Below are 57,526 nucleotides of genomic sequence, written 5' to 3'. Positions count from 1 at the left end.
TGGTTATATGTACTAGATCATTGTAAAGGTATAGATATAGTTTACCATACAGGAAAAACAGCAAATACATATAATATTGGTGGAAGAAATGAAAGAACAAACTTACAAATAGTAGATGCTATTTGTACAATCTTAGATAAAAAAGTTCCTTCAAAAACTCTTACTTCATATAAAGAACTAATTACCTTTGTAGAAGATAGAGCAGGACATGATAGAAGATATGCAATTGATGCAACAAAACTTGAAGATGAACTTGGCTGGAAAGCAGATGAGAACTTTGATACTGGCATTGTTTTAACTGTTGATTGGTATTTAGGGAAGTATAATAATAAATGTATTTAGTTAGTAAATCAACAAATGAATAACATACAAACACCAAAGATAAATGACTTTAATAAAAATATATTAAAGTTAATGACAGGAACAACAATATCCCAAGCTATACCCATAATGATTAGTCCAATTTTGACAAGAATTTATGAACCAAGTGATTTTGGAATTTATGCAATGTTTATGTCTATAGTAATGATTTTTGCATCTATTATAAATGCAAGGTATGAAGCTGCAATTATATTACCAAGAAAAGATAATGATGCCATAAATATTTTTGCATTAGCTTTAATAATATCAATTATAATTTCACTTATATTATTAATATTTATTATTATATTTTATAATAAATTAATTTTAATAATAGGCGATGAAGAAATTGGATTATGGTTATACTTCATTCCTTTAGGAACTTTTTTTATTGGATTGTTTAATTCTTTATCATTTTTTAATAATAGAAAAAAGTTTTATTCAGATATAGCAAAAGCAAGTATAATAAAATCTGTAGTTTTAGCAGTTATTCAAATAAGTGTTGGCCTAATAAAAAATGGAGCTACTGGACTAATAAGTGGGTTTCTAATTTCACAGATATTTGCTAATTTGAAATTATTAAAAAATTTATTATTAAATAATAACTTATTTGAAATTATAAATTTAAAAAAAATGTTTATTTTGGGGATAAGATATAGAAACTTTCCTAAATACTCTGCATTATCTGTATTATTAAATACTTCGATACAAAATATAATAAATATTGTTGGTGCTCTGTTATTTAGTTATTCATCAATGGGATTTTACTCATTAGCTCAAAGAGTTTTGGGATTACCTTCTGTTGTAGTAGGAAAAGCAGTAGGTCAAGTTTTTTTAGAAAAAACAATATCTGAAAAAAGAAAGTTTGGCAATAGTTCGAAAATATTCAAATCTACTTTATTAAAACTTTTTTTAATTTCTTTAGTACTATTCTTTCCTCTGTATATGACTATAAATGATATTATTATTTTTGTATTTGGTGAAAAATGGGAAAGTACAGGAAATATAATTAAAATTTTAATGCCTTTATTTTTTATTAGATTTTTAACTTCATCCTTAAGCACAATTTTAATTGCTTATGAAAAACAAAAAAATGAATTGTTTTCAAATATAATATTATTAAGTACTACATTAATTGTATTATTTATAAATCAAGATAATTTTGAAAATTTTCTATTCTATTTTTCAACAACAATGAGTATTAATTATTTATTATTATTAATTTATTTTTATCAACTTTCAAAAGGTACAAAATGAAAAAACTTCTGATAGTTATTCCAACATTAAATACAGGAGGAGCCGAACATCAAACAATAAATATGATTAATTTTTTTAAAAATCATTTTGAAGTTTTTATAATTGTTCTCTCTTCAAATATTGATTTAATTAAAAATTTAGAAATTGAGAATACTAATATATTTGTATTAAAAACAAATTATAATACGTTTTCATTAAAGAAGATTTTATCTATAAAAATTTTTGACGTAGTAAAAGAAATATCAAATTTAACTGAAAAGATAAAACCAGATATTATATTTGCTAATTTACCAATTACACATTATATTTTACGTCTAGTAAAATATAAAAGTAATCATAAATTTAAGTTAGTAAATATCCATAGATCATTACAATTTAAAGCCCATGCTCCAAATGTGATAATGAAAATATTTATGAAATTTAATTCTTTTTTAGCAAATAAATATGATTACTTAAATATTTTTATTAGTAATGCATGTAGAAATGATCAATTGAATTATTTAAAAATACCATTAGAAAAAACTAAAATAATTTATAATGGAATAAAGTCTGTAGATATTAACGATAAGTTTATATTAAATGATTTATCAACTGATTCATTCAATATAATAACGGTAGGTAGATTTGTTCCTGAAAAAAATCAAGAATTTTTGATAAAAGTATTAATTAATGCATTCGATAATAAATTATTTACAAAAAAAATAAAAGTTTATTTTTTAGGAGAAGGACCTTTGAAAATAAAATGCGAAGATTTAACTAAAAAAAGTACATATATTGATAATTTTATATTTTTAGGAAATGTAAATAATGAAAAAGTACATCTTTATTTTGCTAAATCTGACTTAACAGTTATACCTTCAAAATCTGAAGGATTTGGTAATATTGCTGTTGAAGCGGGGCTTGCAAAAGCTAAAATACTTTCTTCTAACGTAGGTGGGCTTGATGAAATTATTGAAGAAAATATAAATGGATTTAAATTTACTAGTGAAAATGCTAGTGATTTAGAAAAACAATTAATAGAAATAATTAATGATAATAAAGATTTAGATAGAAATCTAGTTAGAGAAAATATGCTAAATAAATTTTCTTTTAATAATATGATAAATAAATATAAAGAGGTAATTGACAATGCTTAAAAAAAGAATTTTATACATTTCTCTAACAGGAATGACTGAACCTCTAGGCCGGTCACAAGTATTAGAATATCTATTTGATTTATCAAAAGAAAATGAATATTATCTAATCTCATTTGAAAGAGATTCTGATTTAAAAAATCTAGATGATATTAAAGAACTTATAAAAGATTATAATATCACATGGGAGTATTTTATATATTCTAATAAATATGGTATTTTTTCAACAATATCTCAAATATTTCAAGTTATGCTTTTAGGATTAAGAATTGTTAGAAAAAATAAGATAGATATTATCCATGCAAGAAGTTTTATTCCTGCAACTATGGGGTTTATTATAAAAAAATTTACAAATGCAAAATTACTTTTTGATATACGAGGATTTGCAATTGATGAGAAAATTGATACTAAAAGATTAAATAAAAATAGTTTTTTAGCAAAGACTTTAAAAAAACTAGATAATTATCTTTATCAAAAATCTGATCATGTTGTTACCTTAACACATAAAGCAAAAGAGATATTGGCAAAAAATTTAAATATCAAAAAAGAGAAAATTACAGTTATTCCAACTTGTGCAAATGACGAGATTTTTAAAACAATGCCAATAAAAGAAATTCAAGATTTTAAATTAGAATTAAATTATGATTTAGAATCAAAAATTATCATCCATACAGGAACAGTTTCAGGATGGTATGATTTTGATAAGGAAGTACAAGTTGTAAAAGAATTAATGGAAAAAGACTCTAATATCAATTTTTTAATTTTAAATAAAAACGAGCAAGAATTTATAAACAATACTATTTCTAAATATAAGCTTTCAAAAGAAAAAATCAAAATTATGTCAAGTGATTTTAACTCAATGTACAAGTACTTGAATATTGCAGATTATTCTATATTTTTTATTAAACCTTCTTATTCGAAAGAAGCTTCCGCTCCTACAAAGTTTGCTGAAAATGTAATTTGTCATTTACCTTCTATTACAAACTCAAATGTAGGTGATATGGAATACTATATTAATGAATACAATGTTGGATTTTTAGTTGATTTAAATAATATAAATTTAGATGAAATCACTTCTAGAATACTAAATAAATCTAAACAACAATTTGACAAAAATAATTTTGAAAATCTTTTTTATACGCATTTTGATAAAAATATGGCTGTTAAAAAATATCAAAACATATATGAAAGTATTTAATATATGAAAATATTAGCTCTAACAAAATATTCATATGAAGGTCCAAGTAGTAGATATAGATTTTACAACTATAAAGATTTTTTTGAAAAGAATCATATTAAAGTAGAGATAAAACCACTTTTTAATAAATCATATTTTGAATCTAAAAATAAACTTGAGAAAATATTTATAGTTTTGAAGTCATATTTTCTAAGAATTTTTATTATTTTAAATATTTTATTATTAAAAAAGAAATATGATTTAATACTTTTAGAATATGAATTATTACCTTATTTCCCAAGCTTTTTTGAAAAACTTTTCAATCTGAGAGGTATTAAGTATATAGTTGATTATGATGATGCAATCTTTCATAAATATGATATGAATAAAAACCCTATTATAAAGTTTCTATTAAAAAATAAAATCTCAAATGTAATAAAAAATGCAACATATTGTATAGCCTGCAATGAATATTTAGAAAACTATATAAGAGAATATAATCAAGATATTCTTAGACTTCCTACAGTAGTTTTACTAGATAAATATATCAAAGAAAAAGAACTCTATAAAAAAGAAGCAAAAGATAAATTTATTATAGGTTGGATAGGTTCAAAGTCTACAAGTATTTATATCTTAAATCTTTTGGATATATTTAAAGAATTAATCAGTAAATATCCAAATATTCAGTTTAACCTTATCGGTTTTGATAAAAACTTATTATCAGAAAGTGAAATAAAAAATCATAATATTAATATCATCACATGGAAAGAAGAAAATGAAATAAAGAATATTTTAGAGTTTGATATAGGTATTATGCCACTTACAAATGACCCATGGAGTAAAGGAAAATGTGGATTTAAACTAATCCAATATATGTCATGTCAAAAAGTTGTTATTGCAAGTCCTGTTGGGATAAATAATTGTATAGTTAAAGATGATATAAATGGGTATTTAGCAAATACAAATATTCAATGGCAAGATGGAATAGAAAAACTTTATTTAGATGAAGATAAAAAAAAATTTATGGAAAAAAATAACTTTGAAAAAGTATTTGAAAGTTTTAATTATGAAAAAAATTGTGATTCTTATTTAAAATTAATCAAGAAGGTAATAAGTGCTCTTTAATTCCTATGAATTCTTATTTGCTTTTCTACCAATAACTTTTTTCATTTACTTTTATTTAAACCATAAAAGATTAACAATAGCTTCAAAAGGTTTTTTGGTATTTTCTTCACTGTTTTTTTATTCTTGGTGGAATATAGCTTATTTACCATTAATTTTAATAAGTATGCTATTTAACTATGTAATAGGTAGTAGTTTAAATAAAGAAATTCAAGATACTAAAAAAAGTTTTTCCAAAAAATCTATTTTAATATTTGGTATTATTTCTAATGTTTCATTATTAGGATATTTTAAATATGCAGATTTTTTTATAGAAAATTTTAATTTTGTAATTGGTACAAATGTAAATTTATTACATTTATTATTGCCATTAGCAATATCTTTTTTTACCTTTCAACAAATAGCATATTTAGTTGATTCTTATAGAGGTGAAACAAAAGAGTATGACTTTTTAAACTATGCACTATTTGTAACTTTCTTCCCTCAACTAATAGCAGGACCAATTGTTCATCATAAAGAAATGATGCCACAGTTTGCTAATAACAGAAATATGGTAAAGAATTATAAAAATATAGCTTTAGGTATATTTATATTCTCAATAGGATTATTTAAAAAAGTAGTAATAGCAGATACTTTTGCTGTTTGGGCTAATCAAGGATTTGATGTTGCAACTACATTAAATCTATTTGAAGCATGGGCTACTTCTTTATCTTATACTTTCCAATTATACTTTGATTTCTCAGGTTATACAGATATGGCAATAGGTATTGCTTTACTATTTAATATAAAACTACCTATTAATTTTAATTCTCCATATAAAGCTTTATCTATACAAGACTTTTGGAGAAGATGGCATATTACATTATCAAGATTTTTAAGAGATTATATTTATATTCCATTAGGTGGAAATAAAAAAGGTAATTTTAGAACATACTCAAATCTAATGACTACTTTTATAATAGGTGGATTTTGGCATGGTGCAGGATGGACTTTTCTATTTTGGGGATTACTTCATGGTTTAGCTTTATCTATACATAGACTATGGTCAAACCTTGGATTTAAAATGTGGACTTGGTTAGCTTGGTTTATTACTTTTAACTTTGTAAATATTGCATGGGTATTTTTTAGAGCTAAAGAATGGGATGATGCTATTAAGGTTTTAGGGGCTATGTTTAATTTGGAGAATTTAACATTTAATCTAAACTATTTAGAAGTAGTTTGTATTTTATTGGGATTAATTGTTGTTTTATTTTTCAAAAATTCAAATGAAATTATAAAAAAATTAAAAATAAATACTCTTATATCTATTATTATTGGTTTTTTAATTTTTATTGCTTTAACAATACTGGAAATAAGGAGTTCAAGTGAATTTTTATACTTTCAATTCTAAAAATAAATATGTTATGTCTATTATAATATCATTCTTTATTTTTATATTACTGATAGATTTTGTACTATATTTTTATATCTCAAATAAAACGAATAAATCTACTTATATAGAAGAGAAAATTTCTAGAGCTAAACATATGAAATTAAATATTGACAATCAAAAAGACTATATTTTTATTGGTTCTTCAAGAGTTAAATATCATATCAATTCTGAAATATTTAATAATAAAAATATAGATATTTTTAATTTTGGAGTTTCAGGAAGAGAATTAATAGATTTTCCATATATGGTTAATAAAGCTATAGATGAAAACCCAAAAAATATTGTTCTTAACTTTAGTATTGATAAACTTTTTAAAGACTCTAAATTAGGTGACTATCAACAAATAACTTATACCGATATACATTATCTTTTTAAAACAAAACAAGATTCTGAAATAATTAAAAATGCATTTCTTTCCTATGTTAAAAATCTACATTTAATTAGCGCTTATTCAGTAACTATAAATGAGAAAATCCAAATGTTTTACAATAAATTTAATATTCAAAAAAAAAGTAATGTAATATTAACTGAAAAAAAAATTAAAAATATTAAGCCTAATTGTAAAGTTCTAAAAACCTATTCTACGAAACAAGGGTTAGTTTCGAATTGTACAAATGGAGAAGGTGTAATGTATGGAATTAATTTTAATGCTGAAGATAAAAATATTGTTCTTAATCAAATAAATGAAACTCATATAAATTTAATTAATAGTTTAATAAAAGAAATAAATTCTAAAAATATAAATATAATTATAATATTTGATCCTACATATAATAAATCTTTTAGTTATGATTTAGATAAACTTAAAAGTTTAATTAAATCAAAAAATATAATTGATTTAACAAATTATAAAATTGAAAAAAAATATTGGGCAAATCAGTCACATTTAAATATTTATGGAAGAGATGTATACTCTGAATATTTATCTGATTATTTCAGAAATAATTTTAATAGTAAATAAAATGAGGATATAAAAATAATGTGCGGAATAATAGGAATAGTTGACTATTCAAAAAATATAAAAGAAAACTCTTTTAATAAAATGAGAGATATTATAAACTATAGAGGTCCTGATGATTTTGGTACAGAAATTTTTGAAAAAGATAATTTCACAATAGGCTTAGGTCATAGAAGATTGTCTATCCAAGACTTAAGTCCGCTTGGACATCAGCCTATGAGCTTTGAAAATCTAAGTATTATTTTCAATGGTGAAGTATATAATTTCGAAGAGATAAAAGAAGAACTTTTAAAACTAAACTATACCTTTGTATCACACAGTGATACAGAAATTATACTAAAAGCTTTTGATGCTTGGGGAATAAAATGTGTAAATAGATTCAGAGGTATGTTCGCTTTTTGTATCTATGATAAGAATGATGAAAAACTATATATTTTTAGAGATAGAGCAGGTGTAAAGCCTTTATATTATCATATCAACCAAACTGAATTTATTTTTGGTAGTGAATTAAAATCTTTCTATGTTCATGAAAACTTCAAAAAATCGATAGAAAAAAAAGCATTACCATTTTATTTTAGATTTGGATATATTCCTGCACCTTTTACTATATTTGAAAATACTTTCAAGTTAAAACCTGGTCACTATTTAGAATATGATATTAAATCAAAAGATATTAAAGAGATAAAATATTGGGATGTAAAAGATTTTTATACTCAAAAAAAATCAGAAGATAATGAAAAAGTAGTTTTAGAAGAACTTGAAAATATTCTAAAAGAGTCTTTCAATCTACGTATGATTGCAGACGTTCCAGTAGGAGTATTTTTAAGTGGTGGAGTTGATAGTAGTTTAGTTGCATCAATGATACAAAAGAACTCAAAGAGTCCTATTAAAACTTTTACTATAGGATTTAATGAAAAAGATTATGATGAAGCAATATATGCAAAAGAAATAGCAAAACATATAGGTTCGGAACATACAGAACTTTACTGTGATACAGATGATATGTTAGAACTTATAAAAGAACTTCCATTTTTATATGATGAACCATTTGGTGATAGTTCTGCACTTCCTACTATACTTGTATCAAAACTGGCAAAAGAAAAAGTATCAGTTGTACTTTCTGGTGATGGAGGAGATGAAGCTTTTATAGGATATAGCAAATACTTTGCTTTAAATAAAATTTCTAACTTAGAAAATCAAGCTTTAAAAAAAGGTGTATTAAAAGCCTTAACAAGTATTATCTCTGCAAATAATATACAAACAATAAACAATCTTTTACCAAATAAATTTAAACAAAAAAATATCAAAGATAAATATCAGAAATTTAAAAATGCAATCCAATCAAATAACATAGAAGAGATGTTTATAAATGCTAGTTCATATGTGGATAATGATACTTTAAAAAAAGTGTTTAAAGATACAACAATAGAGTTTGATAAAACAGCTTTTAATCTAAAGGCTAAAAGTAACATTTCAGCTTTAGATAAAATGTTACTAATGGATTATAAAACATTTATGGTAGATGATGTACTTACAAAAGTAGATAGAGCTAGTATGAGTGTAAGTATTGAAGCTAGAGAACCACTACTTGATCATAAAATTATAGAATTTTCAGCACAATTACCTAATAGTTTAAAATACAAAAATGGTGTAGGAAAATATTTATTAAAAGAAGTCCTTTATAAACATGTACCAAAAGAACTTATTGAGCGACCAAAAAGTGGTTTTCAAATTCCTCTTGAATCTTGGCTACGAACAGATTTAAAACCATTGGTAGAAAAATATCTTTCAAAAGAAAAACTTGAAAAAAGTAATATTTATAATGTAAATGAAATAGAAAATATCTTAAAAGATTTATATAGTGGAAAAACTGTCAATATATCTTTAATATGGTTTATACTTATGTTTGAGATGTGGAAAGAGGAGTGGCTAGGATGATTACTTATTTTATAATGTTTTTAATTCCAGCTTTTTTAGCTATAAATAATAGAATTTTAAGCAATAACGTTTTATGGCTAATTTTAGGAATAGTCTACTCGATGATAATTGGACTTCGATTTGAAATTGGAGGAGATTGGTTTGCATATTTACATCATTACGTAGATATGCAGTACTATACTTATCAGAAAGTACTTTTGGGAGAAGATCAAGGATACTTTTTATTAAATTTTATTATATATCAGTTAGATTTTGGTATTGGTACTGTAAATCTTGTTTGCGCTGCAATATTTATGTATGGTCTTATAACTTTTGCAAGACATGAAGATAATCCTTGGATGGTAATAGCAGTTGCTGTTCCATATACTATTACAGTTGTAAGTATGGGATATACAAGGCAAGCTGTAGCTTTAGGATTTGTTCTATGGGCACTGGTCTATCTTAGACAAAATAAAATGTTAGGATTTTTTATATTAGTTATTTTAGCTACCACATTTCATAAATCTGCTGTACTTATGATTGGTCTTGGCATCTTTTCTAATGGAGGAGGAAAACTTCTTAAAATGTTTGCTGTAGGTATAATTGGATTTGGAGTTTGGGATGCTTTTTTATCCCAATATCAAGATAGACTTATTCAAAATTATGTTACTGCTCAAATGCAATCATCAGGAGCATATATAAGAACTTTTATGAACCTTATTCCTGCAATATTTTTAATACTATATAGAAAAAGATGGAAAGAGTTGTTTAATGATTTTGGTTTCTGGTTTATTATAGCTTTATTATCAATATTTTCTTTTGCAATAGTTGGATTTGCCTCTACAGCAGTGGATAGGATGGCTTTATATCTTATACCTATTCAACTTGTAGTTTGGAGTAGGCTTGCTATTCTTATGTCTCATCAGTTTTCTATGTCTATGGTAAACTTAGCAATAATTACCTACTATAGTTTAGTTTTGTATGTATGGTTGAATTTTGCAGCACATGCTTATTTATGGGTTCCATATCAAAATATATTATTCCATGATTTATGGTAAGGAAGTAGAAAATGAAAAAAATATTAATCACAATAAACACATCATGGAATATTTTCAACTTTAGAGTTGGACTTTTAAAAGCTTTACAAAAAGAAGGCTACAAAATAGTTTGTGTTTCACCGTATGATGAATACTCAAAAAAACTTGAAGACTTAGGTTTTGAATATCATGATATCAAGATGAATAACAAAGGTACAAATCCTATAGAGGATTTGAAACTTATTAAGGATTATTATAATCTTTACAAAAAGATAAATCCAGATGTAATACTTCAGTACACTATCAAACCAAATATCTATGGTTCAATAGCTGCAAGAATTTTAGGTAAAAAAGTCATATCAAATATTTCAGGTCTTGGTACTGTATTTTTAAATGATAATTTATCATCAAAAATTGCTCGCTGGCTTTATAAAGTGGCACTTGTGAAAAATAGTGTTTTCTTTCAAAACAATGATGATAAAGATTTATTTATAGAAAATAAACTCGTACAAAAAGAACAGTGTGATTTACTTCCTGGTTCAGGAATAAATACAGATATTTATAAACCACAAGAAAAATCAAATGAGCTAAAAGAAAATACAAACTTTACTTTTATGATGATAGCAAGACTTGTAAAAGATAAAGGTATTTTAGAATATATAGAAGCTATAAAAATCATAAAAGAAAAGTATCCAGATGTTAAGTTTAAACTTCTAGGTTCTTTATATGAAGCAAATCCAACAGCGGTAAAAGAAGAAGAACTAAATAAGTGGATAGAAAATGGACTTATAGACTATTTGGGACATAGTGATGATGTAAAATCAGAAATAGAAAAAGTAGACTGTGTGATACTCCCATCTTATAGAGAAGGATTATCAAGAGTATTACTTGAATCTGCAAGCCTTGCAAAACCTATAATCACTACAGATGTACCAGGATGTAGAGATGTAGTAGTTCATAAAGAAAATGGTTTTTTATGTAAAGTAAAAAATAGTGAAGATTTAGCTCAAAAAATTGAAATGATGATCTTATTATCAAAAGAAGAGATAAAAGATATGGGTGAAAAAGGAAGAGCAAAAGTTGTCAATGAATTTGATGAAAGTATTGTTATAGCTAAATATTTAGAAAAAATAAAAAGTTTGATATGAGATATTTGTTTATTTTAGCACTTGGGTTAATTGTATATATTTCATTTAACTCTACTTTTATAAATCCTTATTTGTTTGAAGGTGCAGATAAAATCAAACATTTTCTAGCATTTTTTATTTTAAGTTTTTTATTTTTTAGAAGTTTTGAAGATATTAATAATAAATTTAAGTTCTCTATATTAGCTTTATTTGCTGTGCTTATAGAAGTGATTCAGTCATTTGTAGGTAGAGAAGCTAGCGTTAATGATGCCTTAGCTAGTTTATTAGGTATTGTGCTATATTTGTTAATAGTGAAGATTATAAAAGAAAATACTAGAGAAAATTTGTAGAAAATAAAAAAGTTATAATAAAATATGTTATAATCGCATTATAATAAAGGGGAAGTAGTTATGAAGAGAAATATAATATTTTTAGGTGTTTTATTTACACTTGTCTTTAGTGGTTGTAGTATGAAAGAATATAAACTTTTTCAATCTAGTGATGAGATTACAACTATTAGTCAAGAGAGTTATGATGAGGAAGTTGTTTTTGAAAATATCATCGCACCAAATGATAGAGTTGATATTACTGTATATATTCAAGCAGGTCAAGGTTCACAACAAATGACATCAATTCTGACAAGTAGAGAAACAAATACAAGTAATCCTATACAAGAAAATATAGGACTTTTAGTAACTCAAAAAGGAACAGTAAGACTTCCTCTTATTGGCAGTTTTAAAGTAGTAGGACTTACACAAGATCAAGCTTCTAATATGTTAATAAAAGAGTATAAAAAATATATCAGAAATCCTTATGTTTTAGTAGAGATAAAAAACCAAAGAGTTATAGTAATAGGTGAAGTTAAAAATCCAGGAATCGTATCTGTAACAAATGGTACTATGAATATTATTGAAGCAATTGCTAGATCAGGTGATCTTACAGATTATGCTTCAAGAGTAAATGTAAAAGTAATACGTGGGGATTTAAGAAAACCTGAGATTAGAAATATTGATATTACAAATATGTCTGCTTTATCTCTTTCTAGTTTATATCTAAAACCAAACGATATACTTTATGTGCAACCTAGAGATATGAAAGGTTTCAATCAAGCATTTAATGAGATTTCGCCACTTTGGAATACTATATCTAGTATCTTAAATCCATTTGTGCAAAGAAAAACTCTTATAGATTAATAGGAAGAATATGAATAGTAACGAAACAATAAGCCAAAGACATAACGATGAAATAGATTTAAAAGATGTTTTTAAAACTATCTTTAGATATAAGTACTCTATCATATTTATTACCCTTTTATTTATGATAGTTAGTACTATATTTGCTTATTCAAAACCAAGTATATACTCAGCATCTTCAACTATTGAGTTGATGGAAAATAAAAAGTCAGCTTCTAGTACTGATTTTATGCTTCAAGCTTTTGATGGTGGAGGAGCAAATGTAGATAATGAAATCCAAGTTTTTAAATCTAGATTCTTAGCGCAAAAAGTATTTTCTTACTTAAATCTTAAAACTAGATATTTTACTAGTCATAACTTTAGAGAAATAGAACTATATAAAAATTCGCCTTTTGTTGTAACATCAACTTTTATTGATGATTTAGCATATGGTAAAAACTTTATATTAACACCTATAGATAGTGAGACATTTAACTTAACAATTAAACCTATATCAATGTTTAGTATAAAAGGTTTTCTAAAAACTATTGGTATTCTACCATTGAGTAATTCTGATAAAATAGTTTATAACAAGATACATAAATATAATGAAACTATAAATTCAGAATATTTCACACTAAATATCAAAAAGATACATACATTAACAAATAGTAATTATAGTTTCTCTTTTATGACAGATATGGGACTTTATAACCATTATAAAAGTAATATCTCTATTTCTCAAATATCAAAAAAAGCTACAATTTTAAGATTATCATTTCAAGATACTTCATCTTTAAGAGCAAAAGAGATTTTAAACGCAGTACATAAAGCATATGTAGAACAAGAAATAAGTCAAAAAACAAAAGAAGCAAATCTTACATTGTCGTTTATAGATGTACAACTTGATTCAATAAATGCAAGACTTAAAAAATCTGAAACTAAGCTAGAAAATTTTAAAGAAAAAAATCAAGTTGTAGGACTTGGAGAACAAGCTATAAAAACAACAGAACAGCTTAGTCAATACGAAGCAAAACTTGAAGAGATTCAAACTGAATTAAATATCTTATCAAATCTTAATCAATATATTAAAACAAATCAAGATTTGACAGGTCTTACTATTGGTTCTATTAACTTTGCAGATCCTGCTCTTGGAAGTTTAGTAACAAAATTACAAGAAGAGGCTACAAATAAATCTACTTTATTAGTTGACTTTACTAACTTACACCCTGATGTAGAAAAGGCAAATCAAAATATATCAAGACTTAAAAGATCAATAAAAGCAACTTTAGAAAATAACTTAACTCAATTAACTCAAAGAGAATCTTCTATGAAGAATATTATTTCAAAGTTCCATAGGTCAATTGCAACTTTGCCAAAGCAAGAAATAGAATTATCAAGACTTACGAGACACTTTGGAATAGATGAAAAAATCTATTCTTATTTACTTGAGAAAAAAGCCGAAACAGCAATATTAGAATCATCTACTATTTCAAGTTCTAGACTTTTAGATGAGGCTATTGAAAATAGAAGCCCTATTAAGCCAAAGAGAACAATGATTGTTTTAGTTGGTATTATTTTAGGATTTATTATGGGTCTTGCATGGACATTTTTAAGAGAATTTATGAATAATACAGTTAAGAATGCAGATGAAATTGAAAAGTTTAGTTCTATTCCAATTTATGGGATAATCCCAAATGAGAAAAATAAAAAAACACTCAAATTAATTGATGAGTCATATAGAAGTATTAGAACAAATTTACAGTTTCTTCCAAAACATGAGAAAAATAAAATTATTGCAATAACCTCTTCTGTATCAGGAGAAGGTAAAACTACAGTTGTTGCAAATCTTGCCAAAATAATAGCTCAAGCAGATAAAAAAGTTGCTGTATTAGACTTAGATCTAAGAAAAGCAAGTTTACACAATGAATTTAATATTCCAAATAATGTAGGAATCACTAACTATTTAACTTTTCAAAATACATTTGAAGATATTAAAAATAGTATAAATGAAGATGGCACACTTGATGTCTTTACAACAGGTACCTTACCTCCAAATCCTTCTGAACTAATATTAACAGAAGAAATGACTTCATTTATCCAACAATTAGAAGAAATTTATGATTATATTATTATAGATACTCCTCCTGTTGGACTTGTAACTGATGCAGCTATTCTTATGAATTATTCTGATATATCTTTTATGATAGTTAGAGCTAATTATACAAGAAAAGAGTTTGTGAAAAACCTTGATAAATTTGCAAGAGAACATAATCAAAATACTTTTGGATTAATTTTAAATGGTGTTGAAATTGGAGAAAAATATGGCTATGGTTACGGCTCTGTATATGGCTATGGCTATGGAAATGAGAAGTATTATAAAAATAGATAAAGAAATAAATTTTCTTTATCTTTTTTTATAAATAAATATTTTTTATTCTATTCTTCTCTTCTATTTTTTTAAATATTTTACTAGATATGCTTTTTTCTAAAGCTTCTACATACTTTGGTCTATGAGTATCACTTCCTACGAAACTTACTAAACCATTATTTATTAGATAATTAACTGCTACTTTAGATTTTTTTCCATAGAAGTTATCAATTGAATTTACATTTATTTGAAACTCTAAACCTATTTCTTTTAATTGATAATATTTTTCTAAAGAAGATGAGAAATATGTATATCTTTCAGGGTGTGCTAATACAGGCTTATATCCTGCGTTTAAAAGCTTAAAAACTGTTTGTTCTATACCAAAGGTAGGAGTAGTATAGGAAAGCTCAAATAAGACATAATTATCACCAAAAGTAAGAAGCTCTTTTTTTCCAATAAGTTCAATAAAATGTTCATCATAATAATACTCACTAGCTGCTTCTATAGCCATATTAATATTTTGTTTTACTAATTCTTTTTGTACTTTATCTAGACCATTCAAAATAATATCTCTATTATTTGGATATCTATGGGACATAATATGTGGGGTAGTGATTAGTTTTTTGAAACCTAGTTTTTTTAAAGATTTAATCATATCTATACTTTGTTCCATAGATTTAGATCCATCATCAATTTCAGGAATTAAATGTGAATGTAAATCTGTGGTATAAAATAAAGGAACTTTTATATCATCTTTTTTAAAACTGTTGAATAGTTTTTTTAACAATTTATTTTATCTATTTAATTTTTCAACTATTTTTATTAAATAATTAGCAGAATTAACTGCGCTGGATTTTAGAAATTCATCAAAATCAAAACCTGCATCCATATCAGCACTATCAGAAATAGCACGTAATATAAAAAATGGTACATTTAAAGCATCACAAACGACAGCAACACTTGCACCTTCCATTTCTAAGGCATCAGCTTTGAAAGTTGATTCTATAAAATCTTTACGCTCTGTAGAGTGTACAAACTGATCACCTGTTGCTATTGTGCCTTCAATTACTTTTAGATTATTTTCTTTTGCTACTTCTATTGCAACTTTTCTTAAATCTTTTGAAGTTTCTACAAAAACACTTCCACCTGGAACAAATCCATTTGGATGTCCAAAAGCTGTAATATCTAAATCATGTTGACATAATTTATCAGCGATAATTAAATCACCTATTTTAAGCTCAGGATTGATAGCACCTGCAACACCTGAAAAAAGTAAAGTATCACAACCAAATTTCTCACACATAGTTGTAGCAGTAAGACTTGCGAAAACTTTTCCAATTTTTGAATATGCTATTACAATATCTAAACCCTTGTAATTTACTTCATAATATTTATTATTTGCAAATTCTACTACATTTACATTTGTAAAGTGAGATAAAAGAGGTTCGATTTCCTCTTCCATTGCTCCCATGATTGCTAATTTAGTCATTTAAAGCCTCAATTGTTTTTTCTAGTGATGCAAAATCACTTACATTTAATGTAGGAATTGATTTACAAATTTTTCTATTTAAACCTTTTAAAACAGCACCATTTCCAAATTCAATAAATGCATCTACATTTGTATTTGCTAAAATTGATTGCTTATATTTTACTGGTGATGTAAGTTGAGATGATAATAATTCAATAGCTTCATCTTTCATAGTATAACTTTGTGTTGTTACATTTGAAATAACAGAAGAAAATTCATCTTTTAAATACTCTTCTAAATATGGTTTTAAATTTTCAACAGATGCTGTTAATAATTCACAATGTGAAGCTACAGACATATCTAAAACAATAGCTCTTTTAGCTCCTGCTTCTTTAAATGTATCAACTAAAGATTCTAAATCTGCTTTAATTCCAGCAAGTACAAGTTGTCCATCCATATTATAATTTGCTGGCCATACTTGTTTTCCTGCTGCTCTTTGTTCTTCACAAATATTTTCTACTGCTTTGTCATCCATACCTACTAATGCCATCATACCAGCACCACCATTTGAGCATGCATCAAGCATAAATAAACCACGTTTATGTACTAATTCAACTGCATCTAAATAATCAAGTGCTCCAGCAGCTACTAAAGCTGAAAATTCACCTAACGAATGTCCTAAAACGAATTCAGGTTGAATATCGTACTTATCTTTAAAAATTGCATTTGCAATTGAACTTACAAGTAAAATTGCAGGTTGTGTAAATTCTGTTTTACCTAATCTGTCATTTTCAGTAAATAATAGCTCTTCAAAATTGATTCCTAAACGCTCGCTAGCTTTTGAAATCATCTCTTTTGCAATATCACTATTTTCAAAAAAATCTTTACCCATTCCAACAGCTTGAGAACCTTGCCCTGGAAAAATAAAAGCAACTTTTTTCATTATAATACCTCATATAATTAAATTTTTAAATATGTAGTTTATTTCAAAACTATTTGTTAAAGTTAAAATTCATAACCCTAAAAAATAGTTTTGCCCAAGTGCATAAATACACTCGGGCAAAAAAGATAATTGTTTTGTAATATCTTGCTAACCTAGCAACTACTAATTACAACCACAACCACCTGATTGAGGTGCAGATTCAGATGAACCACCACCACAACATCCGCCACTCATCGCAGCCATTCCACCAACAACACCAGTTTGAACTTCTTCTTCACTAGCATCTCTTAAAGATAGAACTGTAACAGAGAACATTAAAGATTTACCAGCCATTGGGTGGTTATAATCAATAGTAACTTCTTTATCATCAAATGATTTAACTAAAACTTGAACAGTTTCACCTTGCTCACCAGTTCCATATAATGACATACCTTCAGCTAACTCAATACCAGCAAATTGCTCTTTTGGTAAAACTTGAATAGCTTCTTCATTGTACTCACCGTAACCATCTTTAGGTTCAACTAAAACATCCGCAGATTCGTTAGCAGCCATTGTTTCAACTTTTGCTTCTAATCCTGGAATAATTTGACCTTTTCCAGTAATAAATTCTAAAGGTGCTTGACCTAAATTAGTGTCTAACTGATCACCAGTTTTAGCATCTTTAAGATTATATTCTATACCTATAACTTTATTTGACATAAATGTTCCTTTTTATTATTTTTTATAATTTTGATAAATTTTTCTTGGCTACTTTAGACTCAGAAGAATTAGGATAAAGATCTATTAAAGTACTGTAAAAGCTTTTAGCATTTTCTTTATCTTTTGTCTTTTCAAATGAGATAGCACTGTGCAATAATAATGTAGGCATATAAGCTGCTTTATCATAAAGAATAGCAGATTTTTTAAAATGACTTATTGCAAGGTCATATTTCTTTCTTACATACCACATTTCAGCTAAGTAATAATTACCTTCTGCTGGTTTATAATTTGCACCTACAAGAGCTTCAAACTTTGGAATTGCTTTTGTAAAGTTTCTATTTTTGTAATCTTCTTTTGCACTTGCAGATAAACCAGCTTTATCAGAAAGATCAATTTCTTTAGACTTTTTTTCTACACTTACAGAAGGAGATGATGAAGTTGATGCACTTGAAGTTGATTTAACTCCAACTGCTTTTTTTAATGCTTCAAATTCAGCTCTTGTAACAAACTGATTCATATTGGTTTTTAATTCATTTTCAGAAATATATTGAGAATTAATTTTATTAACTAAATTGGATAGTTTTGAAACTGCACGTTTTAAAGTTGAAATACTTGTTTTAACTTCTTTATCAGTCTCTTCTTTCATATTTAGAAGTTGTTCTGAAACATTTTTGATTTCTTCAGTTTCTGTGCTATTTTTACTAGCCATATCTGAAGATAACTCAACTTTTTTTATAATTTCATTCATTTTTAAAACTGTAGAGTTCAATTTTGAAGAGTCACCTTCATAAATTGATTCAAGACCTTCAATTCTTTTATTTAATGAATCAATTAATAACTTAACATCACTTACTTTTGAAGTAAGTGTATTTAGTTTTTTTTGATTTTTAAGAATATATTTCTCAGAAGAGTTTAATCCATAAGGGTTTTTAGCATTTAGATCACCAGCACCAAAAACTGAAACCTCTTCGGCTACAGCTAATGTGCTAATGATTAAAAAAGATAAAATATATTTATTCATAGAATTATTTAGTAAGAGCGTGTTCTACTCTTCTATTTTTTTGCCAACAAGCAGAAGTTTTTTCAGTACAAGCTGGATTACTTTCACCTAATGTAACTAATCTAACATTAGCATTTACGCCATTATTAATTAAAACATCTTTTACAACTTTTGCTCTTTTTAAACCTAAAGCATAGTTATACTCATCAGTTCCCCATTCATCAGTGTTACCTGTAACTTTAATAGTAGAAGAAGTATTAACAGCAGATAATTTATTAGCATTATTCATAACTACATCTTTCATTGATGATGTTAAGTCATACTTGTTAAATCCAAAGTATACATTTTCAATTAATACTTTTTTACCATTAATGATATAGTAAACACCATTATCAGCTTCACCAGCCATTGAGAAAGAACCATCTGTAATTTCATTGATAGTTGTTTCTGGAATCGTGTTTAAAGCTGATTCTGAATTATCAACAACAACTTGCTTTGGAGTATTGTCAACTGTCATGTCAACGTTTTTTTCACTACAACCTGCTGTAAATAAAACAGATGCCACTAAGAAAGAGTAAATACTAATTTTTTTCATAAATTTATCCTTAAATTAAAAATTAACTTATTTTACAAAATCAAAACTTAATTACCAATCAATTGATTGAATTCTTCCATTATTAGAAGGGAATAAATATGACTTATTGAAATTTAATCTTAAAATTCCAATTGAACTAACACCTTTGAATGACTTAATAAATAGGAGTGACTCGCCATCTTGAGAGAATTTTGGGAATTGATTTATTCCACTTGCAGTTAATCTTTTTAAATCATCAGACTTTGTAGACATTAGGTAAAGATTAAAAGATTTTTCACCTAATTCATTCTCTTTATCTTTACTTGCATAAACAATATTGTCTTTGTATGAAGTTGCTGAAGAATTGTTTCTACTATGATAAACTAATTTTTCTACACCTCTTGAGTTAACACTTTTAGCAAAAATATTTGGATTTCCTAATCTATCTGAAACAAATACAATTCTACTATCATCTTCAATAAACTGTCCACCAACATCAATACCACTATATGTTGTAACTCTTGTTTTTTTAGCCGTTCGTGTATCATAAGCATAGATATCTGGTTGACCTGAAGGAGAAGCTGTAATTAGTAACTTTGACCCATCTGCACTTACATCAGAACAAGCAATCATTCCATCAGAACTCATAATAACTTTCTTACTACTTGTAAAGATATTTAATTTTACAAGTGTAGGTTTATCATAGTTATATGATGTGTAATAAATACTTTTTTGATCTTTTCCAGCCCATTTAGGGAAGATATTTAAACCACCTGATACAATCTGTTTTTTGTAAGTTAAAGTATAATCTCCAATCATAATATCTGCTTTACCAGCACCTTTATAAACTGAATAAATTACAAATTTATCCATCCATTTAATACTTGGCGCTTTAAAGTGATCATTTATTGAGATTGCTGTTCTATGAGCTAAAAATGGATATCTATTTTCTCTTGAACTCGTGAAACTTTTCTCTAAAATCATAGCTTGTGCATTTATATCATATAATTTAGTTAATAAACTATATCCACCTGTAGCATTTCTAACAGCAGATAAATTTAAATATAAATCAACATTTTCATTTGTTAAGACATTTAAATCTGGTAACTCAGTATAATTTTTATTATGTTGAATACTTAATACTTCAAAATGCCCACTAATTTCTAAATCTTTTGAAAGTATTTTCTTGATTTTATTTAGTGTAGAAATTTCACTTGTATCACTTGCAACTGAAATAAGAATTTTCGGTAGTGTATTTGCTTTTTTTACTATCTCAAGCTTTGCATCAACTGCTGCAAAAACTGAACTTATTAGTAATATTGTAATTAGTAATATTTTTTTCATATTTATCCTTTTGATTTAAAGTCAACATCTATTTGAACTTTTTTTCTTTTTTTAGGTTTAGGGTATATTATACTTTTTTGTTCTTCTAAAAAAGCTTTTAAAGAAATATCAAAATCATTATTTCCAGAATATTTCTTAAATTTATAATCAAATCTTCCATTTGTATCAATCATAACAAGAACAGTAGCTTGTAATCCATCTTCTCTAATTAAAGGTATCCATACATCAAGTAAACTTGAAACTTGAGAAAAATATTCATCACTTTCTTTACTTTTACTCTTACTAGAACTACTTACATTTGTAGTTGTTTTTTTGTCATTTAATAATTTATCAAGTTTTACATTTGATGATTTTTTTTGTTTCTCAAATTTTGATTTAAACTTTTTAGGGTCAATTGATTTAACAACTTTATTTACTTCTTTTTTCGCAACTTTTGCTGATTTTGTACTTACGTTTGCAAATAAAGATTTTAAATCGGGTTTTTTCTCAGCAGCTTTTGAAGCAGCTTTTTCCACCACGACTTCTTTCTTTTCAATTTTTTTATCTTCTTTTTTTTCTATTCTTTTTTTATCACTTTTTTCAACAATTACGTCAAGTTCTAAAACTGTAACTTTTGTTTTAGCAGTATATTTTTTCACAGGAGGTGAACTAATGTAATAAACAACTAAAAAACATAGAAGAATGTAAAAAGAAAAAGATAATATTCCAGATATTAAAAGAGATGAATTTTTTTGCATTGATTAACCATCTGTAACTAAAGCAACTTTAAAAAATCCAGTCTCTTTTACTGATTTTAAAACAAATATAATATCGTCATATTTCAATGATTTATCTGCTCTTATATGAACAGGAGTATTTTTATCTTTGCCATTAACAAATAGTAAAAAACTATCAGGGAAGTTTGCTATATCATATTTTTTCTTATTAATTATAACTACTCTATTTTTATCAATTTGAATATCTATTTTTTTGAAATTAGAAACTTGTTTTGATTTACTTCCTTTTGGAAGATTAATAGATTCTTCATAATTAATTACAGGTGCAGTTACCATTAAAATTGCTAGTAAAACTAGCATAACATCAACTAAAGGGGTTATATTTAAATCTGGTTTTTGATTAAAATCATACATAAATTAACCCTTAGCAATTAATATTTGAGATTGAGCCTTAATATAAGTATTTAATTCATAAACTTTTCTTACAATTATTTGATGAAAAGTATATGCAAAAATTGCCACGAAAATACCTGCAGCTGTAGCTATTAGTGCTTCTGAGATTGCAGGAGCAATAACTGAAAAAGCAACTTTAGACTCTGTAGAAAATTTTGCAAAAGATTCTAATATTCCTACAACCGTACCAAATAAACCAATAAAAGGTGCTGTAGATGAGATAATTGCTAACCAAGATACACCAACACTAGCGTCTTTAATAATATTAAGTTCGCATGCATTTAGCAGTTCTTTTGAATTCGTATTATTTGCACATTTATTTAATGCAGATAATGGTGAAAATGTAGCTTCTCGTGAAGTAAGAGATTCTAATGATTTTTCTTCATTTCTAATTAGTGCAGTAAGTGCAAAATATCTATATAAGAAAATCCATATTGTAATGATTAAGTAGATTGACAATAGCGCTAAAACTATATAAGTTATAGCACTACTATTAGTCAAATAATTTAGTATTGTATCAGTCATAAGCTATTATGCAAATGAGTTAATTCTTGCTTCAACTGAGGCAACAGAGACTTTAGAATCTTTAACAGAGTTAACTAAGTCTTTTGCAGCTTCAATATTTTTAGCAATCTGTGAATCTGGTCCAGAAGTTAATGCTATTGCACCATCTGCTAGAACGTCAACTGAACTTTCATCAACTTTAACATGTCCCCAATTTATGGCAACAGCTTCAGTAGAATCAGCTTTTTCAATAATAATCACACCAACTGTTAGTGAAGAAATTAATGATGAGTGTCCTGGTAGAACACCGAACTCTCCCTCTTTTCCTGGAAGAGTTACGGTTTTTACATCATCATTAAAGATTTCTCCATTAGGTGTAACTATTGATAATTTAATTGTATCCATGTTATGCCTTAATGGTTAATTATTTTAAACTTTCAGCTTTAGCTAAAGCTTCGTCCATTCCACCAACCATGTAGAATGCCATTTCTGGAAGGTCATCATATTTACCTTCTAAGATTCCTTGGAATCCAGCAATAGTATCTTTTAATTCAACGTATTTACCAGGAGATCCTGTGAATACTTCTGCTACGAAGAATGGTTGAGATAAGAATCTCTCAATTTTTCTAGCTCTAGAAACAACAAGTTTGTCAGCTTCAGATAATTCATCCATACCAAGAATTGCAATAATATCTTGTAAATCTTTATATTTTTGAAGAACTGATTGAACACCTCTTGCAGTATTATAATGCTCTTGACCTAATACATCTGCACTTAAAATTCTAGAAGTAGAATCTAATGGATCAACTGCTGGGTAAATACCTTTTTCAGCAATTTTTCTGTTAAGTACTGTTGTAGCATCTAAGTGAGCAAATACAGAAGCAGGAGCTGGATCTGTTAAGTCATCCGCAGGAACATATACAGCTTGTACAGATGTAATTGAACCTTTATTAGTAGATGTAATTCTTTCTTGTAACTTACCCATTTCTGAAGCAAGTGTTGGTTGGTAACCAACTGCTGAAGGAATTCTACCTAATAATGCAGACATTTCAGAACCTGATTGTGCAAATCTAAAGATATTATCAACGAACATTAATACATCTAGACCTTTTTCATCTCTGAAGTACTCAGCCATAGTAAGACCTGTTAAGGCAATTCTATTTCTAGCTCCTGGAGGCTCACTCATTTGACCATAACATAATGCAACTTTGTCCAGTACGTTAGAATCTTTCATTTCGAAATAAAGGTCATTACCTTCTCTTGTTCTTTCACCAACACCTGCGAATACTGAGTATCCTGAATGTTTGAAAGCAACATTATGGATTAATTCCATGATAATAACTGTTTTACCAACACCAGCACCACCGAATAATCCTACTTTTCCACCTTTTGAATATGGTGCAAGTAAATCTACAACTTTGATACCAGTTTCAAACATTTCTGTTTTAGTTGATTGCTCTTCAAAAGAAGGAGCAGATCTATGAATAGACCATCTTGGAGTATCTTCAGCAATAGCTTCACCTTCATCTACAGGTTCACCAATTACATTGAAAATTCTTCCTAATACAGCATCTCCAACAGGAACCTTAATAGGACCTCCTGTAGCGTTACATTCTTGACCTCTAGTTAATCCCTCAGTCATATCCATTGCAATAGTTCTTACTCTACTATCACCAATGTGTGCAGCAACTTCTAATACTAATCTGTCAGCGTTAGCGTCTGCTAATACTACGTCAATAGCTTCATTTATTTCTGGTAGGTAGCCGTCGAATTCAACATCAACAACCGGACCCATTACCTGAATAACTTTACCTTTCATACGCGATGCTCCTTTAAATTATTTTAATGATTCTACACCAGAGATAATTTCAATCAACTCTGTTGTAATTGCAGCTTGTCTAGCTTTATTATATTGTACTGTTAATGAGTCAACTTTCTCTTTTGCATTCTTAGTTGCTGCTTCCATTGCTTGCATTCTTGCAGAATGTTCAGCAGCTAAAGAGTCAATTAGAGCGTAATACATATTGAAATCAATATACTTACCTGTTAATTCATTTAACACTTCTTCATCATCATCTGGTTCAATATTTAACATAGAACTTGCATTTTCAACATCTGCACTTTCTAAGCTAACTGGTAACAATTCTCTAACTCTAATTTCTTGAGTTAACATGTTTAAGAATCCATTATAAACAACTACTACTTTATCAGTAGCACCTGTATTAAAGTCTTCTACAACATCGTTAATAAAATCAGCTGCTCTATCATACTCAGGAGCAGAAGATAAATCAGAAACTGATTGATGTAAACTTACACCTTGGAAGTTAAAGTAATCAACACCTTTTCTTCCAGCAGCTCTTAATCTAACTGTTGTTCCTTTTGCATTATAGTCATTCATCATATTACTAACAGTTTTAATTGTTGCCATATTAAAACCACCGCAAAGTCCCTTATCGGCAGTAACAAAAACAATATCAACTGTTTTTGGGTTATCATTTGCAATAAATGCCTTACCGATGTTTCCTTCGTCTTGAACTTTGCTAACTCTAGCAGCGATATCAGAAAGAACATCATTTATCTTACCTGCATAACTTTTCGCTTGATCAGACAGTTGTCTAGTTCGCGTTAGTTTTGCAGAAGATACAAGCTTCATAGCTTTAGTTGTCTTCTGAGTGTTTTTCACACTACCAATTTGTACTTTAATCTCTTTTAAGTTAGCCATTAACTAATCCTTAGTTTGCACTAAATACAGTTTTAAACTCTTCTAATGCAGCTTTTAATTCTGCTTCAGTTTCATCATCTATCTTTTTCTTAGATCTAATAGCATCTAAAATATTAGTATATTTTTGTTCAAAGAATGCATGTAATTCAGCTTCGTATCTTACAACATCTTCAACAGCTACATCATTAATATAACCTTTTGTACCAGCATAAAGAATAACAATTTGTTTTTCAATTACTAAAGGAGCGTTAACACCTTGTTTAAGTACTTCAACCATTCTTTGACCAAGTTCAAGTTCTCTTCTTGTAGCTTCATCAAGATCTGATGCAAACTGTGCGAATGCTTCAAGTTCTCTAAATTGTGCTAAAGATAATTTTAAAGTACCAGCAACTTGTTTAGTAGCTTTAATTTGTGCAGCTCCACCAACTCTTGAAACTGATAAACCAACATTAATTGCAGGTCTAATTCCTGAGTTAAATAGGTTTGTTTCTAAGAAGATTTGACCATCTGTAATTGAAATTACGTTTGTTGGAATATATGCAGCAACATCCCCTGCTTGTGTTTCAATGATTGGTAATGCAGTCATAGACCCAGCACCATTTTCATCTGACATTTTTGCAGCTCTTTCAAGTAATCTTGAGTGAAGATAGAATACATCCCCTGGGAATGCTTCTCGACCTGGAGGTCTTCTTAATAATAATGACATTTCTCTATATGCAACCGCATGTTTAGTTAAATCATCATATACGATTAGTGCATGTTGTCCATTATCTCTAAAGAACTCACCAATAGTAACACCAGTATATGGTGCTAAGAATTGTAATGCTGAAGAATCAGCAGCACCTGCATTAACAATAATAGTATAATCCATTGCTCCAGCTTCTTCTAATGTTCTTACTACTGTAGCAACATTAGATGCTTTTTGCCCAATTGCAACATAAATACAAGTAACACCTTGATCTTTTTGATTAAGGATTGTATCAATAGCAACTGTAGATTTACCAGTTTGTCTATCACCAATAATAAGCTCTCTTTGACCTCTTCCGATTGGAACAAGTGCATCAATTGCTTTAATACCAGTTTGTAATGGTTCATGAACAGATTTTCTAGCCATGATTCCAGGAGCTTTTTCTTCAACTAATCTTGACTCAGTTGATTCAATTGCACCTTTACCATCAATAGGTTCACCAAGAGCATTAACTACTCTTCCTTTCATTGCATCACCAACAGGAGTAGATAATAAAGAACCAAGTCTTTTACAAGAACTTCCTTCTCTTAATCCATCACCCTTACCAAGTACAACTACACCTACAGAAGCTTCTTCTAAGTTTAATGTAAGACCTTTGTCCCCATTTTCAAACTCAACAATCTCTCCAGCCATAACGTTCTTTAGACCGTAAACTTGAGCAACACCATCTGCATAAGAGATGATTTTACCAGTTTCATTTACATCTACATTTAATTCAAAGTTATCAATTCTTTCTTTTATGATCGAACTGATTTCATCAGCTTGAATTTTTGTACCCATTCAATTTCTCCTTTGTTAAGTTCTAAACTGCTTGTAAAATATGATCAATCATTTGTGACTTTAATCTTTCTTTAGAGAAAGAAATTTCAACACCTAATCCATCAATATCTACTTTGATACCATCATAATCACAAACATTTTGCGATAATGATAATTTAACATCAAATTTTTTACTAAATTGTTTTTCAATTGAAGAAACATAATCTTTCGATAATTCTTCATTTGTATAAACAACTCCAACATATGTATTATTCATTTTTGCAATTTGAACATTAAGTTCATTTGCAATAAATGGTAATATCTCTAATCTTCTTTTTTCACCAAGTAATTTAACAAAGTTTGTTAAAGTTTTATCAGCTTTTTTCACTAATGAAAGTACTAATTCAACTTTTTTGCTATCACTTACTTCAGGAGAAGATATAATAGAGTTAAATTTATCATCAGTGAATGCTGAAGAAATACTATTAAGATTATCATTTACAACAGTAATATCTTTAATATCTCTTCCATCAACTAATGCTTTAACATATTTTTTTGCTACTAAATCATTCATATTAAGCTACCTTCTTTAAAACAATATTAACTAACTCATCTTGAGATAATTTGATATTGTCAGATTTTAATAACTCTTCAAGAATTTCTGCAACAACTTCTTTTTTAGCTTTTGATGTTTCTACTTTAATCATTTCCTCTAGATTTTTTTCTAGATTATTAATATCAGCAGTTACAGCTAATGATACTTTTTCTTTAACAGAATCAATATCAGCTTTTGCGTTTTCAACAATTTCAGCTGCAATTTTATTTGCATCTTCAAGTTGTTTTTTGGCTTCATTTACTTTATCTTCAGAAGCTTTTAAAGTATCTTGTACTTTGTCAAGTTCTGCTTGAATAGATAAAGTTCTATCAGCAAAAAATGCTTTAATTTTATCAGCAATTAAATACCATAAAATTCCAGCAAATATAATAAAGTTAACGGTTCTTTGAACAATATCTGTTTCAACCGCACCTTCGCTACTTGCAAATAATGCAACAGGAGCTAAAGCTAATCCAAGTAATAAAATTCTGTTCATATTTCCACTTCCCTTTTAAATTGAGCTAAGATTAGCTTTTAGGCTCTCATTAAATTGAGGCATAGAAGATACTAAAGAATCTCTTAGAGCTTTAGTTTCATCTTGTAAGTTTTTAGCAAATTCCGAAGACTTTGCTTCTAAATTAGATTTAGCACTTGCAAGTTTTGCATCAGCGCTCTCTTTGGCTTCCTTATAGGCTTGTTCTCTAATAGCAGCTGCTTCTTTTTTTGCTTCAGCAATCACATTGTTTGCTTCTGCAATCATTCCATCAACATTTGCACCGTTTGATTTCGCATCTTCTAAATCTTTCGAAATAGAAGCTGTTCTATCATCCATATGCTTAAGTAATGGGTTGAATAGACAACTGTTTAGTCTAGCAAGAACTAAAAGAAAGATAACACCAGAGCTAAGCAATAATACAGGACTTATGTCTAACATTCATTCCTCCATATTTTTTACAGTTTAGTTTAACTAAAACTCTATTATTTTAGCAAAGTTAACTATAAAATTATATTAAAGGAAAAAATTAAAGTATAAATTTTTAGTTTTTGTTACTATTGTAACTTAAAGTAAGAAGAAATTTTTTCAATATCTTCTTGAGAGTTGATTTCAATTTTAAAATAATTCTTTTCAGCCTTGGCTTTAAGGCCATTTGCTTCAAATTTTGATAAAACATTTGATAAGGGTTTAAAATCAAAATTCGCTTTATTCTTCTGTTTTTTAGGACTTGGATTGTTTTTAGATTTTAACTCTTTTACAAGCTTTTCTGTCTCTCTAACAGACAGTTTTTGTCCAATTATAGAATCACAAACCATTTTCTGTTCATTATCACTTAAACCTAACATAATTTTAGCATGACCTGCACTAATTTTGTTACTTGCTAAAAGTTGTTGAGCATATGAGCTTAATTGTAACAATCTTAAAGTATTTGTAATTGATGTTCTACTTTTAAATACTTTTTTTGATAATTCTTCATGAGTAATATTGTGTTCATTGATTAATTGTGCATATGAATATGCTAATTCTACAATATTTAAATCATCTCTTTGAATATTTTCAATTAATGCATATTCTCTTAACTTAAAAGCATCAATATCCAAGACAATAGATTTAATAGTTTCTTCTTTTGCTAATTTATGTGCTCTTAGTCTTCTTTCTCCTGAAACTAATGTAAAAGTATCATCTTCATTTTGTATTACTGTTATTGGCTGTAATAAACCATGTTCTTTAATAGATAAACTTAATTCTTCAAGTTTCTCTTCATCAAAAATTTTTCTTGGTTGATTTGGGTTTGCTTGAATTAATGAGATATCTAAATCGACTACTTTTGAAGCATAATCATGAGTATTATTACTCTCATATGCTGATTCTACTTCTCCTAATAATTCTCCTAATCCTCTACCTAATGCCATAAGTTTTCCTAGTTATAATATAATTTTATAAAGTTATGCAGTAATTGCACGAGCAAGATTTGTATATGCTTTAGTACCACTAGCACTTGCATCATATAACATAATTGGTTTTCCAAAACTAGGGCTTTCAGCTAGTTTTATATTTCGTGGAATCACTACATATGAGCTATCATCAACTTTGAATAATTTACTCTCAAAATGCTGTGCTAAATCTGCAAACACTTGTTTTGATAAATTATTCTGAGAAGAGTACATAGTAGGAAGAAAACCTCTAATTTGTAAAGTCTTATTTATTGTCTGCTTGACTAATTTAATCGTACTTAATAACTGTGCTAAACCTTCAAGTGCAAAAAATTCACATTGAATTGGAATAAGTACAGAATTTGAAGCGCTTAAAGTATTTATTGTAATGGGTCCTAAAGCGGGAGGTGAATCAATAATTATAAAATCATAATCTTTTTTAATTGGATCAATTTTTCTTTTTAGGACTAATTCTCTCTCTTTAGTATTTTTATAAAACTCTTTTTCAATTCCTACAAGTCCAATATTTGATGGTGCTACTTTTAAATTCTCTATTTCTGAATCTAAGATAATTTCACTTAATTCTTTAGTCCCTAGCATTACATGATAAATATTATACTCATATGTATCCCTATGAAATCCTAAAGATGTTGTTGCATTAGCTTGAGGATCAGCATCAATTAATAATACTCTTTTACCTTCTAATGCTAATGCTGCACTTAAATTAACAGCAGTAGTAGTTTTACCTACTCCACCTTTTTGATTAGCTATTGCTATAATTTCTGTCATCTTAAACTAAATACCTTTTTATTATTTACTTCTATTGAGCCATCACTATTTAATATCGCATTTTCTAATGATATTTTTTCATTATCAACGGTTGCTTTGAATTTTCTACTATTTTCGAATTCTACCTTAAAATCACTAAAGATTTGCTTCCATAAATATTTTCTTTCTAATTTATCAAAGTAACATTTTAAAATATCATTTGAGTTGATTTTAATATCTAATTTTCCATAATCATCATTTACTGTTTTTAAATTCAAACCTATGCCGCAATATATTAAATCTTTTGATACAGTTGTAATCGTTCCGCCAATTTTTTTATCATTTACGTAAAAATCATTTGGCCATTTTAACCATACATTTGAAGTATTTTCTTTTAAAACTTCTTTTAATATATATGAGAAATATATTGATGCACTTTGAAGTAAAAGATCATCTGGTAAATCTTTTTTTGATATTACAAAAGAGAAAAAAAGATTGCCTTTAATTCCACTCCAAGAATTACCCCTACTTCCAATTCCATTTGTTTGATAATCAGTACAAATACATATATTCTCAGTATATGTATTGTTTTTTATATATTCTTTTAAATATGTATGCGTAGAACTGACTTCATTTAGTTTAATTATTTTCATAATAAGAGTATACATAATAACTTTACAAGATTATATTAAATATAATCATTTTAAAAAGGTTAATATGTTAGATCCAGTTTTACCAATAGCCATGTATCTACTTGTAGGATATTTATTTAAGATTGTTTATCATGACAACTCAAAACAACTAATAGAGTTTATCATATATTTTTCACTTCCTGCAATTGTATTTTCAAAAATATATCCTTTAGTTTTAGATGAAAAAATACTTGGTCTTATTCTTATGTTTATAGGCTTTATTTTATTTAACTTAACTCTTGCATACTTTATTGGAAAAATGATGAAGTTAAACAAATTGCTTCTTGCTACATTTATGATTATGTCTACTTTTGGAAATACTTCTTTTATTGGATTTTCATATATAGATGCTTTTTATGGTCAAGACTATATTGTTTACGGTTTGATTTATGATTTATTTGGTTCTTTTTTACTTTTAGTTTCTGTTGGAATGTTTATTATAACTTGGGGAAGTGGAAGAAAAAATGATACAAAATCTATATTTAAAAGTGTTTTATTATTTCCACCTAGTTTAATGTTTTTTATTACAGTAATTGCAAAAAACTTTGAAATCCCAAATTTTATAATGCTAACAAGTCAAACATTAGGAGCTACTCTTGTTCCTATTGCTATGATTGCAATAGGAATGAAATTAGAACTTAAACACATTTTTGTAAAGTTTCATATAGTCTCTATGGCTATGATATTAAAAATGGTGATAGTTCCAATAATTGTGTTAATTGGTTTTCAAGTATTTTATGGAATTGATCAAACTTGGGTAAAAGTTACAATTATTGAAGTAGCAATGCCTCCTATGACTATGGCTACAGTTTTAGCAATAAAAGGTGGATTAGATGAAAAAGTTGCTATTAACTCATTAGTTTTAGGAGTTCTTTTAAGTTTACTTACAATTACAGCTTACACAACTTACTTAGCATGATTTATTCTGCTAGGTTAATTGTAAAAACTGCTCCTGTATAATTCTTATCTTTGTATGAATAATCAGAATTTTCAACACTAATAGTGCCTTTCATATGTTTTTCTATAATAAGTTTTGTTAAAAATAGTCTTATTCCAGTATCTTCATGATTATCTTTATTTTTAGATCTTTGTTCGAAAATATTTTCTTTTAAAGAGGAATCTATACCTTTTGCATTATCTTTTATTTTTAAAGATATTATCTTATTTTTTTCTTCTAGATCAATAAATATATATCTAGTTTCACCCATTGGAATATTTAATAATAATGCATTTTTTGCATTGGTTAATAAGTTTAAAATACATTGTGTAAATTCATTTTTAAGTCCATATGTATATAAACTATTATCTAAATTTAATATGATATTAATATCATTAATACTCATATCTGTTTCTGCAATTTCTAAACTTTTCTTTATAGCTTGCGAAACATTAAAATTTTCATCCATTGTATTAACATTATAAAAATCTCGAAAATCATCAATTGTTTTAGATAGTTCTTGTGTTGTTTTAACAATCTGCCTTAATTGTGATATATTATTCTCTTTACTACCACTTTGAATTTCTAAATTAATGCATACACCACTTGCAAGTGTAGAAATAGTACTTAAAGGCTGTCTCCATTGATGAGCAATATTACCAATCATTTCGCCCATTGATGCCATTTTTGATTGGTGAAAGATGATAGCAGATTTATTTTGATCTTCTTTAATTTTATCTTCAATCTTTATTTCTAGATCTTCATTTGCTTTTATAAGCTGATTATTTAATTCCTGTAATTTTAAAACATCATCTTGTGCTTTTGAGATAGAAAGAGAGATAAAAGAGCTAATCATTGAGATAACATCTTTATCTTTTTTAGTAAAGACTGAATATTTATCATTTTCTTTTTTATTAAGTAATTGAACAACACCTAATACTTTCTTTGTAATTGGATGAACTAAGGGAACAGAGATAGTTGAGTGTGTTTTATAATTAAATTTTTTATCAAACTCTTTTGCACCTAAGAAATCATACTCTGATGCAGAATATATATCATCAATCATGATGATTTTCTTTGTTAAAAAAGAATCAACAGCTAAATACTTATCTTTTTTATCAAGTGGTAATTTGTATTCATTTGAAGAATGATAGAATTTATAAATATTTTCATATGATAAAGCATCATTTTGAAAAACATGAAACTTTAAAAATTCTTGCTGTTTTATATATATAGTTCCAGCTTCAGCTTTTAATAATTCTCTAGTATATTTTAATATTTCATGAAGTAAAACATCTAAATCACTTATATTAAATAAACTAACATCATAGATATGTTTTAAATCCTCTGTATCCATAATCCTCTACTTAATTAATTATTTTATTCATAGTAGCAGAAATTATTTTAAAGTATCACCTTTTTCTAATCTTTGTCCTCTTAAATAATCAACAGAACTTATAGCTTTTTTTGAAGGAGCTTGAATAGTTTTTATTTTTAAACTACCTTTTTTACAGCCAATTAATACACAATCATTTTCAATTGCTAAAATAGTACCTTCATTATTTTCTGATTCATTCTCAATAAATTCCACATCTTTTAGCTTTAAACTTGATGCTAAAAAAATCCCAGGCCAGTATGAATATGCTTTGTATTTCAAAAAAAGTTTTTTTGCAGAAGAAAAGTCCACTAAGCCATCTTCTTTTTTAATCTTTTTACAAAAACTAACTTCCGCTTCATTTTGTTTTAGTGGTTTAATATTATTAAAATTATCCAATGTTGTAATAGTTAAAGTTGCTGCAATATCAGATAGTTTATCAAAAGCTACATCAACTTCCATGTTAGGAGTAATTTTTAAATATTGTAAACCTAAAATATCTCCTGAATCTAAACCCTCTTCCATAAACATAGAAGTTACACCTGTAAAATAATCATCATTTAAAAGTGATTCTTGAATTGGACTTGCACCTCTATATTTTGGTAAAAGAGAAGCATGAAGATTTATACAAGGAGCAATATCTAAAATTTCCTTTGGTAATATTTGACCATATGCTGCTACAATTATAAAATCTGGTTTTAAATTTTTTATTTCTTCAACAGCTTGAGTATTTCCTCTTAATTTTTCTGGTTGAAAAATAGGAGTAGCTATGTTTTCATCTATACAAAACTGTTTAATATGAGGAGCTGTTAAAATTTGTTTTCTTCCAACAGGTTTATCAGGTTGAGTAAAAAGACCAATTACATCATAAGAACTTTTATTTAACTCTTTAAATATCCTAGTCGCATAATCTGGTGTTCCCATAAAAAGTATTCTTTTACTCATTAATCTTCCTTAAAATTTATTTTTCTTTTTGAAAAATTGTTCCACTATTATGATTATCATAAAGTAAATAATCATAGGCATTTTTTAAATCAAAACCTGATGTTAAGTACATCTTTTTATTTCTTTTTATTAAGAAGTTTGCAGCTTTTAATTTTGTAACAATTCCACCTGTTGCAAACTCTGAGTTTGGAGTATGCTTCATTTGTAACTCTTCTTCATCAATAGAATTAACAATTTTTAATATTTTTGCATCAGGATTTTCATGAGGGTTTGAATCATAAAAACCATCAATATCACTTAATATTGCTAACATATCTGCATTAAAAAAGTAAGCAGCATGCGCTCCTAACTGATCATTATCCCCAAATAAAAGTTCTTCATTTGCAATAACATCATTCTCATTTATAATAGGTACAATATTGTTTTGTAATAATATTTCCATTACAGCTCGTGCATTTTCAGATCTCTTTCTTGAATCAAAATCTTCAGCAACTAAAAGCATTTGAGCACATTTCATATCATGTTGAGCAAATCTTTTTTTATAATACTTCATAAGTAATGGTTGACCAATAGCAGCTAATGCTTGTCTATTTAGAATTTCTTTTCTATCTAGATTTAATACAGTATTTCCAGCTGCAACCGCACCTGAAGATACTAAAATTACTTGAAGATTTTTTTCTTCTTTTAACTTAGCTATAAAATCGACCAAATTATTTAATCTATTAATAGCTAATGTTGTATCTTCTCTTAATACAGCGCTACCAACTTTTATAACTAAACGTTTCATTTATTTTGATCTAATAAATTATAAAGTGCAAAAGTAATTGATTTTGTATTTTTTCTTGTAACTGATGAAATTGGTAATACAAAAAATGGTTTACTATTGTCAAATCTAGAATAAGTTAAATCTTGTACATAATATGGGTATTCTTTATCAAAACCAAACTCATTAGAACTAGAACATTCTAAACCAATATCAATAATAAATTGTTTAATATCTGATTCTAAATCTTCACCATAATATCCATCAATTTTACTTAATGCAATTGCATAATTTCTTCCTGATAATTCAGTTGAGAATTTTGCAACTTCTTCTTTTAAAACATTATATTGATCAATCATTGTTCTATGATTTGCCACATCAATCATAAATAAAAGAGTTTTTGTTCTTTCAATATGCTTTAAAAATTCTAAACCTAAACCTCTACCATCTGCAGCTCCATCAATAATTCCTGGAATATCTGCCATTACAAATGAGTTATAATCACCAACTTCAACAACACCTAATTTAGGAGTTAAAGTAGTAAATTCATAATTTGCAATTTCTGGATTTGCATTTGATGTAGTTGAAATCAATGTTGATTTACCAACATTTGGATATCCAACTAATCCAACATCTGCAATTAACTTAAGTTCTAATCTAATATTTTTACTAAGACCTGGAAGTCCTGGTTGAAAATATGTTGGTCTTTGATTCCTAGAATTTTTAAAGTGAACATTTCCTAGTCCACCTTTTCCACCTTCTAAAATCTTTACCTTTTCACCTTCTGTTACTAAATCAAATAGAATATCACCTGTATCATCATCTATAACTTGAGTTCCAGGTGGAACAACTAATACTAAAGGTTCAGCAGACTTTCCAGTCATTCTAGAACCCATTCCTTGTTTTCCAGGCTCAGCTTTAAATACTTTTCTACCCTTATAGTTTGATAATGTATCAGTGTTAGAATCTACAACAAAGTAAACATCTCCACCTTTTCCACCATCACCACCATCTGGTCCACCTTTTACAACAAACTTCTCTCTTCTAAAAGAGGCACAACCTTGTCCACCTTTTCCTGATGAAACATTAAATCTAGCATTATCTATAAACATTTTAACCTCACTTTTGTGAAAAATAAAAAATCAACACTATATTAACTTTTTATTTTCCATTTTGTATAAAAAAAAAGGGTGCCAGCATATGCTAACACCCTACTTAAAAACTCAAAAAAATTCAGAATTACGAAGCGTAAACTGAAACTTTCTTTCTTTTTTTATCTTTAACTTCGAATTTAACAACACCGTCAATTAAAGCATAAATTGTATGATCTTTTCCGATACCAACATTTTGTCCAACATGAACTTTAGTACCTCTTTGTCTAATAATAATATTACCAGATCTTACAACTTCACCACCATATTTTTTCACACCAAGTCTTTTTCCAGCTGAATCTCTATTATTCTGTGTACTTCCTTGACCTTTCTTATGTGCCATAGTTTATCTCCTTAACTTGATTGTGCTTACGCAGCGATTTTAGTAATTCTAATTTTAGTGAAGCTTTTTCTAAAACCTCTTTTTAACTTAGAATCTTTTCTTCTTCTTTTTTTGTAAATAATAACTTTTTTATCTCTATTTACACCTGTACCATCTAATACTACTTCTGCTTCAACTTTAGCATTTGATACAGCATCACCTGTAACTAATTCACCGTTGTTTACAGCTAATACATCAGTAATTTCTAATGTTTCTTTTGCAGCTTTACCAGTATAATCAATGTCTAAGATATCACCTTCAGAAACTTTATACTGTTTTCCACCACATTTGATAATTGCGTACATTTTTATTCCTCTAAATTAACTTCTCTTGTGTTAACTTCATTTTATTAATGCTAACTTTATTTTGAACGTGAATAGTATCTAAAGTTAGTTTAAACTTTCTTTAAGACAATTATCTTTTATCTATAATCTGCAGCAAGTGCAACACAGTCAATCATTATAAGTGAATTTTGTGGTAATCCATTTGTTGAAATTGTACTTCTTGCTGGCTTATGTTCTCCAAAAGCCTCTGCAAATAATACATTTACAATTCCAAAATCATCAATATTTTCTAAATATACTGATACTTTTATAACTTGTTCCATTCCACTATCTGCGTCTTCTAATAATGTTCTTAAGTTTGATAATACTTGTCTAGTTTGAACTTTAATATCTCGTTCAACCATTGTACCATCAAGTGTTATTGGAACTTGTGCTGATGTATAAACTAACCCATTATTTTTAACTGCAGGAGAATATGGGCCTATTGCTGCTGGTAAATTATCACTTTGTACTAATTTCATATCTTTTCCTCTTATATTTTAGATAACTTTTTTAGTATTCTACAAAAAAGAATCTAGAATAGAAATTAATTCTATATATTAGTTATAAATTATAAATTATAACTAACTAGTTTACCCTGTTTTAACTGATAAATATTATCTTTGATTTTTCGTATTAAATTTGCTTTTTCTCTAAAATCATAACTTTTATCATAAGAGATAGCTGTTAATTTATTTGAATAGAATTTATATAAAAGTGTAAGTAGTTCTTGATTTAATCTTTCATCATCATAATTTTCTAACTTTTCATTTAATGTAATTGAATTTAATGAAATATTACTAATATCATTTAATACTAAATCAAACTCATTTTTATGTGCTTCAAACATTGAAGCATCTACTATATCCAAAACAGAATCTAATCTTGATGGTTTTTCTAAAATAGATTTTATTATACATAGTTCTGCTATATCTATTTTTGTTAAGTTAGAATCAATAGGTCTATGACTTACATCATTATTTACACTTACTCTATTTTCTCTAATATTTAATTTTTGTGCGATATATCTTTTATACTCATCTTGATTAAGAGGACTTAATGATTTTAAGTAATCATTTGCTTCAGTTAAAGCTTTTTGTTTTTGTGATGGGTTATTAATTTCATATTTATCAATAATATAATCAATACTATAAGGGATAAAAGCTTGTGGACTTGAAAAGATTTGATTTAACTCTTCTATTTTACCTTCTTTTACCATATCAGCAGGATCCACGCCTTCACCAAAAATTACAACTCCACCTTCAAATTCACCTTGACTTAACATAACGGAAGCTTTAAAAGCAGCTGTAAGTCCTGCTTTATCTCCATCATATGCTAAAATTATTTTAGGTTCGCCTCTTCTTACTAGTGGTAAGTGGTCTTTAGTAAGTGCAGTTCCTAGTGTTGCTACTGCTGTGTTAAAACCAGCTTGATGAAGCATAATTACATCTAAGTAACCTTCACATACAATTAATTGGTTCTTTTTATAAATGTGTTCTTTTGCTAAATGATATCCATAAAGTAAACGTGATTTATTAAAGACTTTTGTTTGTGGTGAGTTTACATACTTCGCATTATGTCCTGTAATTGTTCGTCCACCAAAACCAACCATTTTCCCATTTATTCCATAAATAGGAAAAGTAATTCTTTCAATAAACCTTGAATATAAACCATTTGTTCCCGTATCAATTACACCCAAATCAATTGCATCGGTTAAATTATAATGATTGGACTTTAAAAAATTAATAGTGTCACCTGACGTGGGAGCATAACCTATTTCAAATTTTTCAATTGAGAATTCTGAGATTCCTCTTGAATTTATATATTTTTTAGCAGTATTATTATTTACAAATAGCTTTTGATAAAATTTATTTACATCTTCTAATATTCTTATATCTTGTTGTTTCGTATTTACATTATCATATTCTAAATTTACATTATTCATCGAAGCTAATTTTTCAATGGCTTCAGGATAAGATAGTTTTTCATATTCCATTACAAATTTAATAGAATCACCACCTACTCCACACCCAAAGCAGTGATATATTTGTTTTGCAGGACTTACTACAAATGAAGGAGTTGTCTCTCCATGAAATGGACAACATGCTTTAAAGTTTGCACCTGATTTCTTTACTTCAATAAACTGCGAAATTACATCAACAATATCAAGGTTGTTTTTCAAATTTTCAATGGACTCTTTTTTAATCATTTGCGATTATAGCACTTTATTTTTTTATATGTACTTTTATGATAAAGTGCTTATCTATTCAAAGATATAAATAAGGCATAAAGTGGATAATATAGTTTTAGAATATAGAGACCCATTGTTCGGTGTAATAATACTAGTTGCACTTGTATTTATAATTTCATTTCTTGCATACTCTTATGGAATTTACAGAGAAAGAATTGCTAGAAAAGATTATAGAAAGTTATCTCGTAGATTTGAATTAGGGAAACTTAAAGAAGACGATTATGTTCACTTATATAAGACATACAACTTACCCTTTGATTCAATACTATTATTAGCTTCTACATTTTTACATAAAGGTGATTACAATAAAGCTATAAACGTTTATTTAACACTACTTGAACATGTAAATGATAGAGTTAAAAAAGAAGAACTTTTACAACTACTTGGAACTACTTATTTTAAAGGTGGTTTTTTACAAAGATCAAAAGATGTATTTTTACGAATATTAAAATTTTCTCCAAGAAATAAAGAAACATTAACATATTTACTTCTAATTTATGAAAAATTAAAAGATTACAAAAAAGCAAAAGAAATTACAACTTGCTTAGAAGAACTTAATAAAAATGTTACAAAAGATCAAACATATTTAGATGCACTTATTATATTAAACGACCCTTTATATTCATATGATAAAAGAATAGAACTTTTACATAAAATATATAAAAAAGATAAAAATATTCAAAGACTATTTGTACAATTTTTATTGCAATTTAACAAAGAATATTTTTGGAATCACGTTGAAGAGTTTGATGCAAAATCTTTTATTGATTTGATGTGGTATCTAAATATTGATGATATTGATTTTAAAAAAGTTTCAAATAATGAATTTTTAGTTGAATTATATAATGCAAAAGGTTATTTAGATACAATAGATCATAGTCAAGATTTCATTTTTAATATTTTAATATTACTTCATAAATATTCAAAAGAAGTAACTGCAACATTAGATTTTGAGTTTATTTGTAGTTCATGTAAACATACTCATCCAATTTATGATAATAGATGCCCTCATTGTCATAATATTTTGACATTTAATGTAAATCATACATTAAGTAAATCTTTAGACCAAGCAATACAATCATTACAATAATAAAATAAATGAAAGATGTGATATAATCTTCACTTTATTATTAAAAAAACAATAAAAAATTTAAGGAAAGTAGGACAATGAGCGATTATTCGAAATTAGAAAAGTGTTTGGGTTATCAGTTTAAAGATAAAAATCTGATAATCGAAGCACTTACACACAAAAGTTATAAAAAACCATATAATAATGAAAGATTAGAATTTCTAGGAGATGCTGTCTTAAACTTGATTGTTGGAGAGTTTTTATTTTTAAAATTTCCAAAATCAAATGAAGGAGAACTATCTAAAATAAGAGCTTCTTTAGTAAATGAAACTGGATTTACAAGACTTGCAAATCATATTAAATTAGGTGAATATATTTTTATCTCAAGTGCGGAAGAGAGAAATAAAGGAAGAACAAAAGCTTCTATTCTTTCAGATGCTTTTGAAGCAATTATGGGTGCAGTTTATTTAGAATCTGGATTAGAAGCTTTAAAACCAATTATTCTTGAATTATTAGATGAATCATACGATAAAATTAATCTAGATGTTTTATTCTCAGATTACAAAACAGCTTTACAAGAAATAACTCAAGCTAGATTTGGTTCCATTCCTGAATATAGAATTGAAGCTTCTTTTGGTCCTGACCATAAGAAAGAGTTTGAAGTTTCTATTTGGATTGATGATGAAACTTATGGAAAAGCAAAAGGTAAAAGTAAAAAACTTGCACAACAAGCAGTTGCAAAAATTGCTATTGATATTTTAAAAGGTAATGAAAAATGAATACATTTGGGCATAGATTTAGATTCACAACTTTTGGAGAAAGTCACGGAAAAGCACTTGGTTGTATCGTAGATGGAGTTCCAGCTGGAATAAAAATCGATGAAGAATTTATTCAAAACGAAATGGATAGAAGAAAACCAGGTAAAAACAAATATGCGACTGCTAGAAAAGAAGGTGATAAAGTAGAAATACTTTCAGGTGTGTTTGAAGGAATTACAACTGGAACATCTATTTCAATGATAATCTTTAATGAAAATCAAAAATCTAAAGATTATACAAATGTTAAAGATTTATTTAGACCAGGTCATGCAGATTTTACATACTTTAATAAATATGGAACAAGAGACTACAGAGGTGGAGGAAGATCAAGTGCTAGAGAAACAGCAGCACGTGTTGCTGCAGGTGCAATTGCTAAGTTAATGCTTCAAGAAATTGGAGTTGAAGTTCAAAGTGGGATTTGTGAAATTGATGGAGTTAAAGCAGTAAATTATGATTTTTCAAAAGTAAGTGAATCTGAAATATTCTCTTTAGACTTAAATGTAGAACAAGCTCAAAAAGATGCAATTTTAAGTGCAAAAAATTCACATAATAGTGTTGGTGGAGTAGCTTTAATAAATGTTAAGAATGCACCAATTGGTTTGGGTGAACCACTTTATTTTAAACTTGATTCACAAATTGCAAATGCAATGATGAGCATAAATGCGGTTAAAGCTGTTGAAATTGGTGATGGAACACTATCCTCAAAAGTAAGAGGTTATGATAATAATGACCAAATAAGAAAAAATGGCTTTAAAACAAATCATAGTGGTGGAATTCTAGGTGGAATTTCAAATGGAGATGATATAAATATCAAAGTATATTTTAAATCAACTCCATCAATTTTTATAAAACAAGAAACTGTTGATATTAATAATAATGAAGTAGATTGTGAGTTAAAAGGTAGACATGATCCTTGTGTTGCTGTTCGTGGTTCTGTTGTTGCTGAGTCTATGATGGCTTTAGTATTAGCTGATATGGCACTTTTAAATATGTCTTCTAAAATTGAAAATGTAAAAAAAGTTTATTCTAAATAAATTTAACTTAAAGCAATTCTTCTATTAGAATTGCTTTTTTATTCTACTTTTTCTTATACTTCTTATCTAAAAATGGTCCAATAACATTAAAATACAAAAATGCAAGTACTGATATTACAAAAACTGACGATATAACAATTTCAATAGTATTCATTTCCATTACAATTCTCTTTTCAATTCTTCTAATCTTGCAATTCTATCTTCAGTTGTAGGATGTGTTCTAAACAATCCTCCAAAAGTGGATTTTAATCCGGAGAAAGGATTAATGATAAACATATGTGCAGTTTGTTCTGTAGCATTATGTATTTGATGTCCACCTCTTGCATAGTTTTCCAACTTTGACAATGCACTTTGTAAACCACTAGCATCTCCTGTCATTCTAGCAGCTCCTTCATCAGCCATATATTCTCTACTTCGACTAACAGTCATTTGTATAATTGAAGCAGCTAGAGGCAAAAGTATTGCCATTAAAATCATCATAATAGGATTTGAATTTTGTCTATTACCTCCAAACATTGCTCCAAACTGCATCATATTTGCAATCATGGCAATTGCTCCTGCAAATACAGCTGCAATTGTTCCAACTAAAATATCATAATGTTTTACATGTGATAATTCATGAGCAATAACACCTTCTAGCTCTTTTTCATTTAACATTTCATATAAACCCATAGTAACAGCAACTACTGCATTTTCATGGTTTCTTCCCGTTGCAAATGCATTTGGCGTATGATCTGGAATTAAATAAACTTTAGGCATTGGTAGCCCTGCTTTTTTAACTAATTTTTGAGTAATTTGATAAACAGGATGTCTCTTATCTTCAAGTGGAGTAGCATTATAATGTTTTAAAACTTGAGTATCTGAATAATAATATGCATAAAAGTTCATTCCACCTGCTAATAAAAATGCTATTAGCATTCCTGTAGTTCCTCCAAATGAGAAACCAATAAAAACAAATAATACAGTTAGTGAAGTTAATAAAAATACAGTTTTTGCTTGTTCCATAATATTCCTTTTTATTTATATATTTACAATTGTAATAAAGAAAAGTTAATAAATATTAAACTAAATTCTATTTAAAATTGATTCTTCTTTATATAATACTTTAGCACTTGGAGTTTGTTTTGATGTTGTTTCTAAATGAACATCTTGATCATCAAAGAAAATATCAGCACCAAATGCTTTTACAACTTCATATTTATCCACACCACCTAGGAAAAAAGCTTCATCTAGTCGTACATTCCAATCAGACAAAGTTCTTATAACTCTTTCATGAGCAGGTGAGTTCCTAGCTGTTATAAGTGCTGTTCTAATTGGAGTTTGCTCTTGTGGATATTTAGCTTGGATGTTTGAAATTACTCTTAGTAATTGTGCAAAGGGTCCATCTTTCATTGCATTAGAAACATTCTTTTTTTCATGTTCTAAAAATGCTTCTAATCCTTGAGTTTTATAAATAACTTCCGATTCTTCAGAAAATAAAACAGCATCACCATCAAAGGCAATTTTTACTTGATTTGAAAATTCATTATTTATATTTTCATAAGGTAAAATTCTAGCAGATGCAATTCCTTCATTTATTGCATTTTGAACATCTTCTTCATTTGCAGATAAAAATAAATCAACTTTAAAGGGTTTTAAATATTTTGCGATATCATTTCCACCAGTCCAAGCTGAACGTTGAATATCCAAATTATATTTCTGAATTGACTTTGTAATTCGTAATGAAGTTGCTGAATTATTTCTTGACATAATAATTACTTCAACTTGTTTATCTTCTGGAAAATCTTCATTAATCTTTAATAAATTATTTACAAGTCTGAAACCAGTTCCTTGTGCAATTTGAATGTCTTCATTTTCAATTTGATATTTATAGTAATCATCTAAACCTTTTTCTTCAAATATTTTATTCTCTTCTTCTAAATTAAATAGTGCTCTAGAAGAAATTGCAATAACTAGTTTTTTATTTAAATCATATCCCACGTTTAATAACCTTAAATTTTTTTTATTATACAAATATTAAACTATAAACTATATTTTTTTTAAAGAAAAAATTATTATAATAAATTTTAAAATAATCTTAATTCTTTTATTAAAGCATATTTTAATTATTTATTTTACAAATACTCGATTTAAACAAATACAAAACTATTATTTGTAAATAATAAAATAATTATTAACTATTTTAATAAAAACTTGTAAATATTACACACTACTATTGATTATTTACAATAGCCAATAGCTTTTATTATATAAAAAGGATTATTTCTTTAAAATGATTAGTATTAAGTATAAAGAGAACTAATATGAAAAAACTGTACATTGTAAGACACACACATAAAGCGCAAGTGAAATCAGGGCAAGATGATTATGATAGAGAATTAAGTCAAGAAGGTTTAGATGAAGCAAAACAAATTGCTCAAAAACTTAGTAGCAAATCTATTAAAACAGATTTAATTGTTTCAAGTCCAGCAGTAAGAACAAGACAAACAGCAGAAGTATTTGCAGATATATTGAACTATGATAAGTCAATTATGTATAATGAAGTTTTATATTTAGCTTTTGTTAATGAACTTATAGAAACAATCTCTTATACATTTGATACAGTTGATACTATGATTTTAATTGGTCATAATCCTTCTTTAACCGCTTTAGCAATTACATTAATAGACTTTAAAGAGAAATTTGAAGTTGGGGGAGTTATGGAAATAGAATTTGACTGTAATTCATGGATTGATATAGGAAAAGAAAATGCAAAATTAGTTTCATATATTTTACCTGATAAATAAAAGTAATGCATAATTTACTTTTATTTATACTTTTTTACTTACCTAAACAAAACTCTCCAAACATAACATCTAACATTTGATCATTATCATAAGGTCTTGTAATATTTGAAATATTTTCTACAGCTTCAGTTATATGATGCGCAAAAAACTCTAATTCTCCACTATCCAAAGGCTGAATAGATTGTCTTATATGAAAGAGCGTTTCTTCTACTGAAATTACTTGTCTTTTAGAAATTAATGTCATTTCATCACTATGCGTATTTGAATCTAAAATTATTTCTATATTTTTAATAAGTGGATTAATATCTTCTTTTGTTGATAATTGAGTAAATTCATTTTTTAGTGGGGTATCAAACTTACTTTCTAAATCAGATTTATTAATTACTTTTATAATTTCTTTACTTTTATTTTCATTTAAAAGTTCAAGTATCTTTTCATCTTCGTTATCACAAACTTTACTGTTATCAAATAATGCAATAACAATATCAGCTTCAGAAATAGCTTCTATCGATTTTTCAATACCAATTTGCTCGATTACATCAGAAGCATTTCTAATACCTGCTGTGTCTACTATTTTGATTATATGAGTTCCAATTTTAACTGATTCTTCAATTGTATCTCTAGTAGTTCCTGCAATATCTGAGATAATTGCTCTATCATAATTTAAAAGCTTATTAAGTAATGACGACTTCCCAACATTTGGTTTTCCAATAATTGCTACTTTAAAGCCTTCAATCATCCCTTCTCGTCTTTTACTAGCATCTAAAGTATTAGATAATTTAACAATTATCTTATCCATCTTAGTTTTTATTTGTTCAAAAATATCAGATGGTAAATCATCCTCTGCATAATCAATTGAAACTTCTGTATAAGCTAACATAAATAGTAAATCTTCTCTAATATCATTTACAAAAGAAGTTAATTCACCTTTTAATTGTCTTGCTAATAATTTAACAGCATCTTCACTTCTAGCTTCAATAATTTTTGAAATTGCTTCAGCTTTTGATAAATCAATCTTATTATTTAAAAATGCTCTTTTAGAAAACTCACCAGGGTTTGCTAATCGAGCACCTCTTTTTAAAGCTTCATTTACAATCATATTAGCAATAGCAACACCACCATGACATTGAAACTCTACTACATCTTCCCCTGTAAAAGAAAATGGTGCTTTAAAGTAAATTATTAAAGCTTCATCAATCATTTCATCTTCAATACTATATAAAGAAGTTAAGGTTGCAAGTCTAGGTTGAAATTGTGGTTTTTTTGTGATTTTAGAGGCAATATCAAGAGATGATGCTCCTGATAATCTAACTATAGAAATTGAACCTATACCATTTGCAGTTGCAATGGCTACAATTGTACTATCATCAAACAATTTATTGTTCTTTACTTTTGTACTCATTTACAAGTACATATTTGTCGCCTCTAACATTTGTTTTTACAGCAACATATTTATTTGGGAACTCTTCTCTTAATTTTTTAAGAGCAATATGAACTAAAATACCATCTAAAGGTTTAGTTTTAAAAGTACCTTTTTCTTTTATTACCTCAATAACTGGTTCTAAATATGCATAAATAGAAGCTTCTTGATTCTTTAAAAATTCTGCAACTTCTAATCTTAACATTAATCCATATTTTTCATTAATCCAATTAAATAAGATATAAGATAAAGCTTTATATCTATAACCTTCTTTTCCAATTAATAAAGCACAATCTTCACCTGTAAATTCTACATATAATGTTTCTTCATCATAGAAATCTATTTTTATATTATCAATTTCATAACAAGTATCTTTAAATAATAAATTTATAGAAGCACTTACTTCTTCTATAATATATTCTTTATCTTTTTTTACAACAAGAGTTGAAATCTCAGATTGAGATTTATCTTCATTGTAAAAATTATCAAAAATTTTATCTTTAGAATTGTCTTTTGGTACTTCATTTAGGATAGGTTCTTCTTTAGCTTCAGTTCTTTTCTTTGCTAATTCATCACTTTTATTTGAATCATTGATTCTTTTAGAAACATCATCAATTTGTATATCTTTTTTTCTAAATGTTTGAGTTTCAGATGTTTTTTCGTATTTTTTACAATTATCTTTAAAACATGCTTCAATTATTGCAGTTTTTTTTCCAAAGCCAAGGAATCCTTTACTTGGCTGTTGGATTACATTAATATCTAACTCTGTGATTGAACACTCAAAGTCAGCTGCTGCTATTTCATAAACTTCTTCTAAACATTTAGCTTCAAATTTTTTCATTGTAACTTCCTATTATTTTTCAGCTCTTTTTCTTTCAAATATTTTATTAATATAATACTGTTGAGAAATTGTAAATACGTTATTCACGAACCAATATAATGTAAGTCCTGCAGGGAACCATAAGAAGAAGAACGTGAAAATAACCGGTAACATTTGGAATATTTTCTTTTGCATTTCATCTTGCATTGTATTTGGTGTAATTTTTTGTTGTAAGAACATTGATGCACCCATTAAAATAGGTAAAACAAAATATGGATCCATTTCAGCTAAATCATGTACCCACCAAATCCACTCAGCACCTTTTAATTCAATTGAATTTAAAAGAACTCGATAAATTGCAAAGAATACAGGAATTTGTAAAACTAATGGCAAACATCCACCCATTGGGTTAGCACCATGTTTTTTATATAATTCCATCATATGCATAGATTGTTTTTGTTTATCATCTTTATATTTAGCTTGGATATCTTTCATTTTTGGCGCTAAATCTTTTAACTTCTGCATAGATACCATACCTTTGTATGATAAAGGATAAAGTACTAATTTAATTAAGATAGTTAAAGCAACAATAGTCCAACCCCAGTTTCCAATATAACTTTGTAAGAATTGTAAAAGTAAGAACATTGGTTTTGCAATAAATGTAAACCAACCATAATCAATAACATGAGTTAATTCTTTATTTAAAGCAGCTAAATCTTTAAAGTTTTTAGGTCCTGCGTATCCTGAGAATGTAATATTATCTTTTCCATGAATAAATGCTTGCGAATTTGAATCTGCATCTGGCATTAATGAAATTGCTAAAGTTTTTTCAAAATTGTAAACAACAGTTGCATAATATCTATCAAAATTTGAAATAAATCTAATTCCATTTAAGTTCTCAATTTTATCTAAATCACCATCTTCAATAGTATTTAATGTACCATCTGCTAATTGAGCCATTTGCCCATGAACTGCATACATATCAGCTAAAACATTTGGTCTAAATCCGTTTGTAATAAAGAAATTTTTATTATTTGTAGTTGAAGTATTTAAATCATAATGTCCATCAGGATAAATTGTAAACTTCTTAGTTAAAACTGTCTCATCTAAATTTTGTGTAATTACTAATTCTTGTTTTGAAGAACTTGCGTTTAATGTAGCCGCACTTGAAGTAGCTGAAACTTTAAATGCTTTTTCATTTATATTTCTATCTTCAAATCTAACTTCTAAAGGTCTTAATTGATTAGCTTCAAAAAGTTTTATTTTATTTCCATCTTCATCTTTGTACTTAGCTTCAAGTAAAGTAACTTGAGCGATTCTACCAAGACTATCAATTTCAATAATATTTTTAGCTGTTGTAATAACAGAAATGATTTCTGATGAGGCAACTGCTTTTGATGATAAGGCTTCAACAGATTTTGACATATCTATTGGATTACCAGAGGCATCTGTTGCTACCATATTAACTTCAGGTGTTGCTTTTTGTTGTGTAGTTTGCTCTTGTTTAACTTGAGCAGCTTTTGCTTCTTGCTGTGGTTTTAATACTAAAAACTCATAAGCTATGAAAAATACAAAAACAACTACTGTCATTATCAACATTCGTTTTTGCATACCATTATCTTTATTCATACTATTCATTCTCCTGTTTCCATTCCCGGTTTTTAACTACAAAATATTTATTTTTTTCTATTGGAATATACCAATATTTGATTTTGATTTTTTCAAAATTTTGATTTTGTAGTTTTTTTAACTTTATAACTGGATAGTCAATACCTCCAGCGAAAAGTTGGTTACATTTTAATACGCGTGATATTGTAAAGTAAATCGCCTTAAAAAATGTATTATTATCTAGTTGCCATAGGGCATATTGCGAACATGTTGGATAATATCTACACGATCCGTATGAAAAAACACTTAAATACCTTTGATAAAACCTAACTAAGTATTTAAAAATTGTTTTCATTGCAATAATTCAAGTCGTTTAAGTGCAAAATCAAAATCTTTTTTTAGCTGCAAAAAGCTTTTATCATGTATGTTATTTTTAACAACAAAAATATATTTACCTGATTTTATTTGATTTTCGTAAGTAGCAAATAAAGCTCTCATTCTGCGTCTAGCTTTATTTCTTAAAACTGCATTTCCAACTTTTTTGGAAGTTACAAATCCAGCTTTTAATGTGTCGTTAGAACCAAAAAAAGCGATAAAAGATGACGTATGCCATCTTTTATCGCTTTTATATAGTTTGTTAAAATCTTTAGAACTATTAAGTCGATGTCGCTTATTTAAACAGCTAATCTTTTTCTACCTTTAGCTCTTCTAGCTTTAATAACTTTTCTACCGTTTTTAGTAGCCATTCTGATTCTGAAACCATGCGTTCTCTTTCTTGGAGTGTTATGCGGTTGGTATGTTCTTTTCATGATTGTTATTCCTCTGTATTCACTAATTAAGTTGGGGATTATAGTTAAACAAAGCTTAAATATTCTTTAGTTTTAAGCTTTTGTTTATTTATTTTATAATTTTACAACTACCTCATCATTCACTACATCAAACTCTATTTTAGAACCTTCTGAAACTTTATCTTCTAAAATTAGGTCAGCAAGTCTATCTTCAACTATTTCATAAATTGCTCTTTTTAAAGGTCTTGCACCATATACTGGATCAAACCCTGCGCGAGCTATATAATCTTTTGCATTTTGTGTTAAAGAGATACTTATATCTTTTTCTTCTAATTTTACTTTAATACTATTAAACATAATATCAACGATTTTAGTAATTGCTTCAAGATTTAGTTGTTCAAAAATCACTATATCATCAAGTCTATTTAAAAATTCTGGTTTAAAATAAGCTTTTAAATCATTTAAAACTTCTGTTCTTCTTTCATTTTTATCACTGATTTCTATAATCTTAGCACTACCTATATTTGATGTTAAAATAATAATAGTATTTTTAAAATCAATTGTAACACCTTTATTGTCTGTTAATCTTCCATCATCTAAAACTTGTAAAAGAATATTAAACACATCAGGATGCGCTTTTTCAATCTCATCAAAAAGAATTACTGAATAAGGTTTTCTTCTAACTGCTTCAGTTAACTGTCCACCCTCATCATATCCTACATATCCAGGAGCTGCACCAATTAATCTACTTACTGCATGTTTTTCCATATATTCACTCATATCAAATCTTATTAGTGATTTTGGATCATCAAATAAGAATTTTGCAAGTGTTTTTGCAGCTTCTGTTTTACCAACACCTGTTGGTCCTAGGAACATAAACGAACCAATAGGTTTAGAGTCTTCACTTAATCCTGCTTTATTTCTTTTAATTGCTCTAGAAATTGCTTTAAGTGCTTCATCTTGTCCCACTACATCTTCTTTTAATACAGATTCAACTTTTAGTATTTTTTCTTTTTCTGAATCCATCATTTTATTTACTGGAATTCCTGTCCATCTAGAAACAATATTTGCAATTGCATCTTCATCTACAGAGTTTCTCAAAAGTGTACCCTGCTCTTGCATTCTATTCCACTTAGCTTCATTTTCTTTAATCTTTTCTTCTAAGCTTGGTATTTCACCATATTCAATAGAAGCTGCTTCTTCAAATTTTGATTCTCTTTTAGCTCGTTCTGCTTTTGTTTTAAGCTCTTCAATTTTTGCTTTTAAAGTACTTGCTGCGTTAAAAGTCTCTTTTTCATTTTGGAATCTAGTTTCTAAGTTTTGTTTCTCTTCACTTAAATTCGCAAGCTCTTTTTCTATCTCTTCTAATCTTTGATTATTTTTTTTAGATTTTTCCATCTTAAGAGCTTCTTTTTCAACATTAATAGTTTGGATCTGTCTTTTTAATGTTGAAAGAACAGTTGGTTCTGATTCTATTTGCATCTTAAGTTCTGCTGCTGCTTCATCTATTAAGTCAATAGCTTTATCAGGTAAGAATCTATCTGATATATATCTGTCCGATAATTTTGCTGCTGCTATTAGTGCGGAATCATTAATAGTTACATTATGGTGTGTTTCTAATTTTTCTTTTATACCTCTTAATATTTGAAGAGCTTCATTTACACTCGGTTCATCTACATTAACAGGCTGAAATCTTCTTTGCATTGCTGTATCTTTTTCAAAATACTTTCTATACTCTTTAAGTGTTGTTGCACCAATAGTGTGTAACTCACCACGTGCTAGACTTGGTTTTAAAATATTTGCTGCATCCATAGAACCTTCAGAAGCCCCTGCACCTATTATTGTATGAATTTCATCAATAAATAAAATTATATTTCCATCTTTTTTTACTTCATCTATTACAGATTTCAATCTATCTTCAAATTCACCTCTATATTTTGCACCTGCTATTAATGCACTCATATCAAGTGTAATTACTTTTTTATTCATTAATGAAGTTGGTACTTCTTTATTTACAATTCTTTGAGCAAGTCCTTCAGCAATTGCTGTTTTACCAGTACCTGGTTCTCCTAATAAAATTGGATTATTTTTTGTCTTTCTTATTAGAATTTGCATCATTCTATTGATTTGTTCATCACGTCCTATTACTGGATCTAATTCTCCATCAATAGCCATTTTATTTAAATCAATTCCATATTTCCCTAAAGCTTCTAAGTTTTCATCAGCACTAGCAGAATCAATAGTACTTCCTGCTCTCATAGCTTCAAGTTCTTTTGCTGCTTCTCTTAAATCTATATACTTTCCTAAAACTTCTTTTAACTCTGGTGTATCAAAGTTCGCAATAAGCCATGAATCAATTGCTATAAACTTATCACCAAGTTTTGCTGCTTGTCCTTGTGCTTTTTCTAAACTTTGAGCTAGATTTCTTGATATTTTAATATTTTCTTTAGTTACAGATGAAACCACAGGTAACTTTTGCGCATATGATTTTGCTTCTAAAACTATAGCGGCTTTGTCTATATTCATTTTATTTAATAATTGGTTTAAAACCGAATTTGTATTTGTTAATAAAGCCCATAAAAGATGTATAACTTCTACTTCTTGATTCTTATTATGTAATGATAATGCAACACCTGAATCAATTGTCTCAGATAATTGGTTTGTTAGTTTTTCAAAAATTTTATTCATTTAGCACTCCTTATGTTTAACTGCTAATAAAATTATAGCACCTTGAGTGTATGTTTGTCAAGTGTTTTTTATATAAATTCAAATGTTATAATAAAAAAAAGTAAAAGGCATTATATGTTATGTGGAATTGATGAAGCAGGAAGAGGTCCAATAGCGGGTCCTTTAGTTGTAGCTGGTGTAGTAATTAACAAGGAAATAAAAGGGTTAAATGACTCAAAAATTTTAAGTGAAAAAAAAAGAGAAGCTCTATTTCCTTTAATTATTGAAAATTCTTTTTATCATATTGTATTTACAGATGCTAAAACTATAGATGAAAAAGGTTTAAGTGCATGTTTAAAAAACTCCATTACAGAAATTATGTTTAATCTTAAAAAAAATGCCAATGAATTTTTAATGGACGGAAACACTTCTTTTGGAATACAAACATTACAACATAAGATAAAAGCAGATGCAACAGTTGCTGAAGTAAGTGCCGCTTCTATACTGGCAAAAGTAAGTAGAGATAGATATATGTGTGAAATATCAGAGAATTATCCTTTATATAATTTCCATAAACATAAAGGTTATGGAACAAAAGCTCATGTTGAACTTATAAAAGAGCATGGAAGATGTGATGAGCATAGATATACTTTCAGATTAAAAGCTTTAGATGAAGATATTCAAGGTATACAAAAAAGTTTATTCTAGTATATCTTCAACATCTTTAGGTAATATAATCTTAAAGCAAGCACCCCGTGATTCTTCATTTAGGTATTTAAAACTTACATTTTCAACTTCAATTTTACCATGTAAATGTTTAGTGATAATTTCATGACTCATATATAAGCCTATTCCTGTTCCTTGTGATTTATGTTTTGTTGTAAAATAAGGCTCAAATATTTTTAATAAATTTTCTTCTTTAATACCTCTTGCATTATCTTTAATAGAAATAATACAAGATTTACCTTCCTTATAAATATCTATTATGATACATTTCTTTTTATTATCAAAAGTACTTAAAGCATCTACACTATTACTAATAATATTTAGTATACATTGAAGTAATTCATTTTCATAACTATTAATAATACAATCATCAATATTTAACACTAAATCTATTTCTTCATTATCAAATTGAGTTTTATAAAAATATGTTGAGTTCTCAATAACTTTTTTGATATTAACATTTGTCTTAATTTTATCTTTATTTAAAAAACCTCTAAAATCATCTATAGTTTGAGATAAATACATTCCACTTCTTATAATCCTATCCATAGAATAATCTATATCTTCATTCGTAAGGGTATTTAGCTCTTTTGTAATTTTTAAACCACTTGCTACTGTAGTAATAACCGATAATGGTTGACGCCATTGATGTGCAATATTCTCTAACATTTCACCCATTGCAGCTTGTCTAGATTGTTGAATAAATAAATCTTTTTGTTTAAATACTTCTAATTCTAATATTTTACGATCATTTATATCTTGATGAATTCCTACTATTAAAGAAGGCTTTCCATTCTCATCCCGAGATACGATTTTTCCATTACTATATATCCACTTATAACTGCCATCTTTACAGCGCATTCTAAATTCACATTGATATTGGTTCTTTTCATCTTTATCATGCTTTTCCAAGGCTTTATCTAATTTTATAATATCTTCTTTATGAACAAAACTAAAGAAATCTAAGCCTTCTTCTATCTCTTCTTTTGAATAGCCCAAAATCAAAGCCCAAATATCATTAATCTCATTTTTATTTGTATTAGAATGCCAACTCCATACTCCTAAATTAGCACTTGTAATTGTAAGTTTTAAAAGTTTTTCAGCTTCTTTTCTTTTTTTTATTTCGCTACTTAGTTTTTTATTTATTAAAAGTATTATAGATATAATTAAGATTGAGAAAAAGAGAATACCCAGCATTGAAGTAAAATAATTCTTTTCAAACTTAATAGAAAGCCATTTATTTAAAATTTCTTGTTTTTCTTCTTTCGGAATTGACAATATAGCTTTTTCGAATATAGATTTTAATAAAGGTTCATCATTTCTACTTGCAATTCCTAACTCCCACTTTTCATCAAATTTTCCTGCAATTTTTAGTTTTCCTAAAAATTCTTTTTGTATTTGGTATCCTAATGTATATAAAGTACCTATAAATCCAAAATATTCACCTTTTACTAGTTTTTCAAGCCCTACTTCCATATTATCTACATATATTAGATTTATTTTGGGATATTTTTCTTTAATAATTTCTGCATAAGCATAATCTTTTACAATACCTATATTTTTATTATTTAAAGATGTAATATCCCTTATAAATAATTCATCTATTTGTGTACTTACAACTAAAGGAATATCAAAATAGGGTTTTGTAAAATCTAAGTAAACTTCTCGTGAAGGTATTTTCATTATTAAAGAAAAAATATCACATTTTCTTTGTTTTCCATATTCTAAAGATTGACTCCAAGTATTTGTTTTTACTAATTTTATTTCTGTTTGAATGTTTTTTTCTAAAAGTTTTATATAGTCAGCTGTCATTCCTATATGCTTGCCATTTTCAATTTTTTCATAAGGCATCCAAGAAGGGTCAATACATAGATTTAATGATTTTTTATTCTCTAAATACTTTTTTTCTACTTCTGTTAAATCAATTTGTTTTGAAAATAAAAAGCTCTGCGTAAAAAAAATTAGTAAAAATAAAATCTTGTTCATTAATCTCCATAATTATCTATTTAATATTAATCTTATTTTATCTGTAAACATAAAAAAAGTCTATACATTTTAATCTAAAAATTCAACTATTATTTAAAAAAGATTTGATAATATGATGAATTAAAAAAAAAGGAAAATAAATGCAAATTAATGTATCACCTGAAGTAATATTATCTCAACTTGGTTATTCAAAAAGCGATTCTTCATTACAACAAGCCGAAAAAATGATTTCATCTACTGATAATTTTGATAAATTTTCAAAACACATTTTTTCATTAAATGATCATTTAAAAAAAATGAATGCGTATGTAGGATTATCAAATAAAACAGATTACTTAAAAATTAAATGTGATGAAAATGATGCAGATGCAATATTAAAAGAATTTCATAATGAAGTTTCACACTGGGCAGATAAATACAATGTAAAACTTCAACAATTAGATAAAAAACCTATTTATTATATATTAGGGGCTGTTTAAAATATTTTTTATAACTATGAAAGACATTTTTAAGTCTTTCATAGTAATCATGCTCCTCATAACTCTGATTTTTCAAAAGATATTGAAACAGAATTTACGCAATGTCTAGTATTTTTAGAAGTAAAACCTTCACCTTCAAACACATGTCCTAAATGACCTCCACAATTTGAACATACAATTTCTACTCTTCTTCCGTCTGCATCAGGTATTCTTTTTACCGCATTATTTAAATTATCATCAAAGCTTGGCCAACCACAACCTGATGAAAACTTACTATCTGATTTATATAAAGGTGCATTACATTTTTTACATACAAATGTTCCTTCTTCATAAAAATCATTATATTTTCCAGAAAATGGCATTTCTGTACCTTTATTCTCTATTACTCTTTTTTCTTTATCTGATAATTCATTAAATTTCATTTTCATCCTTTTTAAGAAACAATAAGTTCTTTTTCAATTATAATTTCATTTTTATATAAAATTTTTCCTAAAAACTTATCCCCTACTTTGAACTCTCCAACACCTTTTGGAGTTCCTGACATTAAAATATCACCATCTTCAAAGCTTAGAAAAGTATTTGCTTCTTTTATAATTTCATATGGTTTGTTTATCATCATAGTAACATTTCCATCTTGTTTTAACTCATCATTTATAAACAGCTGTATAGAAAGCTCATTTATATCGCCATCAAAAGATTTAAATTCAGTAAAAACAGCTGCGTTATCAAAGGACTTAGCTCTTTCCCAAGGTAAACCTTTTCCTTTTAATTTTGATTGAACTTCTCTCAATGTTAAATCAAGACCAAATCCAACTGCAGTAATTTTATTGTCATTAATTAAAAAAGAGATTTCTGCTTCATAATGACAAGAACTATTTCCTTTTGGGAAAATTAATGAATCTGAAATTGATGAGTTTGGCTTAATAAAAAAAACCATTTCATCTGGAGTCTCATTATTTAACTCGGCAATATGTTCTGTATAGTTTCTCCCAATACAAAAAACCTTTGATGGATATATCTCATTATTTTCTAATAATATTTTATTCATTTATTTTATTAACCTCTTGTCTCTCATAATTTTAAGTCTATTTTTTGAGAAATCACTTCCTGATTTTTCATATAATACTTTAGCTTTTGCATAGTTTCTATCTACACCATTACCTTGCTCATAAAAAAGTCCAAGCCATTGCATTGAATCTTTATTTCCATTTACAGCGGCTTTTCTAAACCATTTGTACGATTCTTTATAATTTTGAGGAACACCATATCCTTTTGCGTAAAAGGCTCCCATTTTATGTAATCCAAAAAGATTCTCTTTTTTTGCAGTTTGAACATACCATTGAATTGCTGTTTTATAATCTTTTTTTACAACCCAGCCCATTTCATAATAAAAACCAACTTCATTTTGTGCAATCATATCACCTTGTAAAGCTGCTTTTTTAAATAATCCAAAAGCTTTATTCTTATCTATTTCTACGCCATGTCCCAAATCATAAAGATAAGCTAATTCTCTTAGTGCAACTTTGTCATTTTGATTTGATGCTTTTTCAAGCCAAATTAAGGCATTTTTATAATCTTTTTTTTCTATATAATTAATTGCTAATTCTCTTTGGGAATAAAGATCATTTTGCATTGCGGCTTTAGTAAACCAGAAGTTTGCTTTTACTTTATCTTTTGGAACGACTTTACCAACATTATAATAATATCCAAGCCAAGTTTGTGATTTTACATTACCATTTTTAGCTTTCTCTAAGTGACAAATAATTCTGTCTTTTTCATTTTCTAATACTTTGCATTCAGTAATTTTATTTATATTTAATGTTGAATTGTTATTAGTATTTAAATTATTTTGAGAACAACCTGTAAAAATAAATGTAGTAAGTAATAATGAGTTTAAAAGTTTCAAGTCTAACCCTTTTTTTAATTTTAAGTATTTTATCAAAATACTTATAATTAATAAGAGTTAAACTCTAGTAAAAGTTTACTTTTTAGAAAAATAATTATCTAAAGAAAACTTACCTGCTCCAAATGAAGCAAATATTCCTAAAAATAATAAGAAATAAAGTGGTATTTCAAAACCATTATCTCCTGAACTAAAACCATTTCCAATATGAACTGTTAAAATTGCAACAATCATTGTACCAATTAAAGGTAAACTAATAGCTCTTGTTAATAATCCAAGTGCTAATAAAACAACCCCTAATGATTCAACTGAGGCTGA

General features: G+C 27.3%; 62 protein-coding genes (1 of these 62 running past the window's edge). 20 read left to right on the top strand and 42 right to left on the bottom strand.

Annotated elements, in window-relative coordinates; genetic code table 11:
- The 13 genes from KO488_RS13360 to KO488_RS13300 form a co-directional block, all read left to right on the top strand.
- A partial coding sequence (locus tag KO488_RS13360) for a GDP-mannose 4,6-dehydratase (protein ID WP_216059310.1) occupies positions 1 to 342 on the top strand: 342 nt, incomplete at its 5' end.
- Between the two features lie 15 nt (positions 343 to 357).
- Positions 358 to 1,617, top strand: a complete 1,260-nt coding sequence (locus KO488_RS13355) for a lipopolysaccharide biosynthesis protein (protein ID WP_216059309.1) — start codon at positions 358 to 360, stop codon at positions 1,615 to 1,617.
- Entirely contained in the window at positions 1,614 to 2,753 is a 1,140-nt protein-coding gene (locus KO488_RS13350; RefSeq protein WP_216059308.1) for a glycosyltransferase, read from the top strand. Before KO488_RS13355 ends, KO488_RS13350 begins: the two co-directional genes overlap by 4 nt.
- Positions 2,746 to 3,948, top strand: a complete 1,203-nt coding sequence (locus tag KO488_RS13345; protein WP_216059307.1) for a glycosyltransferase — start codon at positions 2,746 to 2,748, stop codon at positions 3,946 to 3,948. Before KO488_RS13350 ends, KO488_RS13345 begins: the two co-directional genes overlap by 8 nt.
- Before the next feature lie 3 nt (positions 3,949 to 3,951).
- Positions 3,952 to 5,052 (top strand): glycosyltransferase family 4 protein, encoded by a 1,101-nt coding sequence (locus KO488_RS13340; RefSeq protein ID WP_216059306.1) that lies wholly within the window; start codon positions 3,952 to 3,954, stop codon positions 5,050 to 5,052.
- Entirely contained in the window at positions 5,042 to 6,439 is a 1,398-nt protein-coding gene (locus KO488_RS13335; protein ID WP_216059305.1) for an MBOAT family O-acyltransferase, read from the top strand. Before KO488_RS13340 ends, KO488_RS13335 begins: the two co-directional genes overlap by 11 nt.
- Positions 6,414 to 7,442: a hypothetical protein gene (locus tag KO488_RS13330; protein ID WP_216059304.1), complete on the top strand. Its 1,029-nt coding sequence runs from the start codon at positions 6,414 to 6,416 to the stop codon at positions 7,440 to 7,442. The genes KO488_RS13335 and KO488_RS13330 overlap by 26 nt, the downstream gene beginning before the upstream one ends.
- Before the next feature lie 18 nt (positions 7,443 to 7,460).
- A complete protein-coding gene (gene asnB / locus KO488_RS13325; RefSeq protein ID WP_216059303.1) occupies positions 7,461 to 9,377 on the top strand; it encodes an asparagine synthase (glutamine-hydrolyzing) in 1,917 nt (638 codons plus the stop codon).
- Entirely contained in the window at positions 9,374 to 10,414 is a 1,041-nt protein-coding gene (locus KO488_RS13320) for an EpsG family protein (RefSeq protein WP_216059302.1), read from the top strand. The genes asnB and KO488_RS13320 overlap by 4 nt, the downstream gene beginning before the upstream one ends.
- 11 nt (positions 10,415 to 10,425) lie before the next feature.
- Positions 10,426 to 11,541 (top strand): glycosyltransferase family 4 protein, encoded by a 1,116-nt coding sequence (locus KO488_RS13315; RefSeq protein WP_216059301.1) that lies wholly within the window; start codon positions 10,426 to 10,428, stop codon positions 11,539 to 11,541.
- Positions 11,538 to 11,870, top strand: a complete 333-nt coding sequence (locus KO488_RS13310) for a VanZ family protein (RefSeq protein ID WP_216059300.1) — start codon at positions 11,538 to 11,540, stop codon at positions 11,868 to 11,870. The genes KO488_RS13315 and KO488_RS13310 overlap by 4 nt, the downstream gene beginning before the upstream one ends.
- A 60-nt stretch (positions 11,871 to 11,930) precedes the next feature.
- A complete protein-coding gene (locus KO488_RS13305) occupies positions 11,931 to 12,713 on the top strand; it encodes a polysaccharide biosynthesis/export family protein (RefSeq protein ID WP_216059299.1) in 783 nt (260 codons plus the stop codon).
- Positions 12,714 to 12,723: 10 nt separating this feature from the next.
- Positions 12,724 to 15,084 (top strand): GumC family protein, encoded by a 2,361-nt coding sequence (locus KO488_RS13300; RefSeq protein WP_216059298.1) that lies wholly within the window; start codon positions 12,724 to 12,726, stop codon positions 15,082 to 15,084.
- A gap of 25 nt (positions 15,085 to 15,109) precedes the next feature.
- Here KO488_RS13300 and KO488_RS13295 read toward each other — a convergent pair whose 3' ends face one another.
- From KO488_RS13295 to KO488_RS13200, 20 genes are all read right to left on the bottom strand, one after another.
- On the bottom strand, positions 15,110 to 15,850 hold the full coding sequence (locus KO488_RS13295; protein WP_216059297.1) for a tyrosine-protein phosphatase: 741 nt from the start codon (positions 15,848 to 15,850) through the stop codon (positions 15,110 to 15,112).
- Between the two features lie 6 nt (positions 15,851 to 15,856).
- Positions 15,857 to 16,552: a 5'-methylthioadenosine/adenosylhomocysteine nucleosidase gene (locus KO488_RS13290; RefSeq protein WP_216059296.1), complete on the bottom strand. Its 696-nt coding sequence runs from the start codon at positions 16,550 to 16,552 to the stop codon at positions 15,857 to 15,859.
- Positions 16,545 to 17,474: an ACP S-malonyltransferase gene (fabD, locus tag KO488_RS13285; protein WP_216059295.1), complete on the bottom strand. Its 930-nt coding sequence runs from the start codon at positions 17,472 to 17,474 to the stop codon at positions 16,545 to 16,547. The genes KO488_RS13290 and fabD overlap by 8 nt, the downstream gene beginning before the upstream one ends.
- 162 nt (positions 17,475 to 17,636) lie before the next feature.
- Complete coding sequence (locus KO488_RS13280) at positions 17,637 to 18,173, bottom strand: FKBP-type peptidyl-prolyl cis-trans isomerase (RefSeq protein ID WP_216059294.1); 537 nt, start codon at positions 18,171 to 18,173, stop codon at positions 17,637 to 17,639.
- Between the two features lie 22 nt (positions 18,174 to 18,195).
- The gene (locus tag KO488_RS13275; protein WP_216059293.1) at positions 18,196 to 19,194 is read right to left on the bottom strand and encodes a tetratricopeptide repeat protein; all 999 of its coding nucleotides are present in this window, start codon (positions 19,192 to 19,194) and stop codon (positions 18,196 to 18,198) included.
- A gap of 4 nt (positions 19,195 to 19,198) precedes the next feature.
- Positions 19,199 to 19,768 carry an OmpA family protein gene (locus KO488_RS13270; protein WP_216059292.1) on the bottom strand — a complete coding sequence of 190 codons (570 nt, stop codon included), beginning with the start codon at positions 19,766 to 19,768 and terminating at the stop codon, positions 19,199 to 19,201.
- Positions 19,769 to 19,819: 51 nt separating this feature from the next.
- Positions 19,820 to 21,091 carry a Tol-Pal system protein TolB gene (gene tolB, locus KO488_RS13265; protein ID WP_216059291.1) on the bottom strand — a complete coding sequence of 424 codons (1,272 nt, stop codon included), beginning with the start codon at positions 21,089 to 21,091 and terminating at the stop codon, positions 19,820 to 19,822.
- A gap of 2 nt (positions 21,092 to 21,093) precedes the next feature.
- Positions 21,094 to 21,828 (bottom strand): TonB C-terminal domain-containing protein, encoded by a 735-nt coding sequence (locus KO488_RS13260; protein ID WP_216059290.1) that lies wholly within the window; start codon positions 21,826 to 21,828, stop codon positions 21,094 to 21,096.
- 3 nt (positions 21,829 to 21,831) lie between these two features.
- Positions 21,832 to 22,221 (bottom strand): biopolymer transporter ExbD, encoded by a 390-nt coding sequence (locus tag KO488_RS13255; protein WP_216059289.1) that lies wholly within the window; start codon positions 22,219 to 22,221, stop codon positions 21,832 to 21,834.
- 3 nt (positions 22,222 to 22,224) lie between these two features.
- Complete coding sequence (locus tag KO488_RS13250) at positions 22,225 to 22,719, bottom strand: MotA/TolQ/ExbB proton channel family protein (protein WP_228319184.1); 495 nt, start codon at positions 22,717 to 22,719, stop codon at positions 22,225 to 22,227.
- A gap of 72 nt (positions 22,720 to 22,791) precedes the next feature.
- Entirely contained in the window at positions 22,792 to 23,169 is a 378-nt protein-coding gene (gene atpC / locus KO488_RS13245; RefSeq protein WP_216059287.1) for an ATP synthase F1 subunit epsilon, read from the bottom strand.
- A 19-nt stretch (positions 23,170 to 23,188) separates the two neighbouring features.
- Positions 23,189 to 24,583, bottom strand: coding sequence for a F0F1 ATP synthase subunit beta (atpD, locus tag KO488_RS13240; protein WP_216059286.1), 1,395 nt, complete (start codon positions 24,581 to 24,583; stop codon positions 23,189 to 23,191).
- Between the two features lie 18 nt (positions 24,584 to 24,601).
- A complete protein-coding gene (gene atpG, locus KO488_RS13235; RefSeq protein WP_216059285.1) occupies positions 24,602 to 25,486 on the bottom strand; it encodes an ATP synthase F1 subunit gamma in 885 nt (294 codons plus the stop codon).
- Positions 25,487 to 25,496: 10 nt separating this feature from the next.
- The gene (gene atpA / locus KO488_RS13230; protein WP_216059284.1) at positions 25,497 to 27,014 is read right to left on the bottom strand and encodes a F0F1 ATP synthase subunit alpha; all 1,518 of its coding nucleotides are present in this window, start codon (positions 27,012 to 27,014) and stop codon (positions 25,497 to 25,499) included.
- Between the two features lie 22 nt (positions 27,015 to 27,036).
- Positions 27,037 to 27,567, bottom strand: a complete 531-nt coding sequence (locus tag KO488_RS13225; protein ID WP_216059283.1) for a F0F1 ATP synthase subunit delta — start codon at positions 27,565 to 27,567, stop codon at positions 27,037 to 27,039.
- Position 27,568: 1 nt separating this feature from the next.
- Positions 27,569 to 28,084, bottom strand: coding sequence for a F0F1 ATP synthase subunit B (locus tag KO488_RS13220; RefSeq protein WP_216059282.1), 516 nt, complete (start codon positions 28,082 to 28,084; stop codon positions 27,569 to 27,571).
- A gap of 15 nt (positions 28,085 to 28,099) precedes the next feature.
- On the bottom strand, positions 28,100 to 28,522 hold the full coding sequence (locus KO488_RS13215) for a F0F1 ATP synthase subunit B' (RefSeq protein WP_216059281.1): 423 nt from the start codon (positions 28,520 to 28,522) through the stop codon (positions 28,100 to 28,102).
- Positions 28,523 to 28,638: 116 nt separating this feature from the next.
- A complete protein-coding gene (locus KO488_RS13210) occupies positions 28,639 to 29,496 on the bottom strand; it encodes a ParB/RepB/Spo0J family partition protein (protein ID WP_216059280.1) in 858 nt (285 codons plus the stop codon).
- 33 nt (positions 29,497 to 29,529) lie between these two features.
- Complete coding sequence (locus tag KO488_RS13205) at positions 29,530 to 30,306, bottom strand: ParA family protein (RefSeq protein WP_216059279.1); 777 nt, start codon at positions 30,304 to 30,306, stop codon at positions 29,530 to 29,532.
- Positions 30,303 to 30,938 (bottom strand): biotin--[acetyl-CoA-carboxylase] ligase, encoded by a 636-nt coding sequence (locus tag KO488_RS13200; protein WP_216059278.1) that lies wholly within the window; start codon positions 30,936 to 30,938, stop codon positions 30,303 to 30,305. The genes KO488_RS13205 and KO488_RS13200 overlap by 4 nt, the downstream gene beginning before the upstream one ends.
- Before the next feature lie 64 nt (positions 30,939 to 31,002).
- Here KO488_RS13200 and KO488_RS13195 point away from each other — a divergent pair, with 64 nt between their 5' ends.
- Positions 31,003 to 31,896, top strand: a complete 894-nt coding sequence (locus tag KO488_RS13195) for an AEC family transporter (protein WP_216059277.1) — start codon at positions 31,003 to 31,005, stop codon at positions 31,894 to 31,896.
- Between the two features lies 1 nt (position 31,897).
- Here KO488_RS13195 and KO488_RS13190 read toward each other — a convergent pair whose 3' ends face one another.
- The 8 genes from KO488_RS13190 to dnaG all read right to left on the bottom strand — a co-directional run bounded on the left by KO488_RS13190 (position 31,898) and on the right by dnaG (position 39,062).
- Positions 31,898 to 33,271, bottom strand: coding sequence for a GAF domain-containing sensor histidine kinase (locus KO488_RS13190; protein ID WP_216059276.1), 1,374 nt, complete (start codon positions 33,269 to 33,271; stop codon positions 31,898 to 31,900).
- A gap of 42 nt (positions 33,272 to 33,313) precedes the next feature.
- On the bottom strand, positions 33,314 to 34,234 hold the full coding sequence (gene fmt, locus KO488_RS13185; RefSeq protein ID WP_216059275.1) for a methionyl-tRNA formyltransferase: 921 nt from the start codon (positions 34,232 to 34,234) through the stop codon (positions 33,314 to 33,316).
- Positions 34,235 to 34,250: 16 nt separating this feature from the next.
- Positions 34,251 to 35,021, bottom strand: a complete 771-nt coding sequence (gene proB / locus KO488_RS13180; protein ID WP_216059274.1) for a glutamate 5-kinase — start codon at positions 35,019 to 35,021, stop codon at positions 34,251 to 34,253.
- A complete protein-coding gene (gene obgE / locus KO488_RS13175) occupies positions 35,018 to 36,109 on the bottom strand; it encodes a GTPase ObgE (protein WP_216059273.1) in 1,092 nt (363 codons plus the stop codon). The genes proB and obgE overlap by 4 nt, the downstream gene beginning before the upstream one ends.
- 127 nt (positions 36,110 to 36,236) lie before the next feature.
- Positions 36,237 to 36,491 carry a 50S ribosomal protein L27 gene (gene rpmA / locus KO488_RS13170; RefSeq protein ID WP_152187848.1) on the bottom strand — a complete coding sequence of 85 codons (255 nt, stop codon included), beginning with the start codon at positions 36,489 to 36,491 and terminating at the stop codon, positions 36,237 to 36,239.
- A 26-nt stretch (positions 36,492 to 36,517) separates the two neighbouring features.
- A complete protein-coding gene (rplU, locus tag KO488_RS13165) occupies positions 36,518 to 36,835 on the bottom strand; it encodes a 50S ribosomal protein L21 (RefSeq protein ID WP_216059272.1) in 318 nt (105 codons plus the stop codon).
- A 116-nt stretch (positions 36,836 to 36,951) separates the two neighbouring features.
- The gene (locus KO488_RS13160) at positions 36,952 to 37,335 is read right to left on the bottom strand and encodes a Rid family detoxifying hydrolase (protein ID WP_216059271.1); all 384 of its coding nucleotides are present in this window, start codon (positions 37,333 to 37,335) and stop codon (positions 36,952 to 36,954) included.
- Between the two features lie 89 nt (positions 37,336 to 37,424).
- Positions 37,425 to 39,062: a DNA primase gene (dnaG, locus tag KO488_RS13155; protein ID WP_216059270.1), complete on the bottom strand. Its 1,638-nt coding sequence runs from the start codon at positions 39,060 to 39,062 to the stop codon at positions 37,425 to 37,427.
- Between the two features lie 82 nt (positions 39,063 to 39,144).
- On the opposite strand from dnaG, the gene KO488_RS13150 reads away from it, so the two are divergent.
- From KO488_RS13150 to aroC, 3 genes are all read left to right on the top strand, one after another.
- Positions 39,145 to 40,194 carry a tetratricopeptide repeat protein gene (locus tag KO488_RS13150; RefSeq protein ID WP_216059269.1) on the top strand — a complete coding sequence of 350 codons (1,050 nt, stop codon included), beginning with the start codon at positions 39,145 to 39,147 and terminating at the stop codon, positions 40,192 to 40,194.
- 77 nt (positions 40,195 to 40,271) lie between these two features.
- Positions 40,272 to 40,952, top strand: a complete 681-nt coding sequence (gene rnc / locus KO488_RS13145; protein WP_216059268.1) for a ribonuclease III — start codon at positions 40,272 to 40,274, stop codon at positions 40,950 to 40,952.
- Positions 40,949 to 42,025, top strand: coding sequence for a chorismate synthase (gene aroC, locus KO488_RS13140; protein ID WP_216059267.1), 1,077 nt, complete (start codon positions 40,949 to 40,951; stop codon positions 42,023 to 42,025). Before rnc ends, aroC begins: the two co-directional genes overlap by 4 nt.
- 159 nt (positions 42,026 to 42,184) lie before the next feature.
- Here aroC and htpX read toward each other — a convergent pair whose 3' ends face one another.
- Positions 42,185 to 43,030 carry a zinc metalloprotease HtpX gene (htpX, locus tag KO488_RS13135; RefSeq protein ID WP_216059266.1) on the bottom strand — a complete coding sequence of 282 codons (846 nt, stop codon included), beginning with the start codon at positions 43,028 to 43,030 and terminating at the stop codon, positions 42,185 to 42,187.
- Between the two features lie 60 nt (positions 43,031 to 43,090).
- Positions 43,091 to 44,005, bottom strand: a complete 915-nt coding sequence (locus KO488_RS13130) for a 5'-nucleotidase (RefSeq protein ID WP_216059265.1) — start codon at positions 44,003 to 44,005, stop codon at positions 43,091 to 43,093.
- 323 nt (positions 44,006 to 44,328) lie between these two features.
- Here KO488_RS13130 and KO488_RS13125 point away from each other — a divergent pair, with 323 nt between their 5' ends.
- Positions 44,329 to 44,811, top strand: coding sequence for a SixA phosphatase family protein (locus KO488_RS13125; RefSeq protein WP_216059264.1), 483 nt, complete (start codon positions 44,329 to 44,331; stop codon positions 44,809 to 44,811).
- A 34-nt stretch (positions 44,812 to 44,845) separates the two neighbouring features.
- Here the strand turns inward: KO488_RS13125 and mnmE are convergent, their stop codons facing one another.
- From mnmE to KO488_RS13090, 7 genes are all read right to left on the bottom strand, one after another.
- Entirely contained in the window at positions 44,846 to 46,186 is a 1,341-nt protein-coding gene (gene mnmE, locus KO488_RS13120) for a tRNA uridine-5-carboxymethylaminomethyl(34) synthesis GTPase MnmE (protein ID WP_216059314.1), read from the bottom strand.
- Position 46,187: 1 nt separating this feature from the next.
- A complete protein-coding gene (locus KO488_RS13115; protein WP_216059263.1) occupies positions 46,188 to 47,072 on the bottom strand; it encodes a Jag N-terminal domain-containing protein in 885 nt (294 codons plus the stop codon).
- Positions 47,073 to 47,084: 12 nt separating this feature from the next.
- Positions 47,085 to 48,689 carry a membrane protein insertase YidC gene (gene yidC, locus KO488_RS13110; protein WP_216059262.1) on the bottom strand — a complete coding sequence of 535 codons (1,605 nt, stop codon included), beginning with the start codon at positions 48,687 to 48,689 and terminating at the stop codon, positions 47,085 to 47,087.
- Positions 48,682 to 49,014, bottom strand: a complete 333-nt coding sequence (yidD, locus tag KO488_RS15470; RefSeq protein WP_216059261.1) for a membrane protein insertion efficiency factor YidD — start codon at positions 49,012 to 49,014, stop codon at positions 48,682 to 48,684. The genes yidC and yidD overlap by 8 nt, the downstream gene beginning before the upstream one ends.
- Positions 49,011 to 49,346 carry a ribonuclease P protein component gene (gene rnpA / locus KO488_RS15530; RefSeq protein ID WP_216059313.1) on the bottom strand — a complete coding sequence of 112 codons (336 nt, stop codon included), beginning with the start codon at positions 49,344 to 49,346 and terminating at the stop codon, positions 49,011 to 49,013. Before rnpA ends, yidD begins: the two co-directional genes overlap by 4 nt.
- The gene (gene rpmH, locus KO488_RS13095) at positions 49,334 to 49,468 is read right to left on the bottom strand and encodes a 50S ribosomal protein L34 (protein ID WP_076087857.1); all 135 of its coding nucleotides are present in this window, start codon (positions 49,466 to 49,468) and stop codon (positions 49,334 to 49,336) included. The genes rnpA and rpmH overlap by 13 nt, the downstream gene beginning before the upstream one ends.
- Before the next feature lie 93 nt (positions 49,469 to 49,561).
- Entirely contained in the window at positions 49,562 to 52,135 is a 2,574-nt protein-coding gene (locus KO488_RS13090) for an ATP-dependent Clp protease ATP-binding subunit (RefSeq protein WP_216059260.1), read from the bottom strand.
- A gap of 114 nt (positions 52,136 to 52,249) precedes the next feature.
- On the opposite strand from KO488_RS13090, the gene KO488_RS13085 reads away from it, so the two are divergent.
- Positions 52,250 to 52,822 (top strand): ribonuclease HII, encoded by a 573-nt coding sequence (locus KO488_RS13085; RefSeq protein ID WP_216059259.1) that lies wholly within the window; start codon positions 52,250 to 52,252, stop codon positions 52,820 to 52,822.
- On the opposite strand, the gene KO488_RS13080 is transcribed toward KO488_RS13085, so the two are convergent.
- Positions 52,814 to 54,826 carry a PAS domain-containing protein gene (locus KO488_RS13080; protein ID WP_216059258.1) on the bottom strand — a complete coding sequence of 671 codons (2,013 nt, stop codon included), beginning with the start codon at positions 54,824 to 54,826 and terminating at the stop codon, positions 52,814 to 52,816. The two genes, KO488_RS13085 and KO488_RS13080, sit on opposite strands and share 9 nt — an antisense overlap.
- Before the next feature lie 140 nt (positions 54,827 to 54,966).
- Here KO488_RS13080 and KO488_RS13075 point away from each other — a divergent pair, with 140 nt between their 5' ends.
- Positions 54,967 to 55,305 (top strand): hypothetical protein, encoded by a 339-nt coding sequence (locus KO488_RS13075; protein WP_216059257.1) that lies wholly within the window; start codon positions 54,967 to 54,969, stop codon positions 55,303 to 55,305.
- Positions 55,306 to 55,361: 56 nt separating this feature from the next.
- Here the strand turns inward: KO488_RS13075 and KO488_RS13070 are convergent, their stop codons facing one another.
- The 4 genes from KO488_RS13070 to KO488_RS13055 all read right to left on the bottom strand — a co-directional run.
- Positions 55,362 to 55,727, bottom strand: coding sequence for a methionine-R-sulfoxide reductase (locus KO488_RS13070; protein ID WP_216059256.1), 366 nt, complete (start codon positions 55,725 to 55,727; stop codon positions 55,362 to 55,364).
- Positions 55,728 to 55,738: 11 nt separating this feature from the next.
- Entirely contained in the window at positions 55,739 to 56,353 is a 615-nt protein-coding gene (locus KO488_RS13065; protein WP_216059255.1) for a fumarylacetoacetate hydrolase family protein, read from the bottom strand.
- A complete protein-coding gene (locus KO488_RS13060; protein WP_216059254.1) occupies positions 56,354 to 57,211 on the bottom strand; it encodes a tetratricopeptide repeat protein in 858 nt (285 codons plus the stop codon).
- Positions 57,212 to 57,286: 75 nt separating this feature from the next.
- A protein-coding gene (locus KO488_RS13055; protein ID WP_216059253.1) for a DoxX family protein crosses the window boundary here: on the bottom strand, positions 57,287 to 57,526 show its 3' portion. Its footprint extends 192 nt past the window's final position; the window shows 240 of its 432 coding nt (coding positions 193–432); its start codon lies off the right edge, out of view; it ends in the stop codon at positions 57,287 to 57,289.

This window comes from Poseidonibacter lekithochrous (assembly GCF_018861145.1).
GTDB lineage: Bacteria > Campylobacterota > Campylobacteria > Campylobacterales > Arcobacteraceae > Poseidonibacter > Poseidonibacter lekithochrous_A.
This window is presented reverse-complemented; position numbering and strand designations above follow the sequence as displayed.

What these genes read in the sequence shown, in the direction of transcription:
- KO488_RS13355 (WP_216059309.1), top strand. Translation starts at nt 358, where the DNA reads ATGAATAACATACAAACACCAAAGATAAATGACTTTAATAAAAATATA.
- KO488_RS13350 (WP_216059308.1), top strand. Translation starts at nt 1,614, where the DNA reads ATGAAAAAACTTCTGATAGTTATTCCAACATTAAATACAGGAGGAGCC.
- KO488_RS13345 (WP_216059307.1), top strand. Translation starts at nt 2,746, where the DNA reads ATGCTTAAAAAAAGAATTTTATACATTTCTCTAACAGGAATGACTGAA.
- KO488_RS13340 (WP_216059306.1), top strand. Translation starts at nt 3,952, where the DNA reads ATGAAAATATTAGCTCTAACAAAATATTCATATGAAGGTCCAAGTAGT.
- asnB (WP_216059303.1), top strand. Translation starts at nt 7,461, where the DNA reads ATGTGCGGAATAATAGGAATAGTTGACTATTCAAAAAATATAAAAGAA.
- KO488_RS13320 (WP_216059302.1), top strand. Translation starts at nt 9,374, where the DNA reads ATGATTACTTATTTTATAATGTTTTTAATTCCAGCTTTTTTAGCTATA.
- KO488_RS13315 (WP_216059301.1), top strand. Translation starts at nt 10,426, where the DNA reads ATGAAAAAAATATTAATCACAATAAACACATCATGGAATATTTTCAAC.
- KO488_RS13310 (WP_216059300.1), top strand. Translation starts at nt 11,538, where the DNA reads ATGAGATATTTGTTTATTTTAGCACTTGGGTTAATTGTATATATTTCA.
- KO488_RS13305 (WP_216059299.1), top strand. Translation starts at nt 11,931, where the DNA reads ATGAAGAGAAATATAATATTTTTAGGTGTTTTATTTACACTTGTCTTT.
- KO488_RS13300 (WP_216059298.1), top strand. Translation starts at nt 12,724, where the DNA reads ATGAATAGTAACGAAACAATAAGCCAAAGACATAACGATGAAATAGAT.
- KO488_RS13290 (WP_216059296.1), bottom strand. Translation starts at nt 16,552, where the DNA reads ATGACTAAATTAGCAATCATGGGAGCAATGGAAGAGGAAATCGAACCT.
- fabD (WP_216059295.1), bottom strand. Translation starts at nt 17,474, where the DNA reads ATGAAAAAAGTTGCTTTTATTTTTCCAGGGCAAGGTTCTCAAGCTGTT.
- KO488_RS13280 (WP_216059294.1), bottom strand. Translation starts at nt 18,173, where the DNA reads ATGTCAAATAAAGTTATAGGTATAGAATATAATCTTAAAGATGCTAAA.
- KO488_RS13275 (WP_216059293.1), bottom strand. Translation starts at nt 19,194, where the DNA reads ATGAATAAATATATTTTATCTTTTTTAATCATTAGCACATTAGCTGTA.
- KO488_RS13270 (WP_216059292.1), bottom strand. Translation starts at nt 19,768, where the DNA reads ATGAAAAAAATTAGTATTTACTCTTTCTTAGTGGCATCTGTTTTATTT.
- tolB (WP_216059291.1), bottom strand. Translation starts at nt 21,091, where the DNA reads ATGAAAAAAATATTACTAATTACAATATTACTAATAAGTTCAGTTTTT.
- KO488_RS13260 (WP_216059290.1), bottom strand. Translation starts at nt 21,828, where the DNA reads ATGCAAAAAAATTCATCTCTTTTAATATCTGGAATATTATCTTTTTCT.
- KO488_RS13255 (WP_216059289.1), bottom strand. Translation starts at nt 22,221, where the DNA reads ATGTATGATTTTAATCAAAAACCAGATTTAAATATAACCCCTTTAGTT.
- atpC (WP_216059287.1), bottom strand. Translation starts at nt 23,169, where the DNA reads ATGGATACAATTAAATTATCAATAGTTACACCTAATGGAGAAATCTTT.
- atpD (WP_216059286.1), bottom strand. Translation starts at nt 24,583, where the DNA reads ATGAAAGGTAAAGTTATTCAGGTAATGGGTCCGGTTGTTGATGTTGAA.
- atpG (WP_216059285.1), bottom strand. Translation starts at nt 25,486, where the DNA reads ATGGCTAACTTAAAAGAGATTAAAGTACAAATTGGTAGTGTGAAAAAC.
- atpA (WP_216059284.1), bottom strand. Translation starts at nt 27,014, where the DNA reads ATGGGTACAAAAATTCAAGCTGATGAAATCAGTTCGATCATAAAAGAA.
- KO488_RS13225 (WP_216059283.1), bottom strand. Translation starts at nt 27,567, where the DNA reads ATGAATGATTTAGTAGCAAAAAAATATGTTAAAGCATTAGTTGATGGA.
- KO488_RS13220 (WP_216059282.1), bottom strand. Translation starts at nt 28,084, where the DNA reads ATGAACAGAATTTTATTACTTGGATTAGCTTTAGCTCCTGTTGCATTA.
- KO488_RS13215 (WP_216059281.1), bottom strand. Translation starts at nt 28,522, where the DNA reads ATGTTAGACATAAGTCCTGTATTATTGCTTAGCTCTGGTGTTATCTTT.
- KO488_RS13210 (WP_216059280.1), bottom strand. Translation starts at nt 29,496, where the DNA reads ATGGCATTAGGTAGAGGATTAGGAGAATTATTAGGAGAAGTAGAATCA.
- KO488_RS13205 (WP_216059279.1), bottom strand. Translation starts at nt 30,306, where the DNA reads ATGACAGAAATTATAGCAATAGCTAATCAAAAAGGTGGAGTAGGTAAA.
- KO488_RS13200 (WP_216059278.1), bottom strand. Translation starts at nt 30,938, where the DNA reads ATGAAAATAATTAAACTAAATGAAGTCAGTTCTACGCATACATATTTA.
- KO488_RS13195 (WP_216059277.1), top strand. Translation starts at nt 31,003, where the DNA reads ATGTTAGATCCAGTTTTACCAATAGCCATGTATCTACTTGTAGGATAT.
- KO488_RS13190 (WP_216059276.1), bottom strand. Translation starts at nt 33,271, where the DNA reads ATGGATACAGAGGATTTAAAACATATCTATGATGTTAGTTTATTTAAT.
- fmt (WP_216059275.1), bottom strand. Translation starts at nt 34,234, where the DNA reads ATGAGTAAAAGAATACTTTTTATGGGAACACCAGATTATGCGACTAGG.
- proB (WP_216059274.1), bottom strand. Translation starts at nt 35,021, where the DNA reads ATGAAACGTTTAGTTATAAAAGTTGGTAGCGCTGTATTAAGAGAAGAT.
- obgE (WP_216059273.1), bottom strand. Translation starts at nt 36,109, where the DNA reads ATGTTTATAGATAATGCTAGATTTAATGTTTCATCAGGAAAAGGTGGA.
- rpmA (WP_152187848.1), bottom strand. Translation starts at nt 36,491, where the DNA reads ATGGCACATAAGAAAGGTCAAGGAAGTACACAGAATAATAGAGATTCA.
- rplU (WP_216059272.1), bottom strand. Translation starts at nt 36,835, where the DNA reads ATGTACGCAATTATCAAATGTGGTGGAAAACAGTATAAAGTTTCTGAA.
- KO488_RS13160 (WP_216059271.1), bottom strand. Translation starts at nt 37,335, where the DNA reads ATGAAATTAGTACAAAGTGATAATTTACCAGCAGCAATAGGCCCATAT.
- dnaG (WP_216059270.1), bottom strand. Translation starts at nt 39,062, where the DNA reads ATGATTAAAAAAGAGTCCATTGAAAATTTGAAAAACAACCTTGATATT.
- rnc (WP_216059268.1), top strand. Translation starts at nt 40,272, where the DNA reads ATGAGCGATTATTCGAAATTAGAAAAGTGTTTGGGTTATCAGTTTAAA.
- aroC (WP_216059267.1), top strand. Translation starts at nt 40,949, where the DNA reads ATGAATACATTTGGGCATAGATTTAGATTCACAACTTTTGGAGAAAGT.
- htpX (WP_216059266.1), bottom strand. Translation starts at nt 43,030, where the DNA reads ATGGAACAAGCAAAAACTGTATTTTTATTAACTTCACTAACTGTATTA.
- KO488_RS13125 (WP_216059264.1), top strand. Translation starts at nt 44,329, where the DNA reads ATGAAAAAACTGTACATTGTAAGACACACACATAAAGCGCAAGTGAAA.
- KO488_RS13115 (WP_216059263.1), bottom strand. Translation starts at nt 47,072, where the DNA reads ATGAAAAAATTTGAAGCTAAATGTTTAGAAGAAGTTTATGAAATAGCA.
- yidC (WP_216059262.1), bottom strand. Translation starts at nt 48,689, where the DNA reads ATGAATAGTATGAATAAAGATAATGGTATGCAAAAACGAATGTTGATA.
- yidD (WP_216059261.1), bottom strand. Translation starts at nt 49,014, where the DNA reads ATGAAAACAATTTTTAAATACTTAGTTAGGTTTTATCAAAGGTATTTA.
- rpmH (WP_076087857.1), bottom strand. Translation starts at nt 49,468, where the DNA reads ATGAAAAGAACATACCAACCGCATAACACTCCAAGAAAGAGAACGCAT.
- KO488_RS13090 (WP_216059260.1), bottom strand. Translation starts at nt 52,135, where the DNA reads ATGAATAAAATTTTTGAAAAACTAACAAACCAATTATCTGAGACAATT.
- KO488_RS13085 (WP_216059259.1), top strand. Translation starts at nt 52,250, where the DNA reads ATGTTATGTGGAATTGATGAAGCAGGAAGAGGTCCAATAGCGGGTCCT.
- KO488_RS13080 (WP_216059258.1), bottom strand. Translation starts at nt 54,826, where the DNA reads ATGAACAAGATTTTATTTTTACTAATTTTTTTTACGCAGAGCTTTTTA.
- KO488_RS13075 (WP_216059257.1), top strand. Translation starts at nt 54,967, where the DNA reads ATGCAAATTAATGTATCACCTGAAGTAATATTATCTCAACTTGGTTAT.
- KO488_RS13070 (WP_216059256.1), bottom strand. Translation starts at nt 55,727, where the DNA reads ATGAAATTTAATGAATTATCAGATAAAGAAAAAAGAGTAATAGAGAAT.
- KO488_RS13065 (WP_216059255.1), bottom strand. Translation starts at nt 56,353, where the DNA reads ATGAATAAAATATTATTAGAAAATAATGAGATATATCCATCAAAGGTT.